This is a genomic window from Nesterenkonia maliinae, assembly GCF_051262655.1.
Lineage (GTDB): Bacteria > Actinomycetota > Actinomycetes > Actinomycetales > Micrococcaceae > Nesterenkonia.
In genome coordinates this window covers 1-55,818 of the sequence record NZ_JBIMEY010000006.1, presented here as the reverse complement: position 1 = coordinate 55,818, position 55,818 = coordinate 1, and the positions used below count along the sequence as shown (strand labels likewise).

Here is a 55,818-nt window from a genome sequence, read left to right as displayed (position 1 = left end):
TGGTCTCCATGTTGATCACGATGGAGACCTCCCCCATGGACAGCGCCCCACCGATCCGGCTGTGATCGACCCCGGTGACGTTCGCGTCGGCGTCGGCGATGATCTGAGAGATCGTCGCCAGCTCGCCGGGCAGGTCCTTGAGCATCATCTTCACGGTCAGGAACCGGTTGGCGGCGGAGAGGCCGTGCTGGATCACGCGCAGCATCAGCATCGGGTCGATGTTTCCTCCGGAGAGCACGGCGACCACGTTCTTCGGGCTGATGCCCAGATCGGCGAGCTTGCCCTCCATGAGCGCAGCGACGGGCACGGCTCCAGCGGGCTCCACGACCATCTTGGAGCGCTCCAGCAGGAAGATCAGCGCGCGGGCGATCGCGTCTTCGCTGACCGTCACGACCTCGTCCACGAGGTCCTTGATGATCTCGAACGGGATCTCCCCGGGACGGCCCACCGCGATGCCGTCAGCGATGGTGCGAACTCCCTTGATCGGGACCAGCGCGTCGGCGGCGAGGGAGGGCGGGTACGCGGCCGCGTTCTCGGCCTGGACGCCGATGATCTTGACCTCGCGGCCCAGCCTTGCCGCCTGCTGCTTGATCGCCACGGCGGAGCCGGCGAGCAGCCCGCCCCCGCCGATGCCCATGATGACGGTGTCCACCTCGGGCTGCTGTTCCAGGATCTCCAGGCCGATGGTCCCCTGGCCGGCGACGACGTCGGTGTTGTTGAACGGGTGGATGAAGACCGAGCCGGTCTCGTCCGAGTGCCGCTGCGCCTCGGCGAGGGCCTCGTCGACGTTGGACCCGTGCAGGATGACCTCGGCGCCGTGGTCACGGGTGGCGGCCAGCTTGGGCAGCGCCACTCCGTGGGGCATGTAGATCTTCGCGGTGATGCCCAGCTTCTTGGCCGCCAGCGCCACACCCTGGGCGTGGTTGCCGGCAGAGGCCGCGACGACGCCGCGCGCCTTCTCCTCTTCGGAGAGCCGTGCCATGCGCACGTATGCGCCGCGCACCTTGAAGGACCCGGCACGCTGGAGGTTCTCCGCCTTCAGGTGCACCGTGGCGTCCACGAGACGGCCCAGGGCGCGTGAGTGCTCCATCGGGGTCCGCACGATGATGTCGGCCAGCAGCGCCTGCGCGGCTTCGATGTCCTCGATCTGGACGCTCAGCTGCGCACCTGGTCGGGTGCCTGCCTTGGGCCTGTGCTGGATCTGAGTCATTCTCGTCTGCCCTCATCCTCGGGATGGGTGTCGGTTACGGTCTCTGTTCGTGTCTGCGGTCCGCTCCCCGTCTCAGCCGCTGCGGCCTCAGTGTCGGGGTGCGGGCGGGTGCCGGCCTCGGTGTGCGTCTCGGTGCGGGTGACCTGCCCCGCGGCTGGGTCGCCGCGTCGGCCGAAGCCGCGCCGCTCGGGGTCCAGACCGGGGATGGTCTCTTTGAGCCGGCGGGTGATGTTCGCCAGCGAGGCCTGCTCCTCGGCCTCCTGGACCTCCTTCTGGGCGGCGCGCTTGATCGCCTCTTCCTTCTCCAGCTTCTCCATCGCCTTGGCCTCGGGGTCCCCGCGCCACTCCTCCTTCACGAGGTACTGCGCGGCCCGGTTGACGAAGGCCAGGACCGGCACGGCGAAGAGCGCGCCCACGATGCCCAGCAGGGTGGTGCCGGCGGTCACCGCGAGGATGACGGCCAGCGGGTGCAGCCGCACGGCCTTGCCCATCACGATGGGCTGCAGGATGTTGGACTCGATCTGCTGGACCAGCAGCACCACGCCGACCATCAGCAGCGCGTTGCCCAGTCCGTTCGCCACCAGGGCCAGGATCACGGCGACGGCACCGGTGACCACGGCACCGACGATCGGGATGAAGGAGCCCAGGAAGACCAGCACGGCCACAGGCAGCGCGAGCGGCACGCCCAGCAGCGCTGCGCCCACGCCGATGCCGACGGCGTCGACGCCGGCGACGAAGACCTGGACGCGCATATAGGAGCCGAGCGCTGTCCAGCCGCGGCGACCGGCGCCGTGGATGGCGGGGCGGTGCTTGCCGGGGGCGAAGAACACCAGGAAGTCCCAGATCTTGCGGCCATCGGCCAGGAAGAAGATCAGCGTGAACAGGGCCAGGATCCCGCCGACGACGATGCTGCCGGCGGTGGACCCCAGCGCCATGGCTCCGCCCAGGATCGCCTCAGAGTTGTCCTGGAGGTAGGTCAGGCCCTCTTCGAGGCCCTGGTTGATCTGATCGGCGGAGATCTCGATGCCGAAGCCTGCGGCGGTCTCCTCTGCGAGGGTGACCAGCTCGAAGAGGCCTTCCGTGACCTGGCTGGCCATATCGGCGAATCCCTCGGCCAGCTGCTGCCCGACGAGCCAGAGGAGTCCGGCGACGAAGCCGACCAGCACCAGCAGCGTGGTGATCGCCGCGACCACGCGCGGGAACTTCCACTTCACGAACACGTTGTGCAGCGGGCGCAGCAGCGTGGCCAGCAGAGCCGCGACCAGCAGCGGGATCAGCAGCAGCGAGATGTGGCTGAGCAGCCAGATCAGCACGCCCACGAAGAGCAGGATGATGATGACGCGCCAGGACCAGGCGGCGGCGATCCGGATGCCCCACGGCACGTCGTCCTGGATCCGCTGCTCCTCGGCCATCCGGGGAGGGACATCCTCCTCCATCAGCTCGAGCTTTTCGACAGTGTTCATTGCTACATCCTGCCATGGCTCAGGGGTGGCGATACGACGACGGGCCCGCCTGATGCGCTCGGGCATCGGGCGGGCCCGTCATCTGTTACGCGGAGTCGATACCTGTGCGCTCCTCAGCGCGAGAAGCGACTCGGTTCTCGGGTGTGCCTATTCGGCCATCGTGCGGATGATCGCGATCACGCGGAGGATCTCGATGTAGAGCCACACCAGGGAGACAGTGAGGCCGAAGGCCGCGGCCCAGCCGTATTTCTGCGACACACCGGCCTCCACACCCTCCTGGATGTTGGTGAAGTCCATCACCAGGGAGTAGGTCGCGAGCAGGATGGCGAAGGCGCCGATGGCGATGCCGAACCAGCCCGAGCGAAGACCGAACATCTCCATGTCGGTGAACATCATCAGACCGAAGTTCATCAGCGAGAACACGGCATAGCCGATGATCGCGACGAAGAACATCTTGTTCAGCTTCGGGGTGGCGCGGACCTTGCCGGACTTGAACAGGGCCAGCACGGTGCCGAAGACGGCCAGGGTGGCCATCACCGCCTGCACGGCGATGCCGGGGAACTGGGTCTCCAGGAACATCGTGATCGCGCCGAGGAAGAAGCCCTGGGTGGCGGAATAGGCCAGGATCAGCGCTGGGTTCGGCTCCTTCTTGAACGCGTTGACCAGACCGAGGACGAAGCCGACCAGGGCTGCGACCAGCGCAAGCCCCATGACCGCGCCGGGCATGACCAGGCCCAGCGCCACGGCACCGGCCGCGCCGAGCAGCACGACGGCGAAGCTCGTGACGGTCTTGCGGATGACATCGTCATAGGTCATCGCCGCACCCTGGGAGCCGGCGGCATCGGGCAGGATGTATTGGCGGTTCAGCTGGTCCGCCCCGGCGCCGCCTGCCTGCTGGCCGGGCATGCCGTACTGGGCGGCGAAGGGCTGGCCCTGCGCGGGACTCTGGCGCGACTGCTCGGTCACGCCACCCTGGTCATTCATGTAGAACCGGCGCCGCTCGCGCTTCTTCTCGCTGAACTGGTCAGGGAAGGCACCGGTGTTGAAGATCGGGTTGGACATGGGGTGACCGCACTCCTATCGGTGCTCGGTGGATGTCTCTTCGTCCTCCCCCGCAGGTCACGGCCTTCTGACCGGTCGCGTGAGGGACGAATCCTCGAATATTCTAACTCGCCCACCCCGTTGGGGCTGGAGATTACCTGGGAATCTGCCAGAGGCGGACGGAGAGCCCGCTCCGGGTTATATTTGAACGGTGTTCAACAGATCTTCAGCCCCCGCCGCGTCGACGGAGGCCCGCGCCACAGCTCCGGCTCCCCCCAGCACTGCGGTGCGCAGCATCGCTCAGATGGCGATGTTCGCGGCCCTGGTCGCAGTGCTGGGTCAGCTTCCCGCCATCCCTCTGGCCGGAGGGGTGCCGATCACGCTTCAGACGCTGGGGGTGATCCTGGCGGGTGCTGTGCTGGGTCCCTGGCGCGGCGCTGGATCCATTGTGCTGCTGCATGTGCTCGTGGCGGCGGGACTGCCGCTGCTCGCCCACGGCTCGGGGGGCCTGGGCGCGTTCGCGGGGCCGAGTGCTGGTTTCGCACTGGGCTGGATCCCGGGAGCCTTTCTGGTGGGCCTGATCACCCAGGCGTCCTGGCCGCTGCGCCCCTGGCGCACGATCACAGGCGCTGTGCTGGGCGGGATTGTGGTCGTCTATGCCTGCGGCCTTCCGGTCATGGCCTTCCAGATGGGACTCGACCTTCAGCAGGCGGCGCTGATCAACCTGGCCTTCCTCCCGGGGGATCTGCTCAAGGCTGGGATCGCCGTGGCGCTGACCCACTCGTTGGCCCGCGCCTACCCGGCCCCGTTCACACATGCCCGCAGGCGCCGGCAGTGACCCTGCCCAGCAGAACCCTGCCCGCCAAGACTCGGACCTCCAGACCCCCGTCCGCCGACACCCTGCCGGCGGCCACGCCTCCGGCTCCAGCGCCGCCACGGTGATCCCGCTCTACCGGCCCGGGAGCTCGTTGCTGCACCGGATGCCGGTCGGCGCGAAGTTCCTCGGGATCTTCATCGCGGCGCTGGCCGCCTCGGTGTTCCGTGAGAACCTCGGCGTGCTGCTGTGCATCTGGACCCTGACCCTGCTGGGCTTCCTGCTCTCGGGCATCGGGCTTCGCGGCCTGTTCGCCCAGCTCTGGCGACTGAAGTGGCTGGTGGTGGTGCTGACCATCCCCCAGCTGATCTTCCTGACCCCCGTCGAGGCGGGCTTCAACGTGGCACGGGTGCTCGCCGTCGTGATGCTGGCCGCACTGTTCACGCTGACCACGGCGACCTCGGACATCCTCTCCAGCGTCGAACGGGTCTTGCGCCCGCTGGATCCGGTGCTGCAGCGAGTGGGGTTGAGCGCCGAGCGGATCTCATTGGCGCTGTCGCTGACGATCCGGTCGGTGCCGGTGATCCTGTCCTTCTACGCCGATATCCGCGAGGCCCAGCGGGCCCGCGGCATGCGACCCACCCCGCGCGCCACCGTGCTGCCGCTTCTGGTGATGAGCCTGCGCCACGCGGAGGAGACTGCCGAGGCGCTGGCGGCCCGCGGGGTGCGCTGAGGCTCGCGTCGGTCTCGCCCCGAACCCACCCCGGAGGATCGCCTGCGCCCGACGTCGGAACTCACCCGGCGGCAGGGTCGGACCGGACGATGCCTCGGCCCGCTCCGCGCCTGGTCACCTCCGACCCGGGTCCTCTCCGGTCCAGGTCTGGAGTCGTCCGCACATCCCCCACAGCCGCGGTTCCGGCCGGGGCTCGCCGCGGATGACCGCAGCGTCGTGCAGGTGCGCACCGTCCCCCGCGCCCAGCGCGAGCAGCTGGGCCCGGGTGCGCTCGGTCTCGACCTCGACGTTGCGCTCCCAGATCTGCTGCCAGTCTCCGACGCGCGGTCGGACCAGGTTCACCGCGAGCTCGTGGAACCGCTGCATCGCCTCCGGGCCCTGAGCCTGGATCCGCCCCAGCAGCTGCTCGTAGCCGGTGATCGCCAGGTCCCGCCGGATTCGCGCCGCCTCAGCCCGAGCAGCGTCGTCGCCGTCGGCCGGCAGCGCCACGGCCTCCCGATAGCGCTGCGGATCGGTGAGGATCTCCTCTGGGAAGGTCAGCACCGCATCGCCGGCCTCGGGGAGTCCGGCGTTGGACATGACCACCTGCATCTGCAGCTGGTCATGATTGACCAGCCGGTGCACCGTGCCCGGGGTGAACCAGAGCAGCGACCCGGCGGAGAGGTCATCGCGCGCCGGCCCGGCCGCACTGATGGTGTGCACCTCGCCGCGCCCCGAGGTGACCACATAGGCCTCGGTGGAGAGCGTGTGCAGGTGGGGCGATCCCCCGTGGAGCCCGTCGGCGGTCTCCCAGTCATAGACGCACAGGTGGCTCAGCGAGGTTCCGCCGGGAAACCTCGGCAGCGCCCGCGGCGCGGGAGCCTGGTCAGGAGTCTGGCTGTTCATCAGAGCGCGAACTCCTGCCCGATCTGGGTGCGTTCCTCGGGCTCCAGAACCCGGGCGATGAACAGGAACCGGTGGTGCAGGCGCAGCGTGGCTCCCGCAGGAAGGTGGATCTCCTGATCGAAGGCCGGTGACTGGCTGGCCACAGCGAAGATCGAGGTGCGGGTGAACCATTTGATCGGCGGCAGCGAGGTCCCTGCGCATTCCGAGGTCCCGGCGAAGGCCATGATGGTGCCGCCGCCGTCGAGGTCGTCGTGCTCGGAGGAGAAGGCCACCCAGTCGGCCACCTGTCCCATGGTGTTCTCCTCGCCCTCGGCGCCAGCGGAGTTGACCACCTGACAGCCGCTCCAAGAACGGGGCCCGCGCCAGAACCAACCGGTGTATCCGGCGTTGGGTCGCCCCGCCGTCGTCGGGCTGCCCAGCGGCAGGGTCTGGCCGGAGACGTTGGTCAGTTCGGTGGTCAGGTCGATGGCCCAGATGCCGCGGGCGGTGTCCAGGGAGTGCACCCGCTGGACCCGATGCTCGTCGATCCAGTGCTCCTCGCGGGAGGTGATCCATTCCAGGGTCTCGTCGAAGGTGACCTCCTCTCCCCCGCTGGGGGCGGTGCTGAAGCCGGTGTGGTTCATCCGTCCCAGGTTGCCGCGCATCTTATAGCCGTCTTCGGCGGCGAAGGTCGGGCCGCCCCAGAAGTTCTGGTCCGCCACGTGGGACCAGGTGAACTGCAGTCCGGTGTGCCAGCGGTGGTCCCAGGGGCGGCGGACCGAAGCCTCGCCGCCGTCGAGGAATCGCAGCGGGTAGAGATAGGGCTTAGGCGCCTCGTCCTGCGGGGAGTCCGGGTGGGTGACGTAGCGCAGGATCTCGGTGCCGGCGGCGGTCACCGCGATCTCCTTCTCCCCGGCGGTGACCTCGAACTGGGTGGCGGGGTTCGCGCCGGAGCCGGTCGCGGCGGCGGGTGCGGTCTCGGTGTGCTGCTGATCGGTGCTCATCGGTCAGTTCTTCTTTCCGTAGCTGTAGGACTCGTCATGCATCGCGGTGTAGTAGGTGCCGTCCTGGCGCAGCTCGGCGCGCTTCACGGTCTCTCCGGTCTCTGCCGACTGATACAGCGCGGCGATGAACTCCAGGGTGCGGCGCCCCTCTTCTCCGGAGGCGCGCGGCCGAACCTTGGCCTCCATGGAGTCCAGCAGCTCGGAGAGCTGCTGCTTGTGTGAGGAGGGCACATTCTCTTGCGGCGCCCAGGACTCGACCGCCGCGAGGTCCTCGGCCGCGTGCGGCGCCGGGGTCCAGGTCCAGGAGCTGTTGTCGTAGCCATAGAGGTGTTCCACCTCCACGGTGGCGTCCTGGAAGTCGAAGCGCAGGTAGGAGACCTCTCGGGGGGAGATCACGCTGGTCACCACGGTGGCGATGGCCCCGTTGGCGAAGCGCACGATGGCCGAGGAGAAGTCCTCGGTCTCGACCTCGCGGTCGAGCTTCTCGGCCACCGCGGTGATCTCGGTCCACTCCCCCAACACCTCCAGGAGCAGGTCGATCTGGTGGATCCCGTGGCCCATCGCCGGACCTCCGCCCTCGGTGGCCCATTTCCCCCGCCAGGGCACGTCGTAGTATGCGTGGGGCCGGTACCAGAGGGTGTTGCACAGCGCGACCAGGGGTCGACCCAGCGTGGAGTCTGCGACCTGCTTCTTCAGCGTCTTCGCGCCGGAGCCGAAGCGGTGCTGGTAGACGTAGGAGGCGTAGGGCCCGCCTTCAACCTCCTGAGCGGCGACCGCGTCGTATTCGGCCAGGGTGAGCACCGGCGGCTTCTCGCACCAGACCCAGGCGCCGGACTGCAGGCCCTGGATGGCGGCGTCCTTGTGCGCCGAGGGCGGGGTGCAGATGATCAGCAGATCGGGAGACTCGGCATCGAGCAGCTCCTGCGCGGAGGAGAAGCGGCCCGGGATCCCCCATTCATCGGCCACCTGGGTCACCCGGTCGGGATCCAGGTCAGCGATGCCCACGACCTCCACCCGATCCTGGTGCGCCTTCAGCGTGGGCAGGTGGGCGATGGTCGCGATACCGCCTGCGCCGATGATCCCGGCCCGGATCTTGGCGCCCCGGCCGGTCGGTGAGTGTGCGGTCTCAGACATGCGGTCTCCTCGGTGACTGGGGACGGGCTTCGAACACCCGTGATGTGAACGATCACTTGATTCGTTCCACCTGAGGCTATTGACTCGATAGTGTGACTGTCAACACATTCACCCGATCAGTTCACACGATGGGTATGCGAGGATCGTCGCAACAGTCCACATCCGGTCCCACACCCCGCCGAGGAGCACACCTATGGCCAGCACACCCCCGCGCGCAGCCACTCTGCACGAGGTGGCCGCCCTCGCCGGGGTCTCACATCAGACGGTGTCGCGGTTTCTGCACAACCGGGGCCCGTTCAAGCCCGCCACCGTCGAACGCGTCGAGGCGGCCATCAAGGAGCTGAACTACCGACCGAACATGATCGCGCGCTCGATGCGCACCCGGGAGACCGGCATCCTCGCCGCCATCCTGCCGTCCCCGGTCACCGCGCTGCCGACCCCCACTCTTGCCGCGGCCGCCAAGGTGGCGCGTCGATCCGGCTACTTCATGGAGATCTCGGTGATCGAAGGGCCCGCGCAGGACCGCGCCCGGCGAGCCCAGGAGCTCCTGGACTCCGGACGACTCGAAGGCGTCCTGTCGCTGGGCGCACTGCCGGGCATGAGCGACCAGCCCCGCACCCCGACGACGACGGCGCTCGCGATCCTCGACCAATATGATGACAAGCTGCGCGGGATCGGCCCGCTGGCCGACGCCTCGGTGCTGCGCGAGATCATCCAGACCCTCGCTGACATGGGGCATCGCCGCTTCCTGCACATCGAGGGACCACAGGACTGGTCCTCCGCGCGAGCCCGACGCGATGAATACCTGTGCAGCATCACGGAGCTCGGACTCGAATCCCACGGGATTCGCGGCGGAGACTGGACCACGGAGTCTGGATACGCTGCGATCAGCGGCCTGGAGGAAGACTCCCGCGTCACCGCGGTGATCGCCGCCAATGACTATCTCGCGCTGGGTGCGGTCCGCGCGGCGCATGATCGAGGTTGGCAGGTGCCGAAGCGACTGAGCGTCATCGGCTGGGACGACCTGGCCACCGCGCGATACGCCATCCCGGCCCTGTCCACCGTGGTGGTGGACAGGGAATCCCAGGGCCGCTCCGCGATGGAGCGGCTGATCGCACTGGTCCGCAACGAACCGGCACCGGAGCCCACGAAGCCGGTGAGTCGGCTGATCCTGCGCGAATCCACCGGCCCCGCCCCTGAGCTGGAGCCATTCCGGATGCAGCGCTGAAGCCAACCGGCACCCTGCTTCCGAAGCGGAAAGTGAACGTTCACACAATTGACTTATGACCTGGCGCGCACCCGCACCCGCACCCAACGTGTTGAGCCGATCCGCTTGATCGGACGCAGAGAACCAGGACCTGATGATGTCCCAGGGATCTTCCAGAGGCATGAGCCGCGGGAAGACCCGCATGGGACACAGCGTGGAACACAGGAGTGCGGGCCGTCGCTGACGGCCCGCACTCCTGGTCTGCAGTGATCGGACTCGTCGCATCGGCGGTGCCCCCAGTGGGACTCGAACCCACACTGGACCGATTTTAAGTCGGTTGCCTCTGCCGATTGGGCTATGGGGGCAGAAAGCGGGCTGCCACTGACAGCCCGCTTTCTTGGTCTACGTCATCGATGCTGACACGTCAGCTCTTCGCGGCTTCCTTCTTCTTGCCGCCGCCGGCTGCTTCCTGGAACTGCCGGTAAGGGCTCTCGAGGTCGCGCACCGGGGTGTAGTCCCGGCCCAGTACGAGCTCGGAGACCCAGCCGCCGACCACACGAACCTTGCGCTCCACCGTGGGGATCGCCATCGCGTGGTAGCCGCGGTGGGCCATCCAGGCGGGGAATCCGCTGATCTTGACCTTCAGCGGGTTGCCGACGCCCTGGAACATGCCCAGTCCGGCCACAGCCCCGAGGGAGTCGTGCTTGTACTCGCTGAGCTGGCCCTGTCCATAGCTGGCTGCCAGCAGGTTCTTCGCGAGCACCTTGGCCTGGCGGGAGGCATGCTGCGCATTGGGCACGCAGGTGCCGTCGGGCAGTCCGCCGCCGCTGAGGTCGGGGATGGCCGAGATGTCGCCCGCGGTCCAGGCGTTCTGCAGGACCTTGCCGTCTTCATCGGCGATCTGCAGGGTGGCGGTGCCGGTGACCCGGCCACGCGGATCCACCGGGAAGCCGGACTTCTTGGCCACGACGTTCGCGGCGACGCCTGCGGTCCAGACCAGGGTGTCGGACTCGAAGCGATCGGCCTCGGACTTGTCCTTCATGTTGACCAGTCGCATCTCGCCGTCCACCACGGAGCCCAGCGAGGTGTTCAGCAGGACCTCGATGCCGCGGCCGCGCAGGTGCTCGACGACGCCGACAGCCTGATCCTCGCTGACCTCGGGCATGACGCGGCCCATGGCCTCGACCATGAGGATGCGCACATCGGTCTGACCGACGCGCGGGTTTACGGCAACGGCGGCGCGGATGATGTCTTCCATCTCCGCGACGGTCTCGATGCCGGCGAAGCCGCCACCGACGACGGTGAAGGTCAGTGCGCGGGACTTGGCTTTCTCATCGGTCATCACCGAGGCGGATTCGATGCGCTCCAGGACGTGGTTGCGCAGGGTCAGCGCCTCTTCGATCGTCTTCAGGCCGATGCCGTGCTCGGCGAGGCCCTCGATCGGGAAGGTCTTGGTCGTGGCGCCGGCGGCCATGATGATGTCCTGGTACGGCAGCTCCACGGTCTCACCTTCGGAGAGCTCCACGGTGGCGCTGCGGCCGTCATGATCGACGGCCGTGACCTTGCCGGTGATGATCTCGGAGTCCTTGAGGTGGCGGCGGTGGGAGACTACCGCGTGGCGGGCCTCGATGTGGCCGCCGACGACCTCGGGAAGGAATGGCTGGTAGGTCATGTACGGCATCGGGTCGACGACGGTCACGATCCCGCCGGCGGCCTTCACCTTCTTCTGAAGCAGCTGCGCGGTGGTGAGACCGACGTAGCCGCCGCCGACGATGAGGACACGGGGTTTCGCGGAAAGCGTCTGTGGAATAGCCATATGCATCATCCTATACGTAGCTCGTTGGTGGGTGGTGAGGATTCGTGCCGCGGGAGGACCTGAGCGCGATGCTCAGTTCTCCCCCTGGCGGCGGGCAAGCTGCAGATGGATCGCGGCCATGGCGAGCACAGCGATCACCAGCAGGGCCGCGGCGCCGAGGGCAACTGGTCCGGCCCAGTCCTGGGCGGTGCTGGGCTCCCCCGGCTGCGGCATCGCGCGGGGCTCTCCCTCGGGCCCGGCCACGACGCCGGCGTCCTCAGGGATCTCGTTCTGCTCGGGCTCTTCGACCTCGCCTCGCCGGTGGACTCGGATCCATTCGGCCAGCGTCGGGTACTGCGCGGCCTCGAACGCCGGCACCTCGCCGGAGACCGCCTCGGCCACGTCGAGCACCCCGTGGCCATACTCGGGGTCCACACCCTCTGCGCCCTGGGAGTCTGCGGTGGAGAGCAACCGGTGCTTGACCTGCTGTGCGCTGAGGTCGGGGTTGGCCGCCCAGACCAGGGCGGCGGCTCCGGCGACGATCGGTGAGGCGCCGGAGGTGCCGTTCCACTGCACATAGTCGCCCCCCGGCATCGCTCCGACCAGGGGTTCGGAGGCGGCGGCGATGCCGATGGCGATGCCCTGGGAGGAGGATTCCTCGCTGATCCGGCGGGACTCATCGACGCCTGCCACGGCGAGCACACCGGGGATGGTGGCGGGCGCGCCGACCGAGAGGTGCCCCGAGGCGCGGTTGCCGGAGGCCGCGACGACGAGCACGTCATTCTGCTCGGCGTAGAGGAACGCCTCGTCCCAGGCTTCGGACCATTCCTGGAAGCCGGAGCCCAGGGACATGTTGATGATGTCCGCGCCGTTGTCCACTGCCCAGGTCACGGCTTCGGCGATCTGTTCCTCGGTGCCCCCGCCATAGGGGTTGGGGTCCTGGAGCAGCAGGGAGACCGAGAGGATAGATGCTTCGGGAGCGACTCCGACGACGCCGTCGTCGGGGTCATCGTCCCGGGTGAGCGCCCGGGGTGCCGTGCGGCTCTCCTGGAACTCATCCAGGGCGTCGGAGTCGACCTCCTCCTGCCAGCCCTCCCCGTAGATGTCTTCCAGGGAGGTCTCGAAGTCCTCCCACCAGTCTTCCCATTCGTCGTCGTCGAGGTCTTCGAGGTCCTCGTCGACCAGCTCGGCGACGGCGGTCGCCTCCGCGGAGGTGCCGCGGCCGGCGGCCAGGGAGGCCACCAGCGTGCCGTGCTCGGTGGCGATCTGATCCACCGGGGCACCGTTGTCGCCGGCTCCGGAGACGTCGGTGCCGCCCACGACCGCGCCGGAGAGGGTGGGGTGGCTGGAGTCCACGCCGGTGTCGATCACCGCGATGGTCATGCCCTCCCCGCGGGTGGTCTCCCAGGCCTCGGTGATCCCGTAGTCCTCGAGCCAGTACTGCAGGTCGCGCCACTCATCGGCATTCGCGGCCGGGGCGGCGAGGATCACGCCGCTGAAGGTCAGGCCGGCGGCCAGTGCGGCCCCGAGGGTGCGTGAGCCGGCTGTCATCTGGGCTGCTCCGCGCCTTCGGGTTGATGGGCGTCCGCCTGGGAACGCGCGCTGGTCTGGGAATGCGCCAGGGACATCGCGATGCCGTCGAGGATGTCGTGCTCGGAGGCGACCGCCGAGACGATCCGCCCGTGGGTGACCTTGTTCAGGTAGTCCAGGATGGTGCCCCAGATCAGGGCGCCGGCGCCGATGACGTCCACCCTGCCGGGGTGCATGATCGGCATCTGGGCGCGGACGTCGCGGGTGGAGTGGACAAGCTTCTCCACCGACTGGTGCAGGGTGTCGAGGTCGATCTCGGCGCCGTGGATGAGGTCCGGCTCGTAGTCTTCGAGCTTCAGCGCGTGCGCGGCGACGGTGGTGACGGTGCCAGCCACGCCGATGACCACCTCGGTCTCGTGCAGCGGCATCACCTCGGAGACGTTCTCCAGGAAGGAGAGCGTCTCGAAGCTGGTCATCGAGGTCTCGGTGTCGGTCGGCGGGTCGCTGCGCATGTGCCGCTCGGTGAAGCGCACGCAGCCCATGTCTGTGGAGATCGCGTGCTCGACCCCGGCGGAGGTGCCGAGCACGAATTCGGTGGAGCCGCCGCCCAGATCGACCACGAGGATCTTGCGCTCGGCGTCCCAGTCCAGCACCGAGGCGGCGCCGGCGAAGGACAGCCCGGCCTCCTCGCTGCCACGGATCACCTCGGGCTCCACCCCGAGCCGCTGCTTGACCCCGGCGATGAACACATCCCGGTTCGCCACATCGCGGGAGGCGGAGGTGGCGACGAAGCGCACGGCCTCCACGTGATGCCGGCGGATGAGCGCCCCGTAGCTGTCCACCGCGGCGAATGTCCGTTCCAGCGCTCCGTCCGAGAATTCGCCGGTCTCATCGACACCCTCGCCCAGGCGCACGACGGTCATCTGCCGCACCACGTCGGAGACCCGTCCGTTGTCCTGAACGTCGGCGATCAGCAGCCGGATGGAGTTGGTTCCGCAGTCGATGGCAGCAACTCTCATGGGGTGTCCTTCTCCTCGCCGGTGTTCGTGAGCGGTCGACGGCGTGGCCGTCCCGCGGGGGTCCTTGCCAGCACTCTATGCGGTCTCTCCGGTGTCCTGCGAGACCGGGTCCTGCGCGGCGGTGTCGTCTTGACGGGCGAAGCCCTGGTTCCTGCGGCGCACATGCCGGCTGAGATCGCGCTGCGGGACGTCGGCGTCGTGGTCCCAGGAACTGGCGCAGCTGCAGACCTGGGGGCTGAATTCCTCACTGATGAGCGCCAGCGTCTCGTCGCCGAGCGGGTTGATCCCGGGTCCCACCGCCAACGAGTGCCCGACGAGCACGTGCAGGCACTTGACCCGGTCAGGCATGCCTCCCGCGCTGATGCCCTCGATCTCCCACACCGGTTCCAGCCCCGCGAGAACCCGGATCCGGTCGCGCTCGGCGAGGTAGTTCTCATGGGCGCCACGATAGGCCTGGGCAAGCTCGGTGTCGGTGCTGAGTCGCTCGCTCATCTGCGCCATCAGCCCGGAGGCCTCGAGCCGTGACACGGCGGCGGTGGCGGCAGGGTGGGTGAGGTAGAAGGTGGTCGGGAACGGGATTCCGTTGCTCAGCCGTGGTGCCGTGGCTGCGACCAGGGGGTTTCCGCAGGTGCAGCGGGCGGGGATTTCGACGACGTCGCGCACGGGCCTGCTCAGCTGCAGGCTCAGGGTGTCCAGATCGCTGGGGTGCGGCGTAGTCGAGTTCACGGGAGCCGAGTTTACTGCACTGCTGGGCCTCACCGGGCCCAGTCCGCCGACGCGGGGGTGGGGTCGGTTCAGGTGCGGCGGCTCAGGGGCGGGTCGGCTCAGTCCTCGGCGGCGGAGCGGACCAGCGAGTCCCAGAGCGCCTCGGCCCAGGGAAGGTCGTGGCGGACGTCGGTGGAGTCCAGCTCGTCGAGCTCTTCGGCGCTCTCCTCGGCATCGCCCATCACCTGGTAGCGACGCTCCCCCGGCATGACCAGGTTGATCCGTTCCCGGGCCTGCTGGCGGACGAAGTCTGGATCATCCCAGCGCACCAGCTCCGACTGCAGCTGAGCCTGTTCCTCCTGCTCGGCTGTGATCTGCGACTGGAGCTCGTTCATCTCCGAGCGCTGCTGGAAGAAGCTGTTCACGGTAGGGACGAGGAAGGAGATGACCACCAGGACCACGATGCTCAGCACGATCATCCGGCCCGGGAACTTCCGTTCCGGGACCGCCGTGGCGGCGCTGACCGGGGTCTTCGGCGATCCCGAAGCGGTGGAGGTGTTCCTCTTCCGTCGCGCGGTGATGTCGGCGGGGGTCCGGATCTCACCGGAGACCTGCTCGCGTTCGGCAAGCCGACGGGCCTGGGCCGCGCGCGCTTTGACCTCCGCTGAGGAGGCACGTCTGCTCGGCACGATATGTCACCGCCTTGAGGGGAAGAGGGGAAAGTAGGCGTGGCTTTCGAGGATATCTGGACCGGGCCTCCGGACCCGGATCTGACACGCGAACGGGTCAGGCTGACGCGTGGATTCTCCTCGAGGCCCGAGGACGCAGAAGGACGGAGCGCCAGGCACACGGACCTCTGGTCGAAACCATGATCCGTGGCCTGACGCCCCGTCCTGCTCGGCGCTGCGTCGGGCTGGTCAGCTGCGCGCGTCACGCGGTGCTGGGTGGCGTGCAGCGGCGGTGATGACCGGCGTTGACTAGGCGCTGAAGCGCGGGAACACGGAGGCTCCGGCGTAGCGCGCGGCGTCGCCGAGCTCCTCTTCGATGCGCAGCAGCTGGTTGTACTTGGCGACGCGCTCGGAGCGGGCCGGTGCGCCGGTCTTGATCTGGCCCGAGTTGGTCGCCACGGCGATGTCCGCGATGGTGGTGTCCTCGGTCTCGCCGGAGCGGTGCGAGATCATCGTGGTGTAGCGGCTGCGCTGAGCCAGCGAGACCGCGTCGAGGGTCTCGGTGAGCGAGCCGATCTGGTTGACCTTCACCAGGAGCGAGTTCGCGGTGTCCGCGGCGATGCCCTTGGCCAGACGGTCCGGGTTGGTGACGAAGAGGTCGTCACCGACCAGCTGCACCTTGTCCCCGATCTGCTCGGTCAGGGTCTTCCAGCCGGCCCAGTCGTCCTCATCGAGCGGATCTTCGATGGAGATCAGCGGGTAGGCGGCGACGAGCTCGCCGTAGTAGGCGCTCATCTGCTCCGGCGTCCGGGACTCGCCCTCGAAGGTGTAGACGCCGTCGGCGTAGAACTCGCTGGCTGCCACGTCCAGGGCCAGCGCGATGTCCTTGCCCGGGGTGTAGCCGGCCCGCTTGATGGCCTCGGTGATCAGGTCCAGTGCCGCGCGGTTGGACGAAAGGTTCGGTGCGAAGCCGCCCTCGTCGCCCAGTCCGGTGGCCAGGCCCTGCTCCTTGAGCAGCGCCTTCAGCGAGTGGTAGACCTCCACGCCGGCGCGCAGCGCCTCGGAGAAGGTCGCCGCGCCGATGGGGGCGATCATGAACTCCTGGATGTCGACGTTGGAGTCCGCGTGGGACCCGCCGTTGAGGATGTTCATCATCGGCACCGGCAGCAGGTGCGCGTTGGGACCACCGAGGTACTTGTACAGCGGCAGGTCGGAGGCATCGGCTGCGGCCTTGGCCACGGCCAGGGAGACGCCGAGAATCGCGTTGGCGCCCAGGGAGCTCTTGTTCTGGGTTCCGTCGAGGTCGAGCAGGATCTGGTCGATGATGCGCTGCTCGGTCGCGTCCTGTCCTTCCAGGGCGGCGGCGATGACGTCGTTGACGGCGCCGACGGCGTCGGTGACGCCCTTGCCGAGGTAGCGATCCTTGTCACCGTCGCGACGCTCTGCGGCTTCGAAGGCGCCGGTGGAGGCGCCGGAGGGGACTGCGGCCTGGCCGAAGCTGCCGTCCTCGAGGAGGACATCGACCTCGACGGTCGGGTTGCCCCGCGAGTCGAGGATTTCGCGGCCATACACACTGACGATCAGAGACATATTCTGTCGGCTCCTTGTTGTTCATTCGGTGGGAAACTTTTCGGGGGTGCCGAGCGCGCCCTTGCGCCGGTGCGTCCTTCTTCTCAAGCTGGTGAAGCTCGTCGTTCTGTGCAGATTCTCGATCAGGTCATGCGGTTCAGATGGCTGCGCAGCGCCCGCTCCGGGTCCTGGCCCGCAGCGCGTGCGGTGCGCACCACAGCAAACAGTAGTTCACCGAGCTCCTCCTCGTCAGCCGCCGCCAGCGTGGCCGGGTCAGAGTTGGGGAGATGTTCACTGCGCTCCCGCCCGAGCCGATCGATCACCTTGGCCGCCTTGGCGAGGGCCGGCAGGTGCGCCGGGAGTGAGCCGACGACGCCGGAGAGGTGGGTCCCGCCGTCGTCGTCCGACGGGTCTGCCGCGGTCCGGTGCGCGGGCGCCGGGTTTCCGGAGACTGGGTGCTCCGCCGCCTTCTCCTCGGCCTTGATCCGGGTCCAGGCGGCTTCAACCTGCTCGACGCTCGCCTGCGCGTCCACCGACAGGCGCCCATCAGCGGTGAACACGTGCGGGCTGCGGCGCACCAGCTTCGCGGTGATGGCCTGCGCCACCCCGTCGAGGTCGAAGCTGCCGCGCTCTTCGGCCAGCTGGGCGTGCAGCGCGATCTGGAAGAGCAGGTCCCCCATCTCCTTGCGCAGACCCTCGTCGAGGCTGCCGGCCTCGATCTCCTCGAGCACCTCATAGGCCTCTTCGACGAGGTACTCGGTGAGATCCCCGTGGGTCAGCTGGGAGGTCCAGGGGCAGTGCTCGCGCAGCCGGGCGATGACCCAGCGAAGCATCGCGATCTGGTCATCGCCTGCGGGACCAGCCCCTGCCTGACCGGCGCTCGTCGGACCGGGGCTGGTCAAATCGGGGCTGGTCGGGCCGGGGCCGGTCTGCCGACCGCGGCTCAGCGTCACTGCCAGGCTTCGAGGATCATGCCTGCCAGGGCCTCGCGCTCCTCGTGACCGAGGAAGGAGGACTCCAGTGCGTTGATCTGGAAGTCGGCGAGTTCACCGAGGCCGTAGTCGAAGGTGCTGGCGACCAGGGCGAGCTCTCCGGAGAGGGTCACGCCCGAGACCAGTCGGTTGTCGGTGTTGACCCCGACATTGAAGCCCAGCTGGTAGAGCATGTCGAAGGGGTGGTCGCTGAGCTCGGGAGGCTGGCCCTGGGCGAAGCCGGCGATCGCGCCGGTCTGCACGTTGGAGGTGGGGCTGACCTCGAGGTGGATCTGGCGGTCACGGACCCAGCGGGCCACGGGACCGAGCTCAACCTGGAAGACCTCTTCTCCTGCCTCGGAGTCGACATCACCCTCGATCACGCTGATGTCATCGGCCACTCGGACGCCGTGGCCCAGGCGCTGGGCGCGGCCGGAGACCAGCGCATCGCGGACGGATTCGATGCCGTCACCCTCACCGGCGTGGACCGTGGTGGGGAGCATCTCGGTGGCGAGCCGGGTGAAGGCGTCGGCGAAGCGGCTGGGCGGGAAGCCCGCCTCGGGGCCGGCGATGTCGAAGCCGACGACGCCCTTGTCGCGGTGGCGCAGCGCGACTTCGACGATCTCATCGGCGCGGTCGGACTGGCGCATCGCGGAGACCAGCTGGCCGACGACGATGACGCCATCCTGCTCGGCGACGGTCTCCATCCCCTGGTTCAGCCCCTCCTGTACGGCCTCGACGGCCTCGTCCAGGCTCAGACCCTGCTCCTGGTGCTGCTCGGGGGCCCAGCGGACCTCGGAGTAGATGATGCCGTCGGCGGCGAGATCCTCGACGTACTCCTTGGCGACGCGGCGCAGGTTCGGGGCGGTCTGCATGACGGCGGTGGTGTGCGCGAAGGCCTCCAGGTAGGACTCGAGCGATCCGGAGTTGGCGTTCTGGCGGAAGCGCTCGGCGAGCTCCTCTGCATCCTGGCTGGGAAGTTCGTGGCCGATCTCCGCGGCGAGCTCGATAAGCGTCGACGGGCGGAGCGAGCCGTCCAGGTGATCGTGCAGGGAGACCTTGGGCAGGTTGCGCAGCTGCTCTTCGAGCTTGGCGGCGGCGGAGCGGGCTTCGGCAGCGGTAGAAGTCATAGGAGTGAGTCTATCCAGGACCAGGAGGTACGTCGCCCGGGCACCCGAGAGAGGGCTCGCTCAGCGGGCCGGGCCGCCGTCGTCCTCGGGGTGTTCGCGGTCACCGTGATCCCCGGCCTCCCGGTCATGGCGTGCATGGTCCCTCGCGTGATCACCATGGTCGCGGTGGTCGCGGTGGTCGCGGTGGTCGCGGTGCAGCCGCAGCGGGGGCTCTACCGGCAGCGCGGCGGTGTCGAAGTAGCCCTCGGGATCGAGGTGGACGCCCTTGCGATCCAGCCAGCGCGTGACGAGCCGGAAGATCCGGTCGAAGATCCAGCCCAGCACCACTGCGCCGGTGATCGAGACCGTCATCGCGACCAGCACCGAGTCGAAGATGTTCGCACTGATCGCGCCGATCCCCACCGAGTAGGAGGCCCAGACCAGCGAGGCGACGGCGTCGATGGCCAGGAACCGTCGCAGCGAGAACCCGGTGGTGCCGGCGACGAAGTTGATCGCCACCCGTGCTCCGGGGATGAACCGGCCCACGAAGATCAGCAGCACCCCGCGCTTGTCGAGCTCGTGGCGAGCCCAGATCAGCGTGCGCTGCGGGGTGGGGCGACGCATCCAACCGAAACGCATCGGTCCGATCGCGCGGCCTATCCGGTAGGCGATGAAGTCTCCGAGCAGCGCCCCGGAGGCCGCGACCAGAATCACCCAGAGCAGGAACGGGGTGCCGGGCTCCCCGGAGAGCGAGCCCAGTCCGACGACCAGCGAGTCGGAGGGCACGACGGGGAAGAACCCGTCGACCACGCAGAGCACGAAGAGGCCCACCAGGGTCCACCATCCGGAGGCGGCCTCCAGGATGGTCTGATTGATGGCATCGAGGATCTGCCCAGGACTCATCCAGGTGGCCTCAGTCGGTCAGATCCGCGGCACTGATGCGATCGAAGACCAGGTCTGGGGTCTCGTGCGGTCCACCCTCGGTGTCGACGTCCACGGCGCCGTCGAGCGCCTGCTGCGCCCTGGCGATCCGGTGCTCGTCGTCGGTGAGCAGGGTGAACAGCGGCTGACCGGCGGTGATGGCGTCGCCGGGCTTCGCGTGCATGCGCACCCCGGCTCCTGCCTGCACGGCATCCTGCTTGCGCGCCCTGCCGGAACCGAGCCGCCAGGCGGCCAGGCCCACGGCCATCGCGTCCATCCGAGTCATGGTCCCGGAGACACCGGCGTTGATCGTGTGGGTGTGCACCGCCTGGGGCAGCGCTGCGTCGGGATTGCCGCTCTGCGCGGCGATCATGCGGCGCCAGGAATCCATGGCGCGTCCGTTGCGCAGGTTCTCCGCGGGATCCACCCCGGTGATGCCCACCGCGGTGAGCATCTCCTGGGCCAGCGCGACGGTGAGTTCGACGACGTCGGCCGGTCCCCCGCCGGCGAGCACCTCCACGGATTCCTGGACCTCGATGGCGTTGCCAGCGGTCAGTCCCAGCGGGGTGTCCATATCGGTCAGCAGCGCGGAGGTCTTGACGCCGGCGTCGGTGCCCAGGGCGACCATGGTGCGGGCCAGTTCCACGGCGTCGGCCCGGGACTTCATGAAGGCACCGGAACCGGCCTTCACATCGAGGACCAGGGCGTCGGTGCCCTCGGCGATCTTCTTGGACATGATCGAGGACGCGATCAGCGGGATCGCCTCCACGGTGCCGGTGACGTCACGCAGCGCGTAGAGCTTCTTGTCGGCCGGGGCCAGTCCCGGGCCGGCCGCGCAGATCACGGCGTTGACCTCATCGAGCTGGCGCAGCAGAGCCTCATTGCTCAGGTCCGCCTGCCATCCCTCGATGGCCTCCAGCTTGTCCAAGGTGCCGCCGGTGTGACCGAGGCCGCGTCCGGAGAGCTGCGGGACGGGCACGCCGAAGCTCGCCACCAGGGGGGCCAGCGGGAGCGTGATCTTGTCACCGACTCCTCCGGTGGAATGCTTGTCCGCGGTGAGCCTGCGACCGCCGTCGGCCGTGCGCAGGGAGGAGAAGTCCATCCGCTCGCCCGAGGCGATCATCGCGGCGGTCCAATGCCCGATCTCCTCCCTGGTCATCCCGTTGAGCAGGATCGCCATGGCCAGCGCGGACATCTGCTCGTCTCCGACGAATCCGTCGGTGTAGGCGGCGATCATCCAATCGATCTGTTCCGGGGAGAGCCGCCCGTGGTCCCGCTTGATCCGGATCAGTTCGACCGCGTCGTGGGCGGAGCGGTCATAGGTGGCACCAGCAGCGCTCATCGGTTCTCCAAGTCGTTCATCTCAAGATCGCGGGGGCCGAAGGATTCTGGCAGCAGGGCGGCCAGGGTGGTGGCGCCCCTGGCGGTGCGCACGTGCATGGTCTCGGCCGAGAACTCGAGCAGCAGCTGACGGCAGCGACCGCAGGGGGTGATGTACTCGCCCTGCCGGTTCACGCAGGTGAACGCCACGATCTTGCCTCCGCCGGCCATCTGCAGCGCTCCGATCATGGTGCACTCGGCGCAGAGGGTGAGCCCGTAGGAGGCGTTCTCCACGTTGCACCCGGAGACGATCGATCCATCCTCCAGCAGCGCGGCGGCGCCCACCGGATAGTCCGAGTAGGGCACGTACGCCCGGGTCATGGCGATGCGCGCCTGGGTGGTGAGTCGCTCCCAGTCGGCATCGTGGTTCGGAGCCGGGATCCGCGCGATCCGTCCGGTCAGAAAGTCATCGTGCTCAGTCATAGAGGACATCCTACGAGGCCACACGGGGCCGCGTGCGCCAAGGTCGGCGGTGCTGGCGCGTCTCGGCTAGTCCCGGCGCAGCTCGTTGATCGCGCTGAGCGCGGTGGTGACCATGATCTTGGTGCCATAGCCGATGCACCGTTCATCCGGGATGTAGTCCCCACGGTGCAGGTCGAAGTCGATGCCGCCGGGGGTCTTGGTCCCGAGCCGGAACATCGCTCCGGGAAGCTCCTGGGTCATCCAGGCGAAGTCCTCCCCGCCCATGGACTGCGGGGCGAGCTCCAGCCCCTCTGAGCCGAGCACCTCACGGCCGGCGTGCTCCAGCATGGTGGTCTCGCGCTCGTTGTTGATCACCGGGGGCACGCCGCGGATGTGCTCCAGCTCGACGTCGACCCCCCAGGGCGCCGCGACCTGCTCGACGATCTCATCGAGGAGCTTGCCGGCGTCACGCCAGGCCTCGGCGTCGAGGATCCGCATGGTCCCGACCAGGGTCCCGCTGGAGGGGATCGCATTGTGCGCGCTGCCGGCCTCGATCTGGCCCCAGACCAGTGAGACCGCGGAGCGCACGTCAACGCGGCGGGAGAGCACCGCAGGGACCGTGGAGGCGATGTGCGCCAGGGCGGAGACCATATCCTCGGTCAGATGCGGACGGGAGGTGTGTCCGCCCCGGCCGGTGACGTTGATCCGCACCACGTCGGCCGCCGAGGTGATGGCTCCGATGCGGGTGCCGATCATGCCGACCTCGATGCGCGGGTCGCAGTGCAGCGCGAAGATCCGCGGCAGCGGCTCCAGCACGCCCTGACTCACCATCTCCAGGGCGCCTCCGGGCATGGTCTCTTCGGCCGGCTGGAAGATGACCCGCACCTTCGCGCCCAGACCCGCCGGGTCGCCGTCGTTGATCCGCTGCTGGTGCAGCTGCTGCAGGCTCAGCGCGACTCCGAGCGCGACGGTGGTGTGGATGTCATGGCCGCAGGCATGTGTGACGCCCGCGTGGGTCGAGGCGAACGGGAGGTCGGTGAGCTCAGCCACCGGCAGGGCGTCGATGTCTCCGCGGAATCCGGCGGCGAACTCCCCGGCGCCGATGTCCACGTAGAGACCGGTCGTCTCGGGCATCAACTCCGGCTCCAGGCCGACCGCGCGCAGAGCGGCGGCGAGCCGCTCCGTGGTGCGCTCCTCCTTCCACGACAGCTCGGGATGGGCGTGAAGGTCCCGGCGCAAGCTGATCAGCGTCGCTTCAAGCTCATCGACGACCTCGGAGGCCGAGGCATGTGCCGCCTTGAGCATCACCGTGCGACGTGCCGGCTCAGAGGACATCAGATTCTCCCTGCGCCCGCAGCGCCTCCACGGCCTGCTTCACCGACTGGGCATGGTCGGTGGTGGTGACCAGCAGGGCATCCGGGGTGTCGACCACCACGATGTTCTCCACGCCGATCAGCGCCACCACGCGCTGGGTGTCTGAAACGACGACGCCGGACGACTGGTCCGAATAGACCCTGGCCTTCTCTCCCAGCACGGTCATGGACTCCTGCTCCCGCGCCGGGTTCAGTCGGGCGATCGCGGCGAAGTCACCGACGTCGTCCCAGGTGAAGTTCCCGGGGATCACGGCGACATCACCGGCGGCGGCGGCGGGCTCGGCCACGGCGTAGTCGATCGCGATCTTCGGCAGCGCCGGCCAGACCCGTGCGGTGACCTCCGCCTGTTCCGGGGTGCCCCAGGCAGCGGCGATCTGCTCGAGACCGGCGTAGAGGGTGGGCTCCGCGCGCGCCAGATGATCGAGCAGCAGGGCGACCGGGGCGACGAACATGCCGGCGTTCCAGAGATACTCCCCGGAGGTGACGTACTTCTCCGCCAGCTCCTGGCCGGGCTTCTCGACGAACTCCGCGACGTCGCGGGCATGCGGGGCACCCTCGATGGGCGCGCCGTCGACCTCGAGGGTGGCGCCGCGTCGAATGTAGCCGAAGCCGGTGGAGGGGTGGGTGGGAGCGATGCCGATGGTGACGATCTTTCCGGTGGCCGCCGTGGCCACGGCCTCGCGCACCGCCTGCTGGAAGATCTCCACCGGGGCGATGACCTGGTCGGCGGCGAAGGAGCCCATGATGATCTCGGGGTCGCGGCGGTGCAGGATCGCGGCGGCCAGCCCGATGGCCGCCGCCGAGTCCTTAGGCTCGGATTCGAGCACCAGGTCGTTCTCATCGAGCTCGGGGATCTGCGCCCTGACGGCCCCACGGTGGGACTCCCCGGTGACCACCATGACGCGCTCCCCGGTGAGCGGAGCGAGCCGCTCGTAGGTGCCGCGGATCAGCGTGGTGCCGGCTCCGGTGAGGTCGTGGAGGAACTTCGGGGCGCTGGCCCGGGAGAGTGGCCAGAGTCGCGTGCCCACCCCGCCTGCTGGGATCACGGTGTAGAACTTGTCCAAGGATGCCTGTGAAGTCACCTCACCAGCCTAGACCCATACCTGGCTCAAGCTCGGTCAGCCGCGCAGCGGGTGGGCAGATCCGGCACATGGCAGCGTTCTGCGAGACTCGGGGCACCCTCGAGCGCCGTGCGGACAACGCCCAGCGGGGGTCTGCGCCGCAGTTTTCACAATTGCGTCCCCACATTGCGGTTTTTCTACACGTTGTAGAAGTCATTTGGATCTGGCTGTCATGCGGCCTCCGGGACCGGATCAGGCCTACGCTGAGCTGCGCAACAATGTCTCCGGCAAGGCACCACGACCCGCATCGGGGGCCGCGGTGCTCTAGTCTGGTAGCTGACAACAGACTCGCGTCGGCGTCACGGTTTCCGCACCGCCGCAGCGAAGAAATACACGTACGTAACTGTGCGGCGCGGAACGCCATGCAACGATGCAGGGAGGTAATGACAGGTGACGCAGACAAAGGGCACCCTCTATAAAGGCCGGGAAGGTATGTGGTCCTGGGTCGGACACCGGATCACGGGTGTCGGGATCTTCTTCTTCCTCCTGGTCCACGTACTCGACACGTCTCTCGTGCGAGTCTCGCCGGAGGCATATGACGCGGTGATCGGCGCGTACAAGAACCCGATCATGATCGTCGGTGAGATCGGCCTCGTCGGCGCGATCGTCTTCCACGCATTCAACGGCCTGCGGATCATCCTGGTGGACTTCTGGTCCCAGGGCACCCGCTACCACCGCCAGATGCTGTGGACCGTGATGGGCCTCTGGGTCATCACCATGATCGGCTTCACCGTCCGCCACTTGATGCTGTTCCTTGACGGCTGGGGAGGGTTCTGAAAATGACCACCACAAAATCTGACGCCCTTCTGCCCGCACAGGGCATCGAGGCCCCCCGTTCCGGGCGGATCGATCCGAAGTACCTGCGCAGCGGCTCGTCGAAGTCCGGCAGCTTCGAGATGGCCGCCTGGGTCTTCATGCGCGTCTCCGGCGCGGCCCTCGTGGTCCTGATCTTCGTCCACCTGACGGTCAACCTGCTGGTCGGCGAGGGCATCCACCAGATCGACTTCGGCTTCGTGGCCGGCAAATGGGCCAACCCGGTCTGGCAGTTCTGGGACCTGACGATGCTCTGGCTGGCGATGCTCCACGGCGGCAACGGCATGCGCACGATCATCAACGACTACGCAGAGAAGGACTCCACACGGATGTGGCTCAAGTCCATCCTGTACCTCTCGGTGATCGTGATCATCGTGCTAGGCACCATGGTCATCTTCACCTTTGAGCCCTGCCTGCTCGACAACTCCGGCCAGCTGCTCGAGTCGTCACCCTCCTTCTGCCAGAACGTCTGATGCCCGCCGGGCCTGACCCGGTGCGCACGACTGCGCGTTCTCAAGCTTCCGAACACCAAGAAAAGAGAGCCACAAGCTGATGCAGGTTCACAAGTACGATGTCGTCATCGTCGGCGCCGGTGGCGCGGGAATGCGCGCGGCCATCGAGTCCGGCCAGCGCGCCCACACCGCGGTGCTGACCAAGCTCTATCCGACCCGTTCCCACACCGGTGCGGCCCAGGGCGGCATGTGCGCCGCACTGGCCAACGTCGAAGAGGACAACTGGGAGTGGCACACCTTTGACACCGTCAAGGGCGGCGACTACCTGGTGGACCAGGACGCAGCCGAGGTCATGGCCAAAGAGGCCATCGACGCCGTGCTGGACCTGGAGAAGATGGGTCTGCCCTTCAACCGCACCCCCGAGGGCAAGATCGACCAGCGGCGCTTCGGCGGACACACCCGCGACCACGGCAAAGCCGCCGTGCGCCGCGCCTGCTACGCCGCTGACCGCACCGGTCACATGATCCTGCAGACGCTGTACCAGAACTGTGTGAAGCACAACGTCGAGTTCTACAACGAGTACTACGTGCTGGATCTGCTCACCGTGGATGAAGAGGTGACCCGTGAAGACGGAACCACCTACATGCAGAAGCGGACCGCCGGCGTCGTCTCCTATGACCTGGCCAACGGCGAGATCCACGTCTTCCAGGCCAAGTCGGTGGTCTTCGCCACCGGCGGTCTGGGCAAGATCTTCAAGACGACCTCCAACGCGCACACGCTGACCGCCGACGGCATGGCCCTGGCCTACCGAGCCGGCATCCCGCTCGAGGACATGGAGTTCGTGCAGTTCCACCCGACCGGCCTGGCCGGGCTGGGCATCCTGCTCTCCGAGGCCGCTCGCGGTGAGGGCGGCATCCTGCGCAACTCCGAGGGTGAGCGCTTCATGGAGCGCTACGCCCCCACGATCAAGGACCTCGCCCCGCGTGACATCGTCGCCCGGTCGATGGCCAACGAGGTGCGCGAAGGCCGCGGCGCGGGCCCGAACAAGGACTACGTGCTGCTGGACCTGACTCACCTGGAGCCCGCGCACATCGACGCGAAGCTGCCCGACATCACCGAGTTCGCCCGCACCTATCTCGGCGTCGAGCCCTATACCGAGCCGGTGCCGGTCTTCCCGACCTGTCACTACGCCATGGGAGGTGTGCCGACCACGGTGAAGTCCGAGGTGCTGCAGGACAACGACACCGTCGTCCCCGGCCTCTTCGCCGCGGGTGAGGTCGCCTGCGTCTCGGTCCACGGCTCCAACCGACTGGGCACCAACTCGCTGCTGGACATCAACGTCTTCGGCAAGCGGGCCGGTCTGGCAGCCGCGGAGTATGCCGCGACTGCTGACTTCGTGGAGATCCCGGAGAACCCGACGGCGTTCACCGAGAACCAGCTCAACGCGATGCGCGCCTCCACCGGCGGTGAGCGCACTGCGACGCTGCGCACCGAGCTCCAGGAGACCATGGACGCGAACATGCAGGTGTTCCGCTCCGAGGAGACCATCAAGGAAGCCCTCGCGGTGATCGCTGACCTGCGCACGCGCTATAAGAACGTGCAGATCCAGGACAAGGGCAAGCGCTTCAACCTCGATCTGCTCGAGGCTGTGGAGCTCGGCTTCCTGCTGGACATGGCCGAGGTCATGACCGTCGCGGCCCTGCACCGCAAGGAGTCCCGCGGCGGACACTACCGCGAGGACTTCCCGGAGCGTGATGACGAGAACTTCATGCTCCACTCGATGATGTACCTCGACCCCGAGTCCTCGACCGACGGCACCCACGGCATCCGCGCCGACACCAAGCCGGTCGTCTTCACCCGTTACGAGCCGATGGAGCGTAAGTACTGATGAGCACTCCCACCAAAGAAGCCGCTGAGCCCGCGTCCAAGATCGACATGAAGGAGAGCGGGGGCGGAGGCGAGGTCCCGAGCTTCGACGTGACCCTCCAGGTGCGCCGGTATGACCCGGAGTTCTCCGACGACGCGCGCTGGGACGAGTGGACGATCACCATGTACGGCACGGATCGTGTGCTGGACGCCCTGCACAAGGTCAAGTGGGAGATCGACGGATCGCTGACGTTCCGCCGCTCCTGCGCCCACGGCGTCTGCGGCTCCGATGCCATGCGCATCAACGGTCGCAACCGTCTGGCCTGCAAGGTGCTGCTCAAGGACCTGGACACCTCCAAGCCGATCATGGTCGAGCCGATCAAGGGTCTGCCCGTGGAGAAGGACCTGATCGTGGACATGGAGCCGTTCTTCCAGTCCTACCGCGAGATCATGCCCTTCATGGTCAACAACTCCCCGGCCCCGACCGGCGAGCGGATCCAGTCCCCGGAGGAGCGCGAGCGCTTCGATGACACCACTAAGTGCATCCTCTGCGCCGCGTGCACCTCCTCCTGCCCGGTCTTCTGGACCGATGGGCAGTACTTCGGCCCGGCAGCGATCGTGAACGCCCACCGGTTCATCTTCGACTCCCGCGACGACGCCGGCGACATGCGCCTGGAGGTCCTCAACGACAAAGAGGGCGTGTGGCGCTGCCGCACCACCTTCAACTGCACCGACGCCTGCCCGCGCGGCATTGAGGTCACCAAGGCCATCCAAGAGGTCAAGCGAGCGGTGCTGACCCGCAGCATGTGATCCCCGCATCGGCGGTCAAAAAATCGTAGGGCTGCAGCTTGTCGTAGAGCTGCAGCCCTACGATTTTTCGTTTGGTCTACGATTTTTTCGCGAGAGGGACGCCGGCGTCGCGGAGTCGAGCCGCCAGCACGCCCGGGCGCTGCAGATCATCCCAGACCCAGCGCACCACCTTCAGCCCACGCGCGCGCAGTGCGTCCTCGCGCAGCTTCTCCTGCCAGACGGTCTCCTCCGCCGGCGCGCCGCTGAGTCCGGCGCCGCGGGTGTACTTCAACTTCCCGTCGAACTCCCCCACCACCCCGACGCCCGGCCAGTAGAAGTCCACGCGCGCGAGTGCGACGCCGAGCTCGAAGCTGACCTGCAGCTGCGGCGGCTCGAATCCCAGGTCAAGCATTCGCACCCTGGAGAGCGACTCGCCCGCAGACTCGGAGAGTCCATCAGCCAGCTCAAGACACGCCCGCCACCGGGTGAGCCTTCGCTGCGAGTGATTGAACACGCCCCATGCCTGGAGCGCTTCCCGGGTGAGGCTCGCTCCCGAGCACACCCGGCCGCCGAGCACCGGGTCCAGGACGACGACGCCGGCCCCGGTCTCCATCCGCGGCACCGTGTCTGCCAGCAGAAGTCCGAACTCCTCCACCGCGCACTGCGTCACCGCCCCAGGCCAGTGATCTCGGAATCCCATGGCCAGCTCCTGATGCGGCGGCTCAAAGCCGGCGCCGACAAGCAGGCGAAACGCCGGGCGCGAGGTGCGCGGCGGGGTGACGTGTTCATGCAGCTGCGTGGGGATCCCGCGCAGCGCGGCGACCGACGTGCCGGCGGCCCGGGCGTCGTCGTCCTCCTTCGCGAGGTGACGGAGCAGCACGTCACGGGGGTCGGCCGAGCCGGTCATGGCCGGTGGACGCAGCAGCCGCGTACCGCCCTGATGGCGGGTGCGCAGCTGCACCGCATCGGGGGTTCGGATCAGTGGGACGCCATGAAGAGCCAGCCCGGTCTCGCGGCAGAAGACCGGTGCCGCGCGGGTCATCGCGGTCGCGCCGGCGACGGCCAGATGACGCTCCCACGGGGGCGCCGCAAGCCAGTCGGCGGTGTGCACGTAGATGACACGACGCAGCCGCAGCATCGCCCCGGCGTTGACCGCGTTCTTCAACCTTGTGCTGCTGTGGATGCCGTCAGGGAGCTCCTGGGAGCGAATGAGGGTGATCTGAGCGGGGCGCGGCATGGGAGTGGTGAGGTCCATCTCTCCACCCTGCGCAATGGCGCCCCGAATCGGGGCCGGATGCGAAGGTCTGTGGATAACACGGCGCCCCCGCCGGTCCGTCGCGCCCTGAGGCGAACCTGCGGTCGAAAAATCGTAGACCTGTTGGAACGTCGTAGGGCTAGAGCTCTACGATCCCCTGCAGCCCTACGATAAGTGGACCCCCCGGACGGCGCTCAGCGGGATGCGGCGATCGGGCCCAGACGGCGGTTCTGGTCGTCGGTGGCCAGCGCCGCCCAGGAGGCGCAGAGCAGGTAGATCAGGCTGAGCAGGAAGAAGTACACGAAGAAGCCCAGCACGGTGGCGAAGGAGGACACGATGAGGTTCCCACCCTCGACCCCGCTGAGCAGGAAGGTCGAGAGCTGACGCAGCAGCGAGGAGCCAACGGCGGCGATCAGCGCGGCCCGCCACAGCACCGAGACCGGCATGACCACACGGGAGGCCACCCGGAAGATCAGAATCGCGACCAGCACGTCCAGGACCAGCGGCACCGCCAGCGTGATCACCGTGCCGACAAGTCCCTGCAGCACATTCAGGTTCCAGCCCAGCACCCGCTCACTGAAGTCCAACACCGATTCCGAGATCAGGCTCGTCGCGGTGGCGGCCAGCAGCATCGTGCCCAGCAGCACCATCACTCCGAGATCGCGAGACTTCACCACGAGCACGTTCTCATCCATGAGCGGCCGGTCAAAGATACTCCGGATCCCGGCGCGCAGCCCATTGATCCAGCTCAGCGAGGCCACCGCGGCAACCAGCAGCGAGACCACCAGAGTGAGCCCGAAGCCCTCGGTGTCGAAGAGCTGAGCCTGCGTGGCCAGTCCGTCCTCACCGATCACTCCGGGCAGCGCGTCATTGGTCAGATCCACGATGGTGTCCTGGAGCTCCTGGTCGCCGCCGATCACCAGACCCGCCACGGAGAACCCGGCGACCAGGGCTGCTGAGACCGAGAAGAACATCATGTACGCGGCGCCCGCGGCCATAACCGTGCCGTAGTGGAAGAGGAACAGGTTGAAGATCCGCATGCCGCGGGTGGTGTCGAGGCGGGTGAGCCCCCAGAACAGGGTCAGCCCGAACATGGAGACCCGGCTGGGGCCCTCCCGGCGGGCATGGCCCCAGGCGCGCCGCGCCTTGACCTCGCGGCGGCGCAGCCCCTCGAGGTCAAGGGGATTGACCATCCCCGAGACTTCCTCGCGGTCGTTCATCGCCTTCGCGGCGGCTCGCGCATGACCGGCGATCAGCCCGTGACCGCCGGTCCGCGGCCGCAGCCGAGAAGGGTCCTCGTTCACCGTGGGCTCACCATATGGGTGTGGCCCAGGATCACTGCGGGCTCGCGGGGAGGAAGCCGACCTTGTCGTAGACCTCGGCGAGGGTCTCCCCCGCCACGGCCCGCGCCTTCGCAGCACCGGTGGCCAGCAGCGCGTCAAGCTGCCCAGGATCCTCCAGCAGCTCCTCGGTGCGGCTGCGGATCGGGCTCAGCTTCGCCACGACCACCTCGGCCAGCTCCACCTTCAGGTGGCCGTACATCCGGCCCTGATACTCCTCGACGATCTCCCCGACCGGACGATCGGTGAGCGCGGAATAGATGCTCAGCAGGTTCGATACCCCGGGCTTCTCGACCTGGTCGAAACGGATCTCGGCGCCGTCGTCGGTCACGGCGGACTTGATCTTCTTCGCAATCTGCTTATCGGAGTCCATGAGATTCAGCAGACCCCCGGGCGAGGCTGCGGACTTCGACATCTTGGCGGTGGGGTTCTGCAGGTCATAGATCCGCGCCCCAGCCTCTGGGATCAGCGGCTCCGGCACCCGGAAGGTCTCCCCGTAGCGGTGGTTGAAGCGCTGGGCCAGGTTGCGTGAGAGCTCCACGTGCTGCTTCTGGTCCTGCCCGACGGGCACCCCATGGGGCTGGTAGAGCAAGATGTCGGCGGCCTGCAGCATCGGGTAGGTGAAGAGTCCGACGCCGGCCGCGTCGGCGCCCTGCTTGGCGGACTTGTCCTTGAACTGGGTCATCCGCGAGGCTTCCCCCATCCCGGTGAGACAGGTCATGATCCAGCCCAGCTGGGCGTGCTCGGGCACGTGGGACTGCACGAAGACCGTGGAGCGCTCGACGTCGAGGCCCCCGGCGATGTACTGGGCCGCGGTCCGGCGGACCCGGGTGCGCAACTCGGCGGGGTCCTGCTGCACGGTGATCGCATGCATGTCCGGGATGAAGAAGAAGGCGTCGTAGCGCTCCTGCATCTTCACCCAGTTGACCAGCGCTCCCAGGTAGTTGCCCAGGTGCAGGGAGTCAGCCGAGGGCTGCATCCCGGAGAGTACGCGCTCAGTCACAGCAGTTCCTTCGTGTCGTCGGGCAGAGATCGGGGTTCAGATGTCAGGGTGGGGCGGAGTTCAGGGGAGCTTGTAGTCCACGACCAGCGGTGCGTGGTCGGACCAGCGCAGCGAGTAGTCCTGCGCCCGGTCCACCTTCAGGTTGCCGGCGAGCTCCGCCAATGCCGGGGTGGCCATGTGATAGTCGATCCGCCATCCGGTGTCATTGTCGAAGGCCTTCCCCCGGTAGGACCACCAGGTATAGGGCCCCTCGACCTCACCGGCCAGCGAGCGGGCCACGTCGGAGAAGCCGAGCTCTCCGAAGTACTGGTCGAAGTAGGCGCGCTCCTCCGGCAGGAAGCCGGAGTTCTTCACGTTGCCCTTCCAGTTCTTGATGTCGAGCTCCCGGTGGCCGACGTTGAGGTCCCCCATCACCAACAGGTGATCGGCGCGCTGAGCCAGCTTCGGCAGGTACTCGGTCATGTAATGCAGGAACCGCATCTTGTGCTCCTGCTTCAGCGTTCCCACCTCACCGGAGTGGACGTAGACGCTGACCACCGTCAGGGTGGAGCCGTCCCCGAGCTTGTAGTCGGCTTCGATCCAGCGGCCGTCATCTTCGGGGTGGCCGTCACCGATGCCGTTGCGGGTGGCGATGGGGGCGTTTCGGGAGATGATCGCAACGCCGGCCCGGCCCTTGTCGGCGGCCTCGTACTCGTGGACGTGCCAGGGCTGGTCCTCGTGCTCGGTCATGTCGGTGACCAGCTTGGTGAGGATCTCTTCGTTGGCGCGGACCTCCTGGAGCGCGAGGATGTCGATCTCGCGGTCTGCCAGCCACTGGCCCATACCCTTGCGGTGCGCGGCGCGGATCCCGTTGACGTTCACCGACGCGATCCGGGTCTGCCCGGCGGGCTTGGGATCGACGATGCGGTGCGGGTGCTCGCCGAAGTCGGGTGCCTCTGTGGTCGCGGTGCCGGTGGAAGCGGCGGTGTTCTCAGCAGTCTGGGTCACGTCGGGTCCTCTCAGTTGACGATCTCGCCGGTGATCGGCTGATCGTCGTCGTTGGTGCGGTTCTTCGCGCGGCGCTGGCTTCCGCGCTGCTGGTCGTCGGCGCCGCGTCCATCCTGACCCGAATCGCCGGAGCCGCGCCCGACGTGTTCGGAGAGCATGTCCCGGCCGTTGCCGGCGGTCATCTCGATGGTGTCCAGCGCGCGGTCCACCATGGCCAGGTCGGCCTCGTCGCCCTTGACGAGCTCCTGGGTGATGACCCGCTTCTGCACCTGCACGATCTTGAACGAGTGGTCGAGCTTCAGGTTCCGGGCGTGGGTGTCCTCGTCGACCACTGCGGTGCCGCCCAGTGAGTCGGCCCGGCGCGAGGCGGCGTCGGCGCGCGCAGAGTCCAGCGTCTGGCCGAACTTCTTCGCGCCGGATCGCACCGAGATCACCAGCACGGTGGCCAGGAGCAGCCAGCCGCCGGCGATCACCGCGATGATCCAGCCGATGACGTCGTTCTGGTTGGCGGCGAAGACCAGCGCGACCAGCAGCACGGTGATCATCACGGCGAAGCTGATCCCGGAGGTCCGCCGACCGAAGTTCTTGAGGGTTTCTTGCGCGCCAGATGCGCCGCCTGTGGGCAGTGACTGCTGAGAACTCATGCGCCTGATTATCCCTGTGATCACGGCATCCTGGCGAATCGTCCCAGACCCGGCGGAGCTTGCCCGCCGCAGACCGGATGCAACTGTCCACTCTCGGCGTCGTCCACGTCTGAAAGGATGGCCGGGTACGTCCCGAACTGTTCCCACGATCCAGGAGGACCTGATGGCCGCACAACCCGAGAGCTCGCGCCCCCACGATGCGCCTGAGCGCACCACCTACATGCGTCGCTACGCGCTGGACCCGGCGCTGGCGCAGGAATTCGTCGGCTTCCTCACCAAGAAGGTCATCCCGGCCCGAGAGGAGCGCGGGTTCACCGTGGAGTCGATGTGGCTCTCCGACGGCATGGATGAACTCACCTGGTTCGTCAGCCGGTTCGGTGATCGCGAGGAGTTCGCGCAGGCCGAGCAGGCATGGGAGGAGTCCCCGGAGCGCGCCGAGATCTTCGCCGGTGCGCCCGCCTACGTGACCGCCAAGGACCTGCGCCCGGTCACCCGTCTGCGCTGATCGCGCGCTGCGCGGCCTGCCGGGCTCGGCGGGCCGCGAAGAGCGCCGCCGCCACCGAGCTCAGCATCAAGGCTGCGATCACCAGCGAGCTGGTCACGATGGCCGACTGATGGCCCGCGTCGGCACTGATCGAGAAGTAGATGCCGGTGACCACGGCGATGCCGATCGCCGTGAACACCCGCTGGGCGGTCTGCGCAACACCGCCCGCGGCTCCGGCCATGGCCTCCGGGACCTCGCGCATCGACAGTGTCTGCGCGCTCGGGATGATCAGCGCCTGGGAGAGTCCGACGACGCCCAGCGCGGCCCCGATGAGCCACAGCGAGCCGTACGGGGTCTCCATCAGCGCTGTGGCGCCGGCGAGCGAGAGCATCGCGACGACGCCGGCGATGGTCCCGCCGACCAGCATCTTGGGACCCTTGCTCTCCACCGCGCGGCCGACCCGCGAGGAGAGCAGCATGACCATCAGGGCGCTGGGCAGGGTGACCAGCCCGGCGATCAGCGCACCCTCACCGCGGCCCTGCTGCACGTAGACCGCCACCACCGCCCAGGTGGCCGGCATGCCGGCGAAGTACAGGCCCAGCACCAGTGAGTTCAGCGTGTAGCTGGGCAGGGTGAACAGCGACAGATTCACCATCGGGGCGGCCGCGTCGCGGCGCCCCAGCTGGCGTTCCCACAGCGCCCAGAGCACCAGCACGCCGAGTCCTGCCACGCCCAGAAGCCCGCCGAGCAGGCTGCGGAACTGGATGAAGGGCAGCATCAACAGCAGCACCGCAATGCTGAGCAGCACCACCCCTAGCGGGTCCAGGCGCGCGATGCCGCGGGCGGCCGGGGCGGCCGGAGCCGCAGGGGCGTTCCGGTCGACCTCCGGCACCGCCGCCGCGGGGAGCTCGTCGGGGTCAGGCGCCTCGGCCTCGTCGAGGGTCTTGGGCAGCCAGAGCACGATGGCGATCAGCGCGATGATGGTGACCGGGACGTTGATCAGGAACGTCATCCGCCAGCCCAGGTCTGAGCCGGTGGTGTCGATGATCAGTCCGCCCAGCGCCGGGCCGGCGGCCACCGCGATCCCGATGATGGTGCCCATCATCCCGTAGGCCTGGCCGCGCGCGGAGCCGCTGAACAGGCGTTGGATCATGCCGATGATCTGTGGGGTGAGGATGCCCGCGGCGAAGCCCATGAAGACCCGCGCGACGTTGAGCACCAGCGGGGTCATCGCCAGCGCGGCACCGAGCGAGGCGACGCCGAAGAGCACGACGCCGAACAGGAAGATCCCGCGACGGCCCCAGATGTCTCCTGCCCGTCCCGCAGGGACCAGTGCCATCCCGAAGGCCAGCGCGTAGCCGGAGAGCACCCACTGGAGATCCGCGGAGGTGGCTCCGAGGCTCTCCTCGATGGCGGGAAGGGCGACGTTGACGATGCTGATGCTCAGCAGCGCCGCGAAGAGCGGCAGGAACATCGCCGTCATCATCCGCCGGGAGCTGGGGGAGGTCTGGTTCACCAGCTCACCCTATCCCCGCCGCGTCGGCGTGAGCTGCGCGGAGGATGACCATGACGCAGAACGGGGCCGCCCCGTGAAGGAGCGACCCCGTTGAGCAATCTGTGGTGACTACCGGCGGAACTGCGCCAGGTAGCCCTTGACCTCTGGGCTGAACGCAAGCACCAGCCAGTACACGGCCACAGCCACGTGGGCCACCACAAGCAGCAGGCCCAGAAGATTGGCGCCGATGATACCGACCAGGGTCAGTACGATGCCGATGATGGCGAACACGATGCCCGTGACCCGGGCCCAGTTCTTGTTCTTCTTAAGTCCGAAGAACACCAGCAGGTAGAGCCCGACCCCGACGATCAGGGTGACCCAGACGAAGCCTGTCATCAGTCCGACCGTCAGGTCCGCGATCTCGGCCGCCTCCGCGGCGGTCATGCCCTGCTGCTCCAGCGGTTCGATCATCTCCTGCCGAGCCGCTGCATCATCGCCCATGAACAGCCCGGGCAGGGCGCTGAGCACGTAGATCGCCAGCGAGACCAGGGTCAGGGTCTTGAGCAGGCTGTACTTCTTAGGCTCCGCGACCGGCCCGCCGTAGGTGCCGGGCGCGTAGGGATCCGTGCCGTACTTGGACGTGGGCTGGCCGTAGCCGCCGGACTGGTCGGCCGGCTGGTTGCCGCCGTAGCCACCCGACTGCCCACCGGGAAAGCCGCCGGGCTGGTTCTGGCCATAACCCCCGGGCTGGCCGCTCGGCTGCCCGCCGGGCTGGTCGCCGGGGAAACCTGCGGGCTGGTCTCCGTAGGGAGGATTGCTCATGTCAGCTCCTTGTTCATAATTTGTGTTCACGACTCACTCTAGGCCCAGCGGGCCGCGCTCACTCGTAGCGAAGCGCCTCGATCGGATCCTTCTTCGCCGCTCGTGCCGCCGGCAGCGTGCCGGCCAGGAAGGCGATGAACACGATCAGGGCGGTGATGCCCACGATCGCCAGCGGATCTACCGCGAAGAGCGTCAGCCCGGCGACCGCACCCAGAGGCCCGCCTTCGCCGGTGAGCCAGGCGTTGCCGAGAAGGCCCGCTCCGAGTCCGAGCACCACACCGATGACCGAGCCCAGGATGCCGATGACCACGGCCTCCATGGAGAACAGTCCGAAGACCTTCCCGCTGGACATGCCCAGCGCCTTCATCAGGCCGATCTCTCGGGTGCGTTCCTGCACCGACATCAGCAGCGTGTTCACGATGCCGAAGCTTGCCGCGAGCAGAGCGATCAGACCGAAGCCGGAGAGCACCCAGGAGACCGCGTCGATGACGCCCTGGACCGCGCCGATCTGATCCTCCACGGTAAGCCCGAGGAGATCCTCGTCGACCAGCGAGTCCTTGACGCCCTGTTCGTTGGCCTCGATGTTCTCCACATCGACCACCGCCATGGTGTAGGCGTTCTGGGCCTGGCCTTCATAACCCTCCATGGAGAGATCGTTGAGCTCCTGGTTGAGCTCCCGGGACGGCATGGGGGTCGCCCCGATGCCGGAGAGCGCCTCCTCGGAGACGCCGACGATCTCGGCCTCGACCGTGGACTGCTCGCCGGTCACATTGCTGATGCCGATCTGGACGGTCTCGCCGATGACCTGCTCGGCGTCTTCGGTATCGAAGATCGTGAGCCAGTCTTCGGGGATGCTGAGCTCCATGCCGTCATCACCGGGGGCGTCTCCGGCCGCAAGCTCGAGTCCCAGCGCGTTGGCCGGTACGTCGAGCTGCATCTCGTACTGCGCGCCGTCGGGCGTCTCGATGAAGTCGGGTGAGACGAAGACCATCGGGTCCACCGCGGAGACGTTGTCGATCTCCTCGATCGACTCGATGTCGGAGTCGGTGAGCACCCCGCCTCCGGAACCTGGGCCGAACATCCCGCCGGAGCTTGTTGCGGCCTCCGGGTCGTATTCCGCCGGACCGTCGGTGGGCTCGGCGTCGGAGGCGCCAGTGCTCATGACGAACATCTGCGAGGATCCGCCGAATCCGCCGACCACGGTGTCCACATATTTGTTGACCCCTGCGCCGAGTCCGGAGGTCAGCGTCAGCGTGAAGGCACCGATGACGATGGCGATCACCGTCAGGGCGGTGCGCAGCTTGGAGCGGAAGGTGTTGCCCAGCGCGGTGCGCGCGACGTCGACTGACCTCATGCGTGCACCCCCGTCGCGCCGTGTTCCTCGGTGACGATTTCGCCGTCCTGCATCATCAGGCGACGCTGGCACTTCGCGGCCAGGTCCTCGTCGTGGGTGACCACCACCAGGGTGATGCCGTGGTCGCGGTGCAGCCCGAACAGCATGTCCTCGACGATCTCGGAGGTGGCTGTGTCCAGGTTGCCGGTGGGCTCATCGGCGAAGAGCACCGTGGGCTTGTTCACCAGGGCGCGGGCGATGCAGGCGCGCTGCTTCTGCCCGCCCGAGAGGTTGGTCGCCTTGTTCTTGGCCTTGTCGGCCATGTCCAGCTGCTCGAGGACCTCCATGCCGCGGCGGTTGCGCTCAGACTTGCCCACTCCTGCGATCTTCAGCGGCAGGGTGATGTTCTCCAGCACGGTCTGGTTCGGGTTGAGGAAGAACTGCTGGAAGACGAACCCGAAGGTGTCATTGCGGAGCTGGGAGACCTTCTTGGGCTTCAGCGCCGTCACCGGCTCCCCGCCCAGCGCGACGACGCCGGAGGTGGGCTCGTCCAGAAGCGCCAGCAGGTGCATGAGGGTGGACTTGCCGGAACCTGATTTGCCCACGATGGCGACGGATTCGCCCTCGTGGATCTCGAAGGTCAGACCTTTGAGCGCGTCGAAACGGGTTGCGCCCTTGCCATAGACCTTGACCAGGTTCTCGGTCTCGAGAACTGGAGTGGACATTGATGACCTTTCATACTGCTCAGGGATGCTGCGGAGACCCGATGCGGCGATGATCTGCAGCGAGAAGTTGGAACTACCTGTTCATTCTCAAGGATGACGGCGCCGAGAGCATCGCCCCTAAGGATGAACCTGTGTCAGACAGCGGCTCTGCGACAATGCGTCGATCGCGCTCTCACCAGGGATCATCGACGCGAGTACACTGCCAGTCATGCCCGTTGAACATGCGATCCGCGCCACAGGTCTGACCAAACGCTATGGAGATTTCACCGCCGTGGACGGCATCGACTTCACGGTGAATCGAGGTGAGTCCTTCGGCCTCCTCGGACCCAACGGTGCGGGTAAGTCCACGACCATGCGGATGATCGCGGCGGTGGCCTCGCGCAGCGCCGGCACGATGTCGGTGGCCGGACTGGACCCGGAGCAGAACGGGCCAGAGGTCCGCGCTCGGCTCGGAGTGATCCCACAGCAGGACAACCTGGACGAGGAGCTCAGCGTCCGGGAGAACATCATCATGTACGGCCGCTACTTCGGGCTGCCCCGGCGCTGGCTCAATGCCAAGACCGAGGAGCTGCTCGAGTTCGCCCAACTCACCCACAAGGCCACCTCCCGGGTGGAGGACCTCTCCGGCGGCATGAAGCGCAGGCTGACCATCGCCCGCGCGCTGGTCAACGAGCCGGAGATCCTGCTGCTCGATGAGCCCACCACCGGGCTGGACCCGCAGGCGCGGCACATCCTCTGGGACCGGCTCTTCCGACTCCGGGAATCCGGGACCACGCTGGTGCTGACCACCCACCACATGGATGAGGCCGAGCAGCTCTGCGAGCGCCTCATCGTGGTGGACCAGGGACGAATCATGGCGGAGGGCTCCCCCGCCGGACTCATCCGAGACCACTCGACCCGCGAGGTGCTCGAGCTGCGCTTCGGCATGGACCGCAACCAGGAGCAGGCCGAGCAGCTCACCAGGCTGCTCTCCTCCGGACCCGCATACTCCAACGGCGCCGTGACGTCCAACGGCAGTGCGTCCGGCGTCGGTGCGTCCGGCGTGGGCTTCAGCCACGTCGAGGTGCTGCCCGACCGGCTGCTGGTCTATGCCGGCTCCGCGGAGTCCGCGTTGGAACAGATCCACGCCGCAGGGCTGCGCCCGATGACCTCGCTGGTCCGCCGATCATCTCTGGAGGATGTCTTCCTGCGACTGACCGGGAGGACCCTTGTCGACTGATCACCTGACCAGACACGCCGACCTGCAGCACCCCGACAGTCCGGCCGCGGACAAGGTGACCATGGCCGGGCGGGCGCGACGCTTCGGCGCGCTGCACCAGGCCGAGCGCACGCTGCGCAGCATGCGGGCATATGGCACCGTGATCCTCTTCTCCTCGGTGAGCCAGCCGATCATGTACATCCTGGCCATGGGACTCGGACTCGGCGTGCTGGTCGGGGATGGCAACGACTTCGCCGAGTACGGCGCCAGCAGCTATCTGATGTACATCGCGCCGGCGATCCTGGCCTCCACCGTGGCCTTGGCCGCGGGCATCGAGTTCACCTTCCCGGTGATGGAGGGGTTCAAGTGGCGTCGGCTCTATTACGGAGCCCAGGCCTCCCCGCTGAGCCCGGGCCAGATCGCCTCCGGCCACATCCTGGCGGTCAGCGTGCGCTTCGGGATCCATGCAGCGATCTTCACGCTGGTGCTCTACCTCTTCGGGGCGATCAGCTCCCCGCTGGGGGTGCTGATGATCGCCAGCGCGATGCTCGGCGGGCTCGCGATCGGACTGCCGATCATGGCGTACGTGTCCACGCTGCGCGACGAGAAGGGTCAGATGTCGCTGATCCAGCGCTTCGTGATCATGCCGCTCTTCCTGTTCTCCGGCACCTTCTACCCGCTGACGAACCTTCCCGGCTTCCTGCAGGTCCTGGGCTGGTTCTCCCCCATCTGGCACGCCAACGAGCTGGGTCGGGTGCTCGCCTTCGGCCAGCCCACCCCGGTCTGGCTGATTCTTCTCCACGTGCTCTACCTGCTGGGCATCACCATCGGCGCCTGGCTGGTGGCGGTGCGGATCTTCACCCGGCGGCTGGGACTGGAAGAGTGGCGGGGGCGCACGCCCGGCGCCAAGGCCGACGCCAGGCGCCAGGATCGGCTCGCGGTGAAGGACGCGTCCGACGTCGCCCGCTCGGCTGCCGGGCAGAGCGCCACGGCGGCTGATCCGGCGGGCAGCCTCACGCCCGTCCGCGCCGAACTTCCGCGGATCTCCTTTCGACGCGGCTTCGGAGCGAACTACTACTCCGGCAACATCCGCGCGGTGTTCGGCCGCGGGCTGACCGCGATCCGGAACAACCGAGGGGTCATCTTCCTCTCCGGCCTGCTGGAGCCGGTGCTGTTCCTGACCTCCTTCGGGCTGGGCATCTCCCCGATGATCGCCGGGGTCGACGCCGAGCAGGTGGGTCTCAGCGGTGGCGGGACCATCAGCTACGCGGCGTTCATCGCGCCGGCGCTGCTCGCGGTCTCGGCGATGAACGGCGCGATCTTCGACTCCACCTGGAACGTGTTCTTCAAGCTCAAGATCACCAAGCTCTACCGGACGATGATGTCCACGTCGCTGGGCCCGGTGGACGTGGCGGTGGGTGAGATCTGCCTGGCACTCTTCCGCGGCGGGCTCTACGCGCTGGGCTTCCTCGGCGTGCTCATGGTCGGCGGTCTGGTGGATCCGCTCGCGGCGTTGCTGATGTGGTTCACCGCTCTCTTCGTCGCCCTGGGCTTCGCCTCGATCGGGATGGCGGTGACCTCCTTCATGACCCGGTTCCAGCAGATGGACTGGATGATGATGGTGCTGATGCCGATGTTCCTCTTCTCCGCCACGCTGTTCCCGATCAGCGTGTATCCCGCCGGGGTCCAGGCATTCATCCAGGCGCTGCCGCTCTGGCATGCGGTGGAGCTGATGCGCGACATCGCCTTCTGGGACTTCAGCGGCCTGACCCTGGTGCACATCGGGTACTACCTGGTGATGATCGTCGCCGGGCTGGCGCTGACGACCTACCGGATGAAGAAGCTCTTTCTCCGCTGACACCCCACGCCAGCCCGTGGGTGCAGGCTCTTGTCCTTGAAAATCTCAATCATTGACTTCTTGAACTATTGGCCTCGGAGGCCTATCCTGATCGTGATGTGTTCTGGATCACAGTTGGACGATCTCACTGTGGTGATACGAGCAACCTCACACAAGGAGTCATAGATGACTGATGAGAGCTCAAGCCCGGGGATCGATCCCCGCGGTGAAGCCCCCCGGACGCGTGAGGAGGACGTCCACCGGCTGCACCGCTGGGAGGCCTCCGCCGCCGCGGACCGCCGGGGCCGTGACATCCGTCGGCACACCGACGTCTCGACCTCCGCAGGCCTGGACGTCGCCACCCGACCCGACCCCGCGGCCCCGCTGACCTCGGTGGCACAGAGCGGCGCGACCGGTCGTGCGACGACCTCGGGACCCGGCCGAGCCCGACGACGACGGCGGCGCGGACTGGACACCAAGGCCCTCGGCGCGGCCGGCGTGGTCGGCATGCTCCTGACCTGGGAGCTCCTGCCGGTGACCGGACTGGTCAATGCACGCTTCATGCCCCCGGCGTCCGAGGCCATCGGTGGATTGATCAGCAACTTCGGGCTGACAGACTTCTGGGTCGCGGTGTATGACACTATGCGGGCCTGGGCGCTAGGCATGATCATCGCGGTGGTGCTGGCCACCGTGCTGGGCTTCATCATCGGCTCCTCGACGTTCCTGCGCCGCTTCACGAACTCCACCATCGAGTTCCTGCGTCCAGTTCCCTCAGTGGCGCTGATCCCCCTGGCGGTGCTGCTCCTGGGCACCGACATCGAGTCGGCGCTGATGCTGATCGTCTACGCCTGCTTCTGGCAGGTCCTGATCCAGGTGCTCTACGGCGTCGCAGACGTGGACTCGGTCGCCATGAACACCGCCCGCTCCTACGGACTGGGACCCTTCGCCCGCATGCGCTACGTGACCTTCCCGACGGCTCTGCCGTATGTGATGACCGGTGTTCGCCTCGCGGCCGCGGTGGCGCTGATCCTGGCCATCACCGCCGGGCTGATCATCGGCAGCCCCGGCCTGGGGCTGGAGATCAGCCGGGCCCAGTCCGGCGGCAACTACGTCTCCATGTACGCCCTGGTGCTGGCAACCGGCCTGCTCGGGGTTCTGGTGAACCTGGCAATGCGCATGATCGAGCGCAAAATCCTCTCCTGGCACTCCTCGGTCCGCACGGAGGTGGCGGCATGACATATATCCGGACGTTCCTGCACATCATCGCCCTGCCGCTGATTCTGCTCTCCATCTGGTTCATCGCCACCCTGGGCGAGACCAGCTTCTTCGTCCCGACCCCGCAGCTGCTGATACAGACCTTCTTCGAGACCTGGACCAGCGAGCGCTTCATCAGCGACGTCTTCCCCTCTCTGGGGCGGCTCATGGTGGGCATCGCACTCTCGATCCTGATCGGGATCGTCGGCGGACTGCTGATCGGCTCCTTCCGCTGGCTGCGCGCCCTGCTGGAGCCCACCCTCGAGTTCTTCCGGGCCATCCCCCCTCCGGTTCTCATCCCGGTGATCATGCTGCTGATCGGCATCGGAGACGAGATGAAGGTCTCGGTGATCGTGCTCGGCGCCGTCTGGCCGATCCTGCTCAACACCATCGAGGGTGTCCGCTCAATGGACGAGGTGCTGGCCGACACCAGTCGGACCTACGGAATGACCAAGTTCAACAGCGTCCGCTACCTGATCCTGCCCTCGGCGATGCCGCAGATCATGGCCGGAATCCGGCAGTCGCTCTCCATCGCACTGATCCTGATGGTGATCTCGGAGATGTTCGCGTCCACCGAGGGGCTGGGCTTCGCGATCGTGCAGTTCCAGCGCTCCTTCGCCATCCCGGAGATGTGGTCCGGGATCGTCCTGCTGGGCCTGATCGGCGTGGTGCTCTCGTTCATCTTCCAGCTCGCCGAGCGCTGGATCCTGGGCTGGTACCACGGGCTGCGCGAGATCGAACAGTCAGCCTGAGCTCGGGCCTGCAGCAATCGAGCGACCCCACACCGACGAGACCACTCCTCATGACACGCATCAGCTCCAGAGACGCCAGTTCCACAGACTTCACTTCCAGAGAAGGGACCCGGAGATGACCTCCGCGCACTCACAGCCCACGAACCCCGTGATCAGCCAGTCCAGCGTCCAGGACACCCCGGATGGCCGGATCCCGGTGGGAAAGACCATGCCCGGCGAGCAGCCCATGCTCTCGGTGCAGAATCTGAAGAAGGTCTATCACACCGACGGCGGCGACATCGAGGCGGTCAGGAACCTGACCTTCGATCTGCCCAAGGGTCAGCTGGCCTGCCTGGTGGGCCCCTCCGGCTCGGGCAAGACCACGCTGCTCAAGTGCATCTCGGGCCTGATGGCACCCAGCGCCGGAGAGGTCACGCTGCACGGGCAGAAGGTCACCGGACCGCCGAAGTCCATGGCAGTGGTGTTCCAGGAATACGGGCGCTCGCTCTTCCCCTGGCTTCGCGTGGCTGAGAACGTGGAGCTGCCGCTGAAGAACCAGGGGATGGACAAGGCTGCCCGCAAGGAGGCGGTGGAGCAGGCCTTGGAGGCCGTGGGCCTGGCCCATGTGCCGAAGTCCTATCCCTGGCAGCTCTCAGGCGGTATGCAGCAGCGCGTGGCGATCGCCCGCGCCGTGGCCTACCAGCCGGAGGTCCTGCTCATGGATGAGCCCTTCGCCGCGGTGGATGCCCAGACCCGCGCGGACCTTGAGGATCTGGTCCGCGGCATCTGGAAGAAGCTGGGCGTCTCGGTGCTCTTCGTGACCCACGACATCGATGAGTCCGTCTATCTCGGCGAGCGGGTCATCATCCTGTCCTCCTCGCCGACCATCATCCAGGAGGACGTGCTGGTGGACCTTCCGGCGGAGCGGGATCAGCTCGAGACCAGGTCCTCCCAGCGGTTCGCCGAGCTGCGTCACCACGTCTATGAGCAGATCCAGCTGGCGAAGAAGGGATTCCGGCCCGAAGACGCCGTCGCGATGAAGTAGGCGCGCACCCGCGAGCACCCTGGGCGCCCGGCGCCGGACACCGAGCGCGGGAACCCGCGACTAGAACACGATCTTGGCAAGCAGTTCGCGCAGCTGATCCCGCTCCACAGGACTCAGATTCTCCAGCGTCTGCTCCTCGGCCTCGCGGGTGCGCTGCGCGGCCTGGGCGTAGAGCTCCTGGCCAGCCTCGGTGGCGACCAGGATCTTGGAACGCCGGTCCCTCGGGTCCGGCTCCCGACGGATCGCGCCGCGACCTTCGAGCACGTCCACCAGGGCCACGACCTGGCTGGGGTCCAGGTCCAGAAACCCTCCCAGCTCACGCTGCGAGGGATTGGTCCCGGAGCAGGCCATAGCGAGCACCGAGAAGTGCCGGACCTTCAGGTCCAGATCAGCGAGCAGCTGATTGGCCAGGGCGTTGCCCCGTCCGCGGGCACGCGCCGTGAGGAAGGCGACCTCTCGAGCCAGGGCGGAGTGCAGGAAGCGCTCCTCGCTTCCCTCACTGGTGGCCGGCTTCGTCGAAGGCGGCGCCGCGGCGGAGGCGGCAGCGGTGGTCGAGGGTGGCATGGATTCTCCTAGCAGCGGTTCCCGGACGCGGGATCGGACGGATGAGAAGACAAATCATTGACTTTCTCAATATTATCAAGTGAGATGTATCACAGTAAGCATAGGCCGTCAGCTCATACAGGAGGAGAGACTATGTCGTTGCAAGGCAAGGTAGCCATCGTGACCGGGTCCGGAGCCGGACTGGGACTCGCATACGCCCAGGAGCTCGCCGCCCAGGGCGCCGCCGTCGTCATCAACGACGTGGACCAGACCCATGCCGACGCCGCCGTGGCGACCATCGAATCCGCTGGCGGCCGCGCCGTCGCCGTGGTGGCCCCGGTGGGCTCCACCGAGACCGCGGAACAGCTCGTCCAGGCCGCGCTGACCAGCTTCGGCGGCCTCGACATCCTGGTCACCAACGCCGGGATCCTGCGCGACAAGTCACTGCTGAAGATGTCCGACGAGGACTTCGACGCCGTGATCGACGTCCACCTCAAGGGCACCTTCACTTGTGTCCGGGCCGCGTTCAAGCACTTCAAGACCGAGGGCGTGGCGGGACGTATCGTCTGCATCGGCTCCCCCACCGGTCAGCGTGGAAACTTCGGGCAGACCAACTACGCGGCCGCGAAGGCCGGCATCGTCGGCATGGTGCGCACCTGGGCGCTGGAAATGAAGCGTGCCGGGGTCAGCGTCAACGCCGTGATCCCGGTGGCGGCCACCGCCATGACCAAGACCGTCCCGTACTTCCAGAAGGCCGTGGAGGCAGACGAGCAGGGTGCGCCCATGCCCGACTTCTTCCGCAAGGGCCTCGGCTTCGGCACGGCCGCCGATGCGGCCGGCGTCGTCGCATTCCTCTCCTCCGACGCCGTCGAAGGCATCACCGGACAGGTCATCGGCGCCGGCGGCGACCGGCTGCAGGTCTGGAGCCATCCGGAGCCCGTGGTCCAGGAGTACCACGACGGCGGCTGGGACTACGCCACGCTGCAGACCGAGGGCCGCGACATCCTGGGTGCTCACCTGCAGCCTGTCGGCGAGTCCATGCCGGAGCTTCCCGCCGAGCTGCAGCCCAGCCCCTGAGCCAGCGCACGGCCCGCGACCCGATCACGGGCCAGACCACGGGCCACGAATGACCTGAGCAGACCGAACCGGAAAGGACCCCTCCCGATGCGATACCGCTCCGCGATCGACGCAGATGCCATCGAGGCGGTGGACACCCACGTCCACCTGGAGATGGACTCGAACGGACATCGCGCACTGCCTGAGCTGTTCTTCGACGCCTCGGCGAAATACTTCAAGACCGAGGAGCGCACGCCCTCGATCGATCGCATCGCCGAGGTGTACCGGTCCCACCGGATGGCCGCGGTGGTCTTCACCGTGGATGCCCGGACCCAGATGCAGCACGCGCCGAACTCCATCGACGATCTGGTCGCAGGCTGCCTGCGCAACAACGATGCGCTGCTTCCCTTCGGCTCGGTGGACCCCCGCACGGGACCCGCAGCCCTCATGGAGGCTCGGCGCCAGGCCGACGAGCTGGGAGTCCGTGGATTCAAGTTCCACCCCACGGTGCAGGGCTTCGATCCCTCGGATCAGCAGTTCTACCCACTCTGGGAAGTGCTGCAGGAGATCGGATTACCGCTGATCTTCCACACCGGGCAGAACGGCATGGGCGCGGGCACGCCAGGCGGGGCAGGGCTTAAGCTCAAGTACTCCAACCCGCTGCTGCTCGACGACGTCGCGGCGGACTTCCCCGGGCTGCCGATCATCATGGCGCACCCCTCGGTGCCGTGGCAGGACGAGGCGATCTCGATCGCCACGCACAAGTCCAACGTCTACATCGACCTCTCCGGCTGGTCCCCGAAGTACTTCCCCGAGAATCTCATCCGCAGCGCGAACAACATCCTCTCGGCCAAGCTGCTCTTCGGCACCGACTACCCGCTGATCACCCCGGAGAAATGGCTGCACGCCTTCGCCGAGCTCCCGATCAAGGAGGAGGTCCGGCCGAAGATCCTCAAACACAACGCGGTCGCGCTGCTGGGACTCGACGCACCGGGAGCAGCTCATGCGTGAACCGGTCACCGGCACGGTCATCCCCTCGGACCTCTACGGCTTCGCGGAACGACTCTCCCCCGCCGAGCGCGGCGTGATCACCGGGCTGCGCGAGGTGCTCAGCACGCAGGTGCATCCGCACCTGAATGCGGCCTGGGATGAGGCACGCTTCCCGGCGGAGATCATCGCTCCGCTGCGCGGCCTCGAGCTGATGGACCCACCCGCCCTGCGCGAGGCCGGGGAACCGATCCGAGACCTCTTCCTGGGCTTCCGGAACTTCGAGCTCACTCGGTGCGACATCAACGTCGCAACCTACTACAACGCCCAGGCCAGCCTGTTCCGCACGGTCTGCGCCATGGGCGGCTCCGCCGAGCAGGCCGGCAAGCTGGACCCGATGATCGTCTCCCACGAGCTCACCGGAGTGTTCGGGCTGACCGAGCCCGAGCACGGTTCCGACGTCGCCGGGGGCCTGGCGACGACAGCCACCCAGGATCCGCAGACCCAGGACTGGATCATCGACGGGGCCAAGCGCTGGATCGGCGGCGCGACCGCGGCCGACGTCGTCGCCACCTTCGCCCGGGACACCGCTGACGGCCAGGTCAAGTGCTTCCTGGTCCCGACCTCCGCGGCCGGGGTCTCCATGGAGGTCATCCCGCGCAAGGCCTCGCTGCGGATCATGCAGAACGCCGACATCACCTACCACCAGGTCCGGGTCCCGGACAGCGCCCGGCTGCAGCGGATCAACAGCTTCGCCGACGTCGCCGGCTGCCTGCGTCGGATGCGCTCCGACGTGGCATGGATGGCCACCGGAGCCATGGCGGGCGCCTACGAGGCCGCCCTGAGCTACGTCCGGCAGCGGGAACAGTTCGGCCGACCCATCGCCGGGTTCCAGCTGATCCAGGAGAAGCTCGCGATGATGCTGGGCAACCTGACCGCCTCCCTGGGCATGGTCGTCCAGCTCACCGAGCAGCAGGCCGCCGGGATCTACCGCGACGAGAACTCCGCGCTGGCGAAGATGTACACCTCGCTGCGACTGCGCGAGACCGTCGGGCTGGCCCGCGAGGTCTGCGGCGGCAACGGGATCACCCTGGACACCGACGTCGCTCGCTTCCATGCCGACGCCGAAGCCATCTACTCCTACGAGGGCACTCACGAGATCAACGCGCTGATCGTAGGACGCGCGGTGACCGGAGTAGGAGCCTTCACCTAGCCGCGCGGGCCCCTCACTGAAGATCCCATCACCGAGGATTCGCCCGGGAACACGCCTATCCAAAATGGAATGTGACCCAGGACACAGTCCTGGATCACCGACTCGCTGAATCACTCACCACCTCAAGGAGCAGCATGACCGACATCAGCACCGCCCGCACCGTCGTCTCGTTCGAGGACGCACGCACGATGGCCGGCACGGATCTCGGCGAGACGGCCTGGCGCGAGATCACCCAGGAGATGATCGACACCTTCGCCGAGGCCACCGATGACCACCAGTGGATCCATGTGGACCCCGAACAGGCCAAAGACGGACCGTTCGGAGCGCCCATCGCCCACGGCTTCTTGACCCTGTCGCTGATCATCCCCTTCTGGGGCGAGCTCTTCGACGTCACCGATGTCGGCACCAAGCTCAACTACGGCCTGGACAAGGTCCGCTTCACCGCACCGGTGAAGGTCGGATCCAAGGTGCGGATGCGCGGCACGATCAGCGCCGTCGAAGAGGTCAAGGGTGGGGGGCTCCACCTGGTCGTGGACGCGACCTTCGAGGTCGAAGGTCAGGAGCGCCCCGCCGTGGTGGCGACCTTCCTGGCTCGCTTCTACCCGTGATCAACAAGACCCAGCACCCGTCATCACCCGCACTGACTCGATACACCCATCGTGGGCCGCCCCTCCGCGACCCCGCACATCAAGGAGCAACCATGAAGAAGAATTTTGCATCCATCACCGGGATCGCCGCCGTCAGCATCCTCGCGCTGAGCGCCTGCGGCTCAGGATCGGCCTCCGGCGGCGATGACGCCGACGCTGAGGGTGATACCGGCAGCGAGAACGGAGAGCTGACGTCGATCACGGTGGGCGTGCTGCCCATCGCACCCTCGGTCGGAATCTACTACGGCATCGAGAACGGCATCTTCGAGGAGCACGGGCTCGACGTCGAGCTCTCCGACTCCAACGCCGGAGCCGCGATGCTCCCCGCCGTGAGCAACCAGCAGCTGCAGTTCGGCATCGGCAACCCCAACTCGGTGCTCAACGCCAATGACCGCGGCCTGGACATGCGGATCGTCACCGGCTATTCCAACTCGCTGGCCGAGGGCGACGACATCGCCGGCGTGGTCTCCACCGTCGAGAGCGGCATCGATGACTGGACCGGTCTCGAGGGCAACACCGTCTCGGTCAACGCGCTGCAGACCCAGGGCGACCTGACCATCATGGAGGCCGTGGAACAAGCCGGCGGCGACCCCGAAGCCGTCGAGTTCTCCGAGATGCCCTTCCCCGACATGCAGGCCCAGCTCGAGCAGGGCAACACCGACGCCATCTGGGTGCCTGAGCCCTTCCTGAGCAACGCGCTCGCCGACGAGGCGAACCAGCTCGTCGGCTACTCCTTCCAGGACGCCATCGCCGGAATGCCCACCATGGTGAGCTTCAGCTCCGGGGAGTACGTCGACGAGAACCCAGAGGTCGCCCAGGCGTTCAGCGACGCGATGACCGAATCGCTGCAAGCGGCGGAGGAGGACGAGGAAGGCGTGCGCGCACTCCTTCCTGAGTTCATCGACCTGCCCGAAGAGGCCGCCGAGAACCTCCGCATGGAGGAGCTCGACGGCGAGATCCGCCGGGATCAGATCGAGGAGGCCGGCGAGCTGATGGTGAAGTTCGACTTCATCAGCGAGTCGCCGGACACCTCCACGCTCTACTTCGAAGGCGAGTGACCCCGCCGCCGACGCCGCACCGGTGGGCGGGAGGAGACTCCCTCCCGCCCGCCAGGGCGCAATCCACACCTTGACCTTGAGCACGACCCACCACACCCCTGCCCTCATCGGAGAACTGCCATGAAACACCTGTCTCGCGGGGCCTTCGCCCTCGCTGCGGTCCTTGCCCTCTCAGCCTGCGGAAGCGGCTCCCCCTCCGGCGACGCCGACGGCGAGCCGGCCGAGGACGACACCGCTCAAGCAGACGGTGAACTCACCGAGGTGGAGGTCGGCGTGATCCCGATCGTCGATGTGGCCTCGATCTATCTGGGACAGCAGGAGGGGATCTTCGAGGAGCACGGCATCGACCTGACGCTGACGCTGGCCCAGGGCGGCGCCGCCATCGTCCCGGCCGTGCAGTCCGGGGACTTCGACTTCGGCTTCTCCAACGTCACCTCGCTGCTGGTGGCCGAGGACAGCGGGCTGCCGCTGCAGATGGTCGCCCCAGGACCACAGACCACCGGAGACTCCGAGAACGACTTCTCGGCAGTCATGGTCAAGTCGGACTCTGGCATCGAATCAGTGGAAGACCTCGAAGGAAAGCGGGTCGCGGTCAACACGCTGAACAACATCTTTGACTCCATGATCTCCGAGGGCGTACTGGAGGCCGGAGGCGATCCGGGGAATGTCGACTTCGTCGAGGTCGGATTCCCGGACATGCTCGCGCAGCTGGAGGCCGACAACGTCGACGCGATCTCCGCGGTCGACCCGTTCGCCGCCCTGGCTGACGCCGACGGCTACGACCGGATCTTCGCGCCCTTCGCCGACGTCGTCGAGGAGCTGGGCGTGGGCACCTACTTCACCTCACAACAGCTGGTCGAGGAAGACCCCGAGCTGGTCGAGAGCTTCTCGACCGCGATGCAGGAGTCCCAGGCCTATGCCGAGGAGAACCCCGACGCGGTCCGCGAGGTCCTGCAGGAGTACACCGAGATCGATGAGGCGACCCTCGCCGAGATCGCGATTCCCACCTTCCCCGAGGAGATAAACCTCGACTCGCTGGAGGCCGTGGCAGAGATCTCCGAGCGCCACGGCCTGATCGGCGAGGTTCCCGAGATCGACGATGTGGTCTGGGAGGGCGCTCGATGAAGAACCACGGACTCGGCGACTGGATCCACCGCCGCAGGGTGCGCTCGCACGGACGCCCGGCGCTGATCAGCGCCGCCGGAGAACAGACCTACGACCAGCTCGCGCAGCGCGTCGACCAGCTGGCCAACGCACTGGCTGAGCGTGGCATCAGCCCTGGTGACCGGGTCGCGTATCTGGGGGAGAACTCTGCCGCGTTTCTCGAGACGCTCTTCGCCGTCGGGAGCCTCGGTGCGGTCTTCGTGCCGCTGAACACCCGCCTGGCCCCGCCGGAGATCCAGTTTGCACTGCAGGACTCCGGAGCGCGGCTGCTGGTCTCCTCGACCACGCTGGAGTCCCTGGCCGCGCCCGCGTCCCGGGACACCGCCGTGGAACGCATCCTCACCGTGGAGGACGGACCGGCGGGGACTGAGGCGCCGACGGCGTTTCCGGTGCCGATGGAACAGTTCGAGGCGGTGCTGGCGTCCGGCGGCACGGTCCGCCCCGACCTCGCCGTGGAGCTCGATGATCTGGCGGTGATCCTCTACACCTCTGGGACCACCGGCAATCCCAAGGGTGCGATGCTCACCCACGGGAACCTGACCTGGAACGCCATCAATGTGCTCACCGACTTCGATCTCTCCAGCAAGGACGTGGCGCTGATGATCGCTCCGCTGTTCCATGTGGCGGCCCTGGGGCAGGGGGCGCTGCCGGTGCTGCTCAAAGGGGGAAGCATCATCTTGGAGCAGCGCTTCGAACCGGGACGGGTGCTGGCGCTGATCGAAGAGCACCATGTCACCAACATCTCCGGGGTGCCCACCACGTTCCAGCTGATCTGTGAGCACCCGGCGTGGGAGCACACCGACATCTCCTCGCTGCGCAATCTCACCTGCGGGGGCTCCGCGGTGCCGCTGCGGGTGCTCGACGCCTATGAGCGCCGCGGTCTCGCCTTCACCATGGGCTACGGGATGACTGAGACCTCCCCGGGAGCCACCACCCTGCCCCCGGCCTATTCGCGGCCCAAGCAGGGCTCCGGAGGGCTCCCCCATTTCCACACCGATGTCCGCGTGGTGGACCCGTCCGATCAGCCCTGCACGGTGGGCGAGGTCGGGGAGATCCAGGTGCACGGCCCCAATGTGATCACCGAGTACTGGAACCGTCCCGAGGCCACCGCCTCATCGTTCGTGCAGGAGGCGGACGGGCTCTGGCTCAAGACCGGGGACATGGGGTACCTCGACGAGGACGGCTTCCTCTTCATCTCCGACCGACTCAAGGACATGATCATCTCCGGCGGGGAGAACATCTACCCGGCCCAGGTCGAGCAGCAGATCGCCGCGCTGGAGGCCGTGGCCGCCGTCGCCGTCATCGGAGTCGAAGATGCTCGCTGGGGCGAGGTCCCGCGGGCGGTGATCGTGGTGCGCGAGGGCCATGAGCTGACCGAGGACGAGGTGCTCAGTCATCTGGATGGAAAGCTCGCCCGCTACAAGATCCCGAAGTCGGTGGTGTTCGTGGAGTCCATGCCGCGCACCGCCTCGGGCAAGATCCGAAAACCCGACCTGCGCAGGCAGTACGCCTAGTCTCCAGCCTCGGCAGCCGGCGCGTCGCCGTCGAGCCGTTGCAGCAGCTCCAGGCCGCTGCGCGCCCACTCCACCTCGGCCTGGGCCAACCGGATCAGTCCCTCGTAGGCGAAGGCCTTGAACGCGACGATGCGCTCGTGCTGCTCGGGAGGATAGCGCTCGAGCCGGGCGGCGATCATCGGGTGCTCATGGGATTCGATCGCCTCGACCTGGCTGCTCCACTGGGCGATCTGTTCGGTGTAGTGCGCCGCATGCTGCTCCAGATGCATTCGCACGCTCTCCGGATCGGCCCATTCGAAGTACGCCGCCTGCATATGGGCCACGTCTCGCCAGGGAGCGTACTTCAGCGGAGTCGCCATCCAGCCGCGGAACGCCGCCTCCCCCGCCGCGGTGATGTAGTACCGCGTCTTGGTGCCCTTCGGACCCCAACGCTCCTCGCGCCCCTCGACCAGGGACTCGGCCTCCATCCGGCGCAGCTCGGGATAGATCTGCGAGTCCGGGGCGTGCCACACATGCCCCACCGAGCCTTCGAAGCGCTTCGCGGTCTCATACCCGGTCAGCGGGGCCGCAGTGAGGATCGCCAGGATGGCATAGCGCAGACTCACGGCGTCGGACCTCTCGAGAAGGGGCAGGTGCTTGCCCTCCACTATATCCAGAGCTATTGTGTGACACAGGACACATATAACTATGCACATAGCTAGTGGCGTTGCTGGGCTCACCGAGACCCGTCGTCGCCTCATTCCTCAGCCCCAGGAGGCGGACATGACAGATCTCAGCCCCAGCGGTGCCACCGCGAAGAACATGGCATACCCGCTCAACGCCTGGTACGTCGCCGGATGGGACTACGAGGTCAATCGCAAGAAGATCCTCTCCCGCAAGGTCGCTGACCGGCCGATGGCCCTCTACCGCACCGAGGAGGGTCGCCCCGTCGCTCTGACCGACGCCTGCTGGCACCGGCTCGCTCCGCTCTCCATGGGCTCCCTGGTGGGCCCCGACGGAGTCCAGTGCCCGTACCACGGCCTGCAGTACAACTCGGCCGGCCGGTGCACCTTCATGCCCGCACAGAAGACGATCAACCCCTCCGCGATGGTGAACTCCTTCCCCGTAGTGGAGCGACACCGGTTCATCTGGGTCTGGCCCGGGGACCCGATGCTCGCCGACGCAGAGCTGATCCCAGACATGCACCAGATGGGCTCCGAGAACTGGGCCGGCGACGGCAAGACCATCGACGTGCGCGCCAACTACCAGCTGGTGTTGGACAACCTGATGGACCTGACCCATGAGGAGTTCCTGCATTCCTCCTCGATCGGGCAGAAGGAGCTCAGCGAGTCCGACATCGAGGTCACCCACGATGACCGCACGGTCACCGTCACCCGGTTCATGGAGAACATCGACGCGCCGCCGTTCTGGCTGAAGAACATGCGCGACAAGTTCCCGGACTTCGAGGGGAAGGTCGACCGGTGGCAGATCATCGAGTTCCAGATGCCCTCGACGATCTGCATCGATGTGGGCGTGGCGAAGGCAGGCACCGGGGGGCTCACCGGGGACCGCAGCCAGGGCGTCAACGGGTACGTGATGAACACGATCTCCCCGGTGGATCAGAGCAATGCCATGTATTACTGGGCGTTCATGCGGAACTACCGGCTGGAGAGCCAGCGGATCACCACCGAGCTGCGCGACGGCGTGCACGGGGTCTTCGCCGAAGATGAAGAGATGCTGACCGCCCAGCAGCAGGCGATCATCGACAACCCCGACCACGAGTTCTACAACCTCAACATCGACGCCGGCGGCATGTGGGTGCGGCGACTGATCCAGCGGGCCGTGGAGGCCGAGCGCGCGATGATGGCCTCCGACGCCGACCTCTCCGACGCCAAGGGCTGATCCCCCGTGTCTCAGGGAACCCAGCTGCACTGGCAGCGCGCCGTGGTGACCTCCCATCGGGCCGCCGCCGATGAGATCGCCGAGATCGTCCTGGCCGGCGAGCGCCCGCTCTTCACCGAGCCCGGCGCCCATATCGACGTGCGCGTCGCCCCGGACATGATCCGGTCCTACTCCGTGGTCGAAGGTGCGCCGGACGGGAGCTGGGTGAAGATCGGGGTGCGCCGCTCCCCCAGTTCGCGCGGCGGATCCCGATTCATGCACGCCCTCGAGCCCGGAGACTCCCTGGAGGTCACCTCACCGCTGCAGAACTTCCCGCTGCGCGTCGGGGCAGCGCGCTATGTGCTGCTCGCCGGCGGCGTGGGCATCACCGCGATCCATTCGATGGCCCGGGTGCTCAAGCGCCTCGGCGCCGATTACCAGTTCGTCTTCGTCGGACGCTCCCGCCCGGCGATGGCGTTCCTGGACGAGCTTCGCGGGGAGCACGGACCACGGCTGAGACTCTCGGTCGACGACGAGGGTGATGTCCTTGACGTGCACGAGCTGCTCGACGGGGTGGATCACGCCACGGAGTTTTACATGTGCGGCCCCATCCGGCTGATGGACGCTGTGCGCCGCGCGTGGATCGAGCGCGGGCTGCCGCTGCCGAATCTGCGCTATGAGACCTTCGGCAACAGCGGATGGTTCGATCCCGAGGAGTTCGAGCTGCGGATCCGCGGATCTGAACGCAGCACGGTGGTCTCCCCGGCCGAGTCGATCCTCGAGGCGCTGGAGCGTGTCGGCGTGGAGGCCATGTACGACTGCCGCAAGGGCGAATGCGGGCTCTGCGTGGTCAAGGCCGCGCAGCTCGATGGAGTGATCGACCACCGAGATGTCTTCTTCAGCGAGGCCGAGAAGAGCACGGACACCAAGCTCTGCGTGTGCGTGTCTCGCGTAGCCTCCTGCCCCGGTTCAGCCGACGGCGCCCAGGTGCATTCCGGCGACCGCGACGGCTCAGCCGATCGCGAGGACTCAGCCTCGAGGCGCCCGATGCTAACCCTCGACTTCCCCTGACCTAGTTCCCTCTGGGGTTGAGGGGCGGACCTTGCGGGCATCTCATGGGCGAGCAGGCCCCAACTGCTCGGAGAATCCGCCCCTCACCGTGAACTGGTCCTGCCCGCAGCGCTGCTCACGGCGGACCGCCGGTCACCGCCCGGTTGTGCTCCATCGCGACAGTGATCCAGCCACCCAGAGCATCCTCGTACTCGATCGCATCGGCGGAGACCTCGATCCATCCTGGCCCCATGTCGCGGCCCGGTCCCATCTCGGCCTGAGTCGCACCCGGCCGCTCCAGCAGCTCGTGGTGCCGATCGGCGTCCACGCGCACCAGCAGGCCACCGTCCTTGCACGCGCTGAGGAGCATCTTCTCGTTGATCATGATCGCGCGTCCGCCGAACATCGAGACCTCCCGCATCACGGGTTCGTGGGCCAGCCGGTCTCGGAGTCGTTCGATGAGGGCGTTCTGCGCGGGGGTCATTCCGCCTCTTCCCTGCTTCAGCTCCGCGACGGCAGTGCGCGCCGTCGTCCTGGTGAGGGTGAGTCTAGGTCGCGGCCCGTGGCCCGCCTACGGTCAGCGCCCCTCCCCTACACGTTGATGGGCGGATTCTGCGTGC

Annotated in this window: 53 protein-coding genes and 1 tRNA gene (1 of these 54 only partly in view); 22 read left to right on the top strand and 32 right to left on the bottom strand. The window is 67.4% G+C overall.

What is annotated here, in order from left to right; genetic code table 11:
* From ilvA to ACHAA4_RS11240, 3 genes are all read right to left on the bottom strand, one after another.
* Positions 1-1,210 carry the 5' portion of a threonine ammonia-lyase gene (gene ilvA, locus ACHAA4_RS11250; RefSeq protein ID WP_435774265.1) on the bottom strand. 77 nt of this gene lie to the left of the window's left edge, so the window shows 1,210 of its 1,287 coding nt (coding positions 1-1,210); the start codon lies at positions 1,208-1,210; the stop codon falls past the left edge of the window.
* Positions 1,207-2,673, bottom strand: a complete 1,467-nt coding sequence (locus ACHAA4_RS11245; RefSeq protein ID WP_435774264.1) for an AI-2E family transporter — start codon at positions 2,671-2,673, stop codon at positions 1,207-1,209. Before ACHAA4_RS11245 ends, ilvA begins: the two co-directional genes overlap by 4 nt.
* A gap of 147 nt (positions 2,674-2,820) precedes the next feature.
* Positions 2,821-3,735: a Bax inhibitor-1/YccA family protein gene (locus tag ACHAA4_RS11240; RefSeq protein WP_435774263.1), complete on the bottom strand. Its 915-nt coding sequence runs from the start codon at positions 3,733-3,735 to the stop codon at positions 2,821-2,823.
* Between the two features lie 190 nt (positions 3,736-3,925).
* On the opposite strand from ACHAA4_RS11240, the gene ACHAA4_RS11235 reads away from it, so the two are divergent.
* Complete coding sequence (locus ACHAA4_RS11235; RefSeq protein WP_435774262.1) at positions 3,926-4,552, top strand: biotin transporter BioY; 627 nt, start codon at positions 3,926-3,928, stop codon at positions 4,550-4,552.
* Positions 4,530-5,261 carry an energy-coupling factor transporter transmembrane component T family protein gene (locus ACHAA4_RS11230; RefSeq protein ID WP_435774261.1) on the top strand — a complete coding sequence of 244 codons (732 nt, stop codon included), beginning with the start codon at positions 4,530-4,532 and terminating at the stop codon, positions 5,259-5,261. The genes ACHAA4_RS11235 and ACHAA4_RS11230 overlap by 23 nt, the downstream gene beginning before the upstream one ends.
* A 114-nt stretch (positions 5,262-5,375) precedes the next feature.
* On the opposite strand, the gene ACHAA4_RS11225 is transcribed toward ACHAA4_RS11230, so the two are convergent.
* The 3 genes from ACHAA4_RS11225 to ACHAA4_RS11215 are packed head-to-tail and all read right to left on the bottom strand — an operon-like array spanning position 5,376 to position 8,263.
* Positions 5,376-6,146, bottom strand: a complete 771-nt coding sequence (locus tag ACHAA4_RS11225) for a cupin domain-containing protein (RefSeq protein ID WP_435774260.1) — start codon at positions 6,144-6,146, stop codon at positions 5,376-5,378.
* Positions 6,146-7,129, bottom strand: a complete 984-nt coding sequence (locus ACHAA4_RS11220; protein WP_435774259.1) for a DUF6807 domain-containing protein — start codon at positions 7,127-7,129, stop codon at positions 6,146-6,148. Before ACHAA4_RS11220 ends, ACHAA4_RS11225 begins: the two co-directional genes overlap by 1 nt.
* Positions 7,130-7,132: 3 nt before the next feature.
* Entirely contained in the window at positions 7,133-8,263 is a 1,131-nt protein-coding gene (locus ACHAA4_RS11215; protein WP_435774258.1) for a Gfo/Idh/MocA family protein, read from the bottom strand.
* Between the two features lie 193 nt (positions 8,264-8,456).
* Between ACHAA4_RS11215 and ACHAA4_RS11210 the strand changes: the two genes are divergently transcribed.
* Positions 8,457-9,491, top strand: coding sequence for a LacI family DNA-binding transcriptional regulator (locus ACHAA4_RS11210; protein WP_435774257.1), 1,035 nt, complete (start codon positions 8,457-8,459; stop codon positions 9,489-9,491).
* A 270-nt stretch (positions 9,492-9,761) separates the two neighbouring features.
* Here the strand turns inward: ACHAA4_RS11210 and ACHAA4_RS11205 are convergent.
* The 14 genes from ACHAA4_RS11205 to ACHAA4_RS11140 all read right to left on the bottom strand — a co-directional run bounded on the left by ACHAA4_RS11205 (position 9,762) and on the right by ACHAA4_RS11140 (position 23,994).
* A tRNA-Leu gene (locus tag ACHAA4_RS11205) sits at positions 9,762-9,835 on the bottom strand.
* A gap of 59 nt (positions 9,836-9,894) precedes the next feature.
* Entirely contained in the window at positions 9,895-11,286 is a 1,392-nt protein-coding gene (locus ACHAA4_RS11200) for an NAD(P)/FAD-dependent oxidoreductase (protein WP_435774256.1), read from the bottom strand.
* Between the two features lie 72 nt (positions 11,287-11,358).
* Positions 11,359-12,816, bottom strand: a complete 1,458-nt coding sequence (locus tag ACHAA4_RS11195) for a S8 family peptidase (RefSeq protein WP_435774255.1) — start codon at positions 12,814-12,816, stop codon at positions 11,359-11,361.
* Positions 12,813-13,814: a Ppx/GppA phosphatase family protein gene (locus ACHAA4_RS11190; RefSeq protein ID WP_435774254.1), complete on the bottom strand. Its 1,002-nt coding sequence runs from the start codon at positions 13,812-13,814 to the stop codon at positions 12,813-12,815. Before ACHAA4_RS11190 ends, ACHAA4_RS11195 begins: the two co-directional genes overlap by 4 nt.
* 75 nt (positions 13,815-13,889) lie before the next feature.
* Positions 13,890-14,540, bottom strand: coding sequence for a DUF501 domain-containing protein (locus ACHAA4_RS11185; RefSeq protein WP_435774253.1), 651 nt, complete (start codon positions 14,538-14,540; stop codon positions 13,890-13,892).
* Positions 14,541-14,638: 98 nt separating this feature from the next.
* Positions 14,639-15,208: an FtsB family cell division protein gene (locus ACHAA4_RS11180; protein ID WP_435774252.1), complete on the bottom strand. Its 570-nt coding sequence runs from the start codon at positions 15,206-15,208 to the stop codon at positions 14,639-14,641.
* Positions 15,209-15,496: 288 nt separating this feature from the next.
* The gene (eno, locus tag ACHAA4_RS11175) at positions 15,497-16,777 is read right to left on the bottom strand and encodes a phosphopyruvate hydratase (RefSeq protein ID WP_435774251.1); all 1,281 of its coding nucleotides are present in this window, start codon (positions 16,775-16,777) and stop codon (positions 15,497-15,499) included.
* Positions 16,778-16,899: 122 nt separating this feature from the next.
* Entirely contained in the window at positions 16,900-17,709 is an 810-nt protein-coding gene (locus ACHAA4_RS11170) for a MazG nucleotide pyrophosphohydrolase domain-containing protein (protein WP_435774250.1), read from the bottom strand.
* Entirely contained in the window at positions 17,706-18,857 is a 1,152-nt protein-coding gene (locus ACHAA4_RS11165; RefSeq protein WP_435774249.1) for an adenosine deaminase, read from the bottom strand. Before ACHAA4_RS11165 ends, ACHAA4_RS11170 begins: the two co-directional genes overlap by 4 nt.
* A gap of 60 nt (positions 18,858-18,917) precedes the next feature.
* The gene (locus ACHAA4_RS11160) at positions 18,918-19,739 is read right to left on the bottom strand and encodes a DedA family protein (protein ID WP_435774248.1); all 822 of its coding nucleotides are present in this window, start codon (positions 19,737-19,739) and stop codon (positions 18,918-18,920) included.
* Positions 19,740-19,749: 10 nt separating this feature from the next.
* Positions 19,750-21,099 (bottom strand): thymidine phosphorylase, encoded by a 1,350-nt coding sequence (locus ACHAA4_RS11155; protein ID WP_435774247.1) that lies wholly within the window; start codon positions 21,097-21,099, stop codon positions 19,750-19,752.
* Positions 21,096-21,560, bottom strand: coding sequence for a cytidine deaminase (locus ACHAA4_RS11150; RefSeq protein ID WP_435774246.1), 465 nt, complete (start codon positions 21,558-21,560; stop codon positions 21,096-21,098). Before ACHAA4_RS11150 ends, ACHAA4_RS11155 begins: the two co-directional genes overlap by 4 nt.
* A 66-nt stretch (positions 21,561-21,626) precedes the next feature.
* Positions 21,627-22,844: an amidohydrolase gene (locus ACHAA4_RS11145; protein ID WP_435774395.1), complete on the bottom strand. Its 1,218-nt coding sequence runs from the start codon at positions 22,842-22,844 to the stop codon at positions 21,627-21,629.
* 19 nt (positions 22,845-22,863) lie between these two features.
* The gene (locus ACHAA4_RS11140; protein WP_435774245.1) at positions 22,864-23,994 is read right to left on the bottom strand and encodes a mannose-1-phosphate guanylyltransferase; all 1,131 of its coding nucleotides are present in this window, start codon (positions 23,992-23,994) and stop codon (positions 22,864-22,866) included.
* Positions 23,995-24,423: 429 nt separating this feature from the next.
* Between ACHAA4_RS11140 and sdhC the strand changes: the two genes are divergently transcribed.
* The 4 genes from sdhC to ACHAA4_RS11120 all read left to right on the top strand — a co-directional run bounded on the left by sdhC (position 24,424) and on the right by ACHAA4_RS11120 (position 27,974).
* Entirely contained in the window at positions 24,424-24,810 is a 387-nt protein-coding gene (sdhC, locus tag ACHAA4_RS11135) for a succinate dehydrogenase, cytochrome b556 subunit (protein WP_084479674.1), read from the top strand.
* A gap of 2 nt (positions 24,811-24,812) precedes the next feature.
* Positions 24,813-25,319 (top strand): succinate dehydrogenase hydrophobic membrane anchor subunit, encoded by a 507-nt coding sequence (locus tag ACHAA4_RS11130; RefSeq protein WP_435774244.1) that lies wholly within the window; start codon positions 24,813-24,815, stop codon positions 25,317-25,319.
* Positions 25,320-25,398: 79 nt separating this feature from the next.
* Positions 25,399-27,186, top strand: coding sequence for a succinate dehydrogenase flavoprotein subunit (sdhA, locus tag ACHAA4_RS11125; RefSeq protein ID WP_435774243.1), 1,788 nt, complete (start codon positions 25,399-25,401; stop codon positions 27,184-27,186).
* Positions 27,186-27,974 carry a succinate dehydrogenase iron-sulfur subunit gene (locus tag ACHAA4_RS11120; RefSeq protein WP_435774242.1) on the top strand — a complete coding sequence of 263 codons (789 nt, stop codon included), beginning with the start codon at positions 27,186-27,188 and terminating at the stop codon, positions 27,972-27,974. The genes sdhA and ACHAA4_RS11120 overlap by 1 nt, the downstream gene beginning before the upstream one ends.
* 76 nt (positions 27,975-28,050) lie before the next feature.
* Here the strand turns inward: ACHAA4_RS11120 and ACHAA4_RS11115 are convergent, their stop codons facing one another.
* The 5 genes from ACHAA4_RS11115 to ACHAA4_RS11095 all read right to left on the bottom strand — a co-directional run bounded on the left by ACHAA4_RS11115 (position 28,051) and on the right by ACHAA4_RS11095 (position 33,182).
* Positions 28,051-29,208 carry a hypothetical protein gene (locus ACHAA4_RS11115; RefSeq protein WP_435774241.1) on the bottom strand — a complete coding sequence of 386 codons (1,158 nt, stop codon included), beginning with the start codon at positions 29,206-29,208 and terminating at the stop codon, positions 28,051-28,053.
* 194 nt (positions 29,209-29,402) lie between these two features.
* A complete protein-coding gene (locus ACHAA4_RS11110; protein ID WP_435774240.1) occupies positions 29,403-30,512 on the bottom strand; it encodes a YihY/virulence factor BrkB family protein in 1,110 nt (369 codons plus the stop codon).
* Positions 30,513-30,543: 31 nt separating this feature from the next.
* Positions 30,544-31,581, bottom strand: coding sequence for a tryptophan--tRNA ligase (gene trpS / locus ACHAA4_RS11105; protein WP_435774394.1), 1,038 nt, complete (start codon positions 31,579-31,581; stop codon positions 30,544-30,546).
* Positions 31,582-31,611: 30 nt separating this feature from the next.
* Entirely contained in the window at positions 31,612-32,454 is an 843-nt protein-coding gene (locus tag ACHAA4_RS11100) for an exodeoxyribonuclease III (RefSeq protein WP_435774393.1), read from the bottom strand.
* Positions 32,455-32,549: 95 nt separating this feature from the next.
* Positions 32,550-33,182, bottom strand: a complete 633-nt coding sequence (locus ACHAA4_RS11095; RefSeq protein ID WP_435774239.1) for a hypothetical protein — start codon at positions 33,180-33,182, stop codon at positions 32,550-32,552.
* 163 nt (positions 33,183-33,345) lie between these two features.
* Here ACHAA4_RS11095 and ACHAA4_RS11090 point away from each other — a divergent pair, with 163 nt between their 5' ends.
* Positions 33,346-33,687: a hypothetical protein gene (locus tag ACHAA4_RS11090; RefSeq protein ID WP_435774238.1), complete on the top strand. Its 342-nt coding sequence runs from the start codon at positions 33,346-33,348 to the stop codon at positions 33,685-33,687.
* Here the strand turns inward: ACHAA4_RS11090 and ACHAA4_RS11085 are convergent.
* From ACHAA4_RS11085 to ACHAA4_RS11070, 4 genes are all read right to left on the bottom strand, one after another.
* Positions 33,671-35,182 carry an MFS transporter gene (locus ACHAA4_RS11085; RefSeq protein ID WP_435774237.1) on the bottom strand — a complete coding sequence of 504 codons (1,512 nt, stop codon included), beginning with the start codon at positions 35,180-35,182 and terminating at the stop codon, positions 33,671-33,673. The genes ACHAA4_RS11090 and ACHAA4_RS11085 overlap by 17 nt on opposite strands.
* A gap of 108 nt (positions 35,183-35,290) precedes the next feature.
* Positions 35,291-35,983, bottom strand: a complete 693-nt coding sequence (locus ACHAA4_RS11080; RefSeq protein WP_435774236.1) for a DUF4064 domain-containing protein — start codon at positions 35,981-35,983, stop codon at positions 35,291-35,293.
* Positions 35,984-36,041: 58 nt separating this feature from the next.
* The gene (locus tag ACHAA4_RS11075; protein WP_435774235.1) at positions 36,042-37,337 is read right to left on the bottom strand and encodes an ABC transporter permease; all 1,296 of its coding nucleotides are present in this window, start codon (positions 37,335-37,337) and stop codon (positions 36,042-36,044) included.
* Entirely contained in the window at positions 37,334-38,041 is a 708-nt protein-coding gene (locus ACHAA4_RS11070) for an ABC transporter ATP-binding protein (protein ID WP_435774234.1), read from the bottom strand. The genes ACHAA4_RS11075 and ACHAA4_RS11070 overlap by 4 nt, the downstream gene beginning before the upstream one ends.
* A gap of 208 nt (positions 38,042-38,249) precedes the next feature.
* Between ACHAA4_RS11070 and ACHAA4_RS11065 the strand changes: the two genes are divergently transcribed.
* The 5 genes from ACHAA4_RS11065 (at position 38,250) to ACHAA4_RS11045 (ending at position 44,106) form a co-directional block, all read left to right on the top strand.
* Positions 38,250-39,260: an ABC transporter ATP-binding protein gene (locus tag ACHAA4_RS11065; protein WP_435774233.1), complete on the top strand. Its 1,011-nt coding sequence runs from the start codon at positions 38,250-38,252 to the stop codon at positions 39,258-39,260.
* A complete protein-coding gene (locus tag ACHAA4_RS11060) occupies positions 39,250-41,097 on the top strand; it encodes an ABC transporter permease (protein WP_435774232.1) in 1,848 nt (615 codons plus the stop codon). The genes ACHAA4_RS11065 and ACHAA4_RS11060 overlap by 11 nt, the downstream gene beginning before the upstream one ends.
* Before the next feature lie 486 nt (positions 41,098-41,583).
* On the top strand, positions 41,584-42,312 hold the full coding sequence (locus tag ACHAA4_RS11055) for an ABC transporter permease (RefSeq protein WP_435774392.1): 729 nt from the start codon (positions 41,584-41,586) through the stop codon (positions 42,310-42,312).
* On the top strand, positions 42,309-43,082 hold the full coding sequence (locus ACHAA4_RS11050) for an ABC transporter permease (protein ID WP_435774231.1): 774 nt from the start codon (positions 42,309-42,311) through the stop codon (positions 43,080-43,082). Before ACHAA4_RS11055 ends, ACHAA4_RS11050 begins: the two co-directional genes overlap by 4 nt.
* Before the next feature lie 226 nt (positions 43,083-43,308).
* Complete coding sequence (locus ACHAA4_RS11045; RefSeq protein ID WP_258174732.1) at positions 43,309-44,106, top strand: ABC transporter ATP-binding protein; 798 nt, start codon at positions 43,309-43,311, stop codon at positions 44,104-44,106.
* 60 nt (positions 44,107-44,166) lie between these two features.
* Here ACHAA4_RS11045 and ACHAA4_RS11040 read toward each other — a convergent pair whose 3' ends face one another.
* Positions 44,167-44,670 (bottom strand): MarR family winged helix-turn-helix transcriptional regulator, encoded by a 504-nt coding sequence (locus tag ACHAA4_RS11040; RefSeq protein WP_435774230.1) that lies wholly within the window; start codon positions 44,668-44,670, stop codon positions 44,167-44,169.
* A gap of 132 nt (positions 44,671-44,802) precedes the next feature.
* Here ACHAA4_RS11040 and ACHAA4_RS11035 point away from each other — a divergent pair, with 132 nt between their 5' ends.
* The 7 genes from ACHAA4_RS11035 to ACHAA4_RS11005 all read left to right on the top strand — a co-directional run bounded on the left by ACHAA4_RS11035 (position 44,803) and on the right by ACHAA4_RS11005 (position 52,288).
* Positions 44,803-45,726, top strand: coding sequence for an SDR family NAD(P)-dependent oxidoreductase (locus tag ACHAA4_RS11035; protein WP_435774229.1), 924 nt, complete (start codon positions 44,803-44,805; stop codon positions 45,724-45,726).
* A gap of 87 nt (positions 45,727-45,813) precedes the next feature.
* A complete protein-coding gene (locus ACHAA4_RS11030; RefSeq protein WP_435774228.1) occupies positions 45,814-46,716 on the top strand; it encodes an amidohydrolase family protein in 903 nt (300 codons plus the stop codon).
* Positions 46,709-47,905: an acyl-CoA dehydrogenase family protein gene (locus ACHAA4_RS11025; protein ID WP_435774227.1), complete on the top strand. Its 1,197-nt coding sequence runs from the start codon at positions 46,709-46,711 to the stop codon at positions 47,903-47,905. The genes ACHAA4_RS11030 and ACHAA4_RS11025 overlap by 8 nt, the downstream gene beginning before the upstream one ends.
* 134 nt (positions 47,906-48,039) lie before the next feature.
* Positions 48,040-48,513 (top strand): MaoC family dehydratase, encoded by a 474-nt coding sequence (locus ACHAA4_RS11020; protein WP_435774226.1) that lies wholly within the window; start codon positions 48,040-48,042, stop codon positions 48,511-48,513.
* A 92-nt stretch (positions 48,514-48,605) separates the two neighbouring features.
* Positions 48,606-49,610 carry an ABC transporter substrate-binding protein gene (locus tag ACHAA4_RS11015; RefSeq protein WP_435774225.1) on the top strand — a complete coding sequence of 335 codons (1,005 nt, stop codon included), beginning with the start codon at positions 48,606-48,608 and terminating at the stop codon, positions 49,608-49,610.
* 120 nt (positions 49,611-49,730) lie between these two features.
* Positions 49,731-50,735 carry an ABC transporter substrate-binding protein gene (locus ACHAA4_RS11010; RefSeq protein ID WP_435774224.1) on the top strand — a complete coding sequence of 335 codons (1,005 nt, stop codon included), beginning with the start codon at positions 49,731-49,733 and terminating at the stop codon, positions 50,733-50,735.
* Positions 50,732-52,288 (top strand): acyl-CoA synthetase, encoded by a 1,557-nt coding sequence (locus ACHAA4_RS11005; protein WP_435774223.1) that lies wholly within the window; start codon positions 50,732-50,734, stop codon positions 52,286-52,288. The genes ACHAA4_RS11010 and ACHAA4_RS11005 overlap by 4 nt, the downstream gene beginning before the upstream one ends.
* On the opposite strand, the gene ACHAA4_RS11000 is transcribed toward ACHAA4_RS11005, so the two are convergent.
* Positions 52,285-52,893 carry a PadR family transcriptional regulator gene (locus ACHAA4_RS11000; RefSeq protein ID WP_435774222.1) on the bottom strand — a complete coding sequence of 203 codons (609 nt, stop codon included), beginning with the start codon at positions 52,891-52,893 and terminating at the stop codon, positions 52,285-52,287. The genes ACHAA4_RS11005 and ACHAA4_RS11000 overlap by 4 nt on opposite strands.
* Before the next feature lie 157 nt (positions 52,894-53,050).
* Between ACHAA4_RS11000 and ACHAA4_RS10995 the strand changes: the two genes are divergently transcribed.
* Both ACHAA4_RS10995 and ACHAA4_RS10990 read left to right on the top strand, forming a co-directional pair.
* Positions 53,051-54,169, top strand: coding sequence for an aromatic ring-hydroxylating dioxygenase subunit alpha (locus ACHAA4_RS10995; RefSeq protein ID WP_435774221.1), 1,119 nt, complete (start codon positions 53,051-53,053; stop codon positions 54,167-54,169).
* A gap of 6 nt (positions 54,170-54,175) precedes the next feature.
* Positions 54,176-55,219 (top strand): PDR/VanB family oxidoreductase, encoded by a 1,044-nt coding sequence (locus ACHAA4_RS10990; protein WP_435774220.1) that lies wholly within the window; start codon positions 54,176-54,178, stop codon positions 55,217-55,219.
* 115 nt (positions 55,220-55,334) lie between these two features.
* On the opposite strand, the gene ACHAA4_RS10985 is transcribed toward ACHAA4_RS10990, so the two are convergent.
* Positions 55,335-55,682 carry a TfoX/Sxy family protein gene (locus ACHAA4_RS10985; protein WP_435774219.1) on the bottom strand — a complete coding sequence of 116 codons (348 nt, stop codon included), beginning with the start codon at positions 55,680-55,682 and terminating at the stop codon, positions 55,335-55,337.
* Positions 55,683-55,818 lie beyond the last annotated feature (136 nt).

Bases quoted from the DNA above. Each gene is read 5' to 3' on its own strand.
- ACHAA4_RS11020 (WP_435774226.1), top strand. From the start codon at position 48,040: ATGACCGACATCAGCACCGCCCGCACCGTCGTCTCGTTCGAGGACGCA.
- ACHAA4_RS11215 (WP_435774258.1), bottom strand. From the start codon at position 8,263: ATGTCTGAGACCGCACACTCACCGACCGGCCGGGGCGCCAAGATCCGG.
- eno (WP_435774251.1), bottom strand. From the start codon at position 16,777: ATGTCTCTGATCGTCAGTGTGTATGGCCGCGAAATCCTCGACTCGCGG.
- ACHAA4_RS11065 (WP_435774233.1), top strand. From the start codon at position 38,250: ATGCCCGTTGAACATGCGATCCGCGCCACAGGTCTGACCAAACGCTAT.
- ACHAA4_RS11230 (WP_435774261.1), top strand. From the start codon at position 4,530: ATGCCCGCAGGCGCCGGCAGTGACCCTGCCCAGCAGAACCCTGCCCGC.
- ACHAA4_RS11210 (WP_435774257.1), top strand. From the start codon at position 8,457: ATGGCCAGCACACCCCCGCGCGCAGCCACTCTGCACGAGGTGGCCGCC.
- ACHAA4_RS11200 (WP_435774256.1), bottom strand. From the start codon at position 11,286: ATGGCTATTCCACAGACGCTTTCCGCGAAACCCCGTGTCCTCATCGTC.
- ACHAA4_RS11025 (WP_435774227.1), top strand. From the start codon at position 46,709: ATGCGTGAACCGGTCACCGGCACGGTCATCCCCTCGGACCTCTACGGC.
- ACHAA4_RS11055 (WP_435774392.1), top strand. From the start codon at position 41,584: ATGCTCCTGACCTGGGAGCTCCTGCCGGTGACCGGACTGGTCAATGCA.
- ACHAA4_RS11115 (WP_435774241.1), bottom strand. From the start codon at position 29,208: ATGGACCTCACCACTCCCATGCCGCGCCCCGCTCAGATCACCCTCATT.
- ACHAA4_RS10995 (WP_435774221.1), top strand. From the start codon at position 53,051: ATGACAGATCTCAGCCCCAGCGGTGCCACCGCGAAGAACATGGCATAC.
- ACHAA4_RS11080 (WP_435774236.1), bottom strand. From the start codon at position 35,983: ATGAGCAATCCTCCCTACGGAGACCAGCCCGCAGGTTTCCCCGGCGAC.
- ACHAA4_RS11035 (WP_435774229.1), top strand. From the start codon at position 44,803: ATGTCGTTGCAAGGCAAGGTAGCCATCGTGACCGGGTCCGGAGCCGGA.
- ACHAA4_RS11090 (WP_435774238.1), top strand. From the start codon at position 33,346: ATGGCCGCACAACCCGAGAGCTCGCGCCCCCACGATGCGCCTGAGCGC.
- ACHAA4_RS11155 (WP_435774247.1), bottom strand. From the start codon at position 21,099: ATGAGCGCTGCTGGTGCCACCTATGACCGCTCCGCCCACGACGCGGTC.
- ACHAA4_RS11130 (WP_435774244.1), top strand. From the start codon at position 24,813: ATGACCACCACAAAATCTGACGCCCTTCTGCCCGCACAGGGCATCGAG.
- ACHAA4_RS11160 (WP_435774248.1), bottom strand. From the start codon at position 19,739: ATGAGTCCTGGGCAGATCCTCGATGCCATCAATCAGACCATCCTGGAG.
- ACHAA4_RS11040 (WP_435774230.1), bottom strand. From the start codon at position 44,670: ATGCCACCCTCGACCACCGCTGCCGCCTCCGCCGCGGCGCCGCCTTCG.
- ACHAA4_RS11075 (WP_435774235.1), bottom strand. From the start codon at position 37,337: ATGAGGTCAGTCGACGTCGCGCGCACCGCGCTGGGCAACACCTTCCGC.
- ACHAA4_RS10985 (WP_435774219.1), bottom strand. From the start codon at position 55,682: ATGACCCCCGCGCAGAACGCCCTCATCGAACGACTCCGAGACCGGCTG.
- ACHAA4_RS11225 (WP_435774260.1), bottom strand. From the start codon at position 6,146: ATGAACAGCCAGACTCCTGACCAGGCTCCCGCGCCGCGGGCGCTGCCG.
- ACHAA4_RS11095 (WP_435774239.1), bottom strand. From the start codon at position 33,182: ATGAGTTCTCAGCAGTCACTGCCCACAGGCGGCGCATCTGGCGCGCAA.
- ACHAA4_RS11010 (WP_435774224.1), top strand. From the start codon at position 49,731: ATGAAACACCTGTCTCGCGGGGCCTTCGCCCTCGCTGCGGTCCTTGCC.
- ACHAA4_RS11145 (WP_435774395.1), bottom strand. From the start codon at position 22,844: ATGCTCAAGGCGGCACATGCCTCGGCCTCCGAGGTCGTCGATGAGCTT.
- ACHAA4_RS11190 (WP_435774254.1), bottom strand. From the start codon at position 13,814: ATGAGAGTTGCTGCCATCGACTGCGGAACCAACTCCATCCGGCTGCTG.
- ACHAA4_RS11245 (WP_435774264.1), bottom strand. From the start codon at position 2,673: ATGAACACTGTCGAAAAGCTCGAGCTGATGGAGGAGGATGTCCCTCCC.
- ACHAA4_RS11165 (WP_435774249.1), bottom strand. From the start codon at position 18,857: ATGACTTCTACCGCTGCCGAAGCCCGCTCCGCCGCCGCCAAGCTCGAA.
- ACHAA4_RS11050 (WP_435774231.1), top strand. From the start codon at position 42,309: ATGACATATATCCGGACGTTCCTGCACATCATCGCCCTGCCGCTGATT.
- ACHAA4_RS11015 (WP_435774225.1), top strand. From the start codon at position 48,606: ATGAAGAAGAATTTTGCATCCATCACCGGGATCGCCGCCGTCAGCATC.
- ACHAA4_RS11150 (WP_435774246.1), bottom strand. From the start codon at position 21,560: ATGACTGAGCACGATGACTTTCTGACCGGACGGATCGCGCGGATCCCG.
- ACHAA4_RS11070 (WP_435774234.1), bottom strand. From the start codon at position 38,041: ATGTCCACTCCAGTTCTCGAGACCGAGAACCTGGTCAAGGTCTATGGC.
- ACHAA4_RS11240 (WP_435774263.1), bottom strand. From the start codon at position 3,735: ATGTCCAACCCGATCTTCAACACCGGTGCCTTCCCTGACCAGTTCAGC.
- ACHAA4_RS11120 (WP_435774242.1), top strand. From the start codon at position 27,186: ATGAGCACTCCCACCAAAGAAGCCGCTGAGCCCGCGTCCAAGATCGAC.
- ACHAA4_RS11045 (WP_258174732.1), top strand. From the start codon at position 43,309: ATGCTCTCGGTGCAGAATCTGAAGAAGGTCTATCACACCGACGGCGGC.
- ACHAA4_RS11030 (WP_435774228.1), top strand. From the start codon at position 45,814: ATGCGATACCGCTCCGCGATCGACGCAGATGCCATCGAGGCGGTGGAC.
- sdhA (WP_435774243.1), top strand. From the start codon at position 25,399: ATGCAGGTTCACAAGTACGATGTCGTCATCGTCGGCGCCGGTGGCGCG.
- ACHAA4_RS11005 (WP_435774223.1), top strand. From the start codon at position 50,732: ATGAAGAACCACGGACTCGGCGACTGGATCCACCGCCGCAGGGTGCGC.
- ACHAA4_RS11220 (WP_435774259.1), bottom strand. From the start codon at position 7,129: ATGAGCACCGATCAGCAGCACACCGAGACCGCACCCGCCGCCGCGACC.
- ACHAA4_RS11195 (WP_435774255.1), bottom strand. From the start codon at position 12,816: ATGACAGCCGGCTCACGCACCCTCGGGGCCGCACTGGCCGCCGGCCTG.